Source organism: Pseudonocardia nigra, from assembly GCF_019396355.1.
In the GTDB taxonomy this organism is placed as follows: domain Bacteria; phylum Actinomycetota; class Actinomycetes; order Mycobacteriales; family Pseudonocardiaceae; genus Pseudonocardia; species Pseudonocardia nigra.
On sequence record NZ_JAHKRK010000003.1, the window covers coordinates 55,038 to 97,588 of the forward strand.

At 72.6% G+C, this 42,551-nt stretch carries 42 protein-coding genes, 1 tRNA gene, 1 other RNA gene and 2 pseudogenes (1 of these 46 only partly in view); 22 read left to right on the forward strand and 24 right to left on the reverse strand.

The features are described from left to right. On the forward strand, positions 1–1,021 hold the 3' portion of the coding sequence (locus KME75_RS01605; RefSeq protein ID WP_219412693.1) for a benzoate-CoA ligase family protein. Its footprint begins 584 nt before the window's first position; only the last 1,021 of its 1,605 coding nucleotides appear in the window; the start codon falls outside the window, past its left edge; it ends in the stop codon at positions 1,019–1,021. A 343-nt stretch (positions 1,022–1,364) separates the two neighbouring features. Further along, positions 1,365–1,901, forward strand: coding sequence for a GNAT family N-acetyltransferase (locus tag KME75_RS01610; protein ID WP_219412694.1), 537 nt, complete (start codon positions 1,365–1,367; stop codon positions 1,899–1,901). Between the two features lie 142 nt (positions 1,902–2,043). On the opposite strand, the gene KME75_RS01615 is transcribed toward KME75_RS01610, so the two are convergent. Next, positions 2,044–3,093 (reverse strand): D-2-hydroxyacid dehydrogenase, encoded by a 1,050-nt coding sequence (locus KME75_RS01615; protein ID WP_219412695.1) that lies wholly within the window; start codon positions 3,091–3,093, stop codon positions 2,044–2,046. A 156-nt stretch (positions 3,094–3,249) separates the two neighbouring features. On the opposite strand from KME75_RS01615, the gene KME75_RS01620 reads away from it, so the two are divergent. The 4 genes and pseudogenes from KME75_RS01620 to KME75_RS01630 all read left to right on the forward strand — a co-directional run bounded on the left by KME75_RS01620 (position 3,250) and on the right by KME75_RS01630 (position 6,115). Beyond that, entirely contained in the window at positions 3,250–3,993 is a 744-nt protein-coding gene (locus KME75_RS01620; RefSeq protein WP_246631267.1) for an alpha/beta fold hydrolase, read from the forward strand. 188 nt (positions 3,994–4,181) lie between these two features. Then, positions 4,182–4,313, forward strand: a complete 132-nt coding sequence (locus KME75_RS44700; protein WP_281424371.1) for a hypothetical protein — start codon at positions 4,182–4,184, stop codon at positions 4,311–4,313. Positions 4,314–4,377: 64 nt separating this feature from the next. Then, positions 4,378–4,919 (forward strand): annotated as a pseudogene (locus KME75_RS01625) (RNA polymerase sigma factor). Beyond that, a complete protein-coding gene (locus KME75_RS01630; RefSeq protein ID WP_219412697.1) occupies positions 4,916–6,115 on the forward strand; it encodes a VOC family protein in 1,200 nt (399 codons plus the stop codon). Before KME75_RS01625 ends, KME75_RS01630 begins: the two are co-directional and overlap by 4 nt. 9 nt (positions 6,116–6,124) lie before the next feature. On the opposite strand, the gene KME75_RS01635 is transcribed toward KME75_RS01630, so the two are convergent. Continuing rightward, complete coding sequence (locus tag KME75_RS01635; RefSeq protein ID WP_219412698.1) at positions 6,125–6,835, reverse strand: SDR family NAD(P)-dependent oxidoreductase; 711 nt, start codon at positions 6,833–6,835, stop codon at positions 6,125–6,127. 101 nt (positions 6,836–6,936) lie between these two features. On the opposite strand from KME75_RS01635, the gene KME75_RS01640 reads away from it, so the two are divergent. Both KME75_RS01640 and KME75_RS01645 read left to right on the forward strand, forming a co-directional pair. Beyond that, the gene (locus KME75_RS01640; protein WP_219412699.1) at positions 6,937–7,791 is read left to right on the forward strand and encodes a helix-turn-helix transcriptional regulator; all 855 of its coding nucleotides are present in this window, start codon (positions 6,937–6,939) and stop codon (positions 7,789–7,791) included. Positions 7,792–7,912: 121 nt separating this feature from the next. After that, positions 7,913–8,833, forward strand: a complete 921-nt coding sequence (locus KME75_RS01645; RefSeq protein ID WP_219412700.1) for a ferritin-like domain-containing protein — start codon at positions 7,913–7,915, stop codon at positions 8,831–8,833. Positions 8,834–8,947: 114 nt separating this feature from the next. On the opposite strand, the gene KME75_RS01650 is transcribed toward KME75_RS01645, so the two are convergent. From KME75_RS01650 to KME75_RS01660, 3 genes are all read right to left on the reverse strand, one after another. Beyond that, a complete protein-coding gene (locus KME75_RS01650; protein ID WP_219412701.1) occupies positions 8,948–9,166 on the reverse strand; it encodes a hypothetical protein in 219 nt (72 codons plus the stop codon). Between the two features lie 67 nt (positions 9,167–9,233). Continuing rightward, a complete protein-coding gene (locus KME75_RS01655; protein ID WP_219412702.1) occupies positions 9,234–10,058 on the reverse strand; it encodes an NAD(P)H-binding protein in 825 nt (274 codons plus the stop codon). 66 nt (positions 10,059–10,124) lie between these two features. Beyond that, positions 10,125–10,616: a GNAT family N-acetyltransferase gene (locus tag KME75_RS01660; protein WP_219412703.1), complete on the reverse strand. Its 492-nt coding sequence runs from the start codon at positions 10,614–10,616 to the stop codon at positions 10,125–10,127. Between the two features lie 80 nt (positions 10,617–10,696). Here KME75_RS01660 and KME75_RS01665 point away from each other — a divergent pair, with 80 nt between their 5' ends. Together KME75_RS01665 and KME75_RS01670 are read left to right on the forward strand one after the other, a co-directional pair. Then, entirely contained in the window at positions 10,697–11,338 is a 642-nt protein-coding gene (locus KME75_RS01665) for a class I SAM-dependent methyltransferase (RefSeq protein ID WP_219412704.1), read from the forward strand. Positions 11,339–11,348: 10 nt separating this feature from the next. Then, positions 11,349–12,173: an MOSC domain-containing protein gene (locus tag KME75_RS01670; RefSeq protein WP_308282494.1), complete on the forward strand. Its 825-nt coding sequence runs from the start codon at positions 11,349–11,351 to the stop codon at positions 12,171–12,173. A gap of 1,390 nt (positions 12,174–13,563) precedes the next feature. Here the strand turns inward: KME75_RS01670 and KME75_RS01675 are convergent. The 3 genes from KME75_RS01675 to KME75_RS01685 are packed head-to-tail and all read right to left on the reverse strand — an operon-like array spanning position 13,564 to position 16,842. After that, positions 13,564–15,909, reverse strand: coding sequence for a serine/threonine-protein kinase (locus tag KME75_RS01675; protein ID WP_219412706.1), 2,346 nt, complete (start codon positions 15,907–15,909; stop codon positions 13,564–13,566). Positions 15,910–15,918: 9 nt separating this feature from the next. After that, a complete protein-coding gene (locus KME75_RS01680) occupies positions 15,919–16,446 on the reverse strand; it encodes a hemerythrin domain-containing protein (protein WP_219412707.1) in 528 nt (175 codons plus the stop codon). Between the two features lie 24 nt (positions 16,447–16,470). Next, the gene (locus KME75_RS01685; protein WP_219412708.1) at positions 16,471–16,842 is read right to left on the reverse strand and encodes a hypothetical protein; all 372 of its coding nucleotides are present in this window, start codon (positions 16,840–16,842) and stop codon (positions 16,471–16,473) included. Positions 16,843–17,109: 267 nt separating this feature from the next. Between KME75_RS01685 and KME75_RS01690 the strand changes: the two are divergent. Further along, positions 17,110–18,581, forward strand: a pseudogene (locus tag KME75_RS01690) (DHA2 family efflux MFS transporter permease subunit). A gap of 567 nt (positions 18,582–19,148) precedes the next feature. Here KME75_RS01690 and KME75_RS01695 read toward each other — a convergent pair. Next, the gene (locus tag KME75_RS01695) at positions 19,149–19,748 is read right to left on the reverse strand and encodes a nitroreductase family protein (protein WP_219412709.1); all 600 of its coding nucleotides are present in this window, start codon (positions 19,746–19,748) and stop codon (positions 19,149–19,151) included. 222 nt (positions 19,749–19,970) lie between these two features. Between KME75_RS01695 and KME75_RS01700 the strand changes: the two genes are divergently transcribed. Further along, entirely contained in the window at positions 19,971–20,387 is a 417-nt protein-coding gene (locus KME75_RS01700; RefSeq protein WP_219412710.1) for a transposase family protein, read from the forward strand. Between the two features lie 79 nt (positions 20,388–20,466). On the opposite strand, the gene KME75_RS01705 is transcribed toward KME75_RS01700, so the two are convergent. Beyond that, positions 20,467–21,057, reverse strand: coding sequence for a maleylpyruvate isomerase family mycothiol-dependent enzyme (locus tag KME75_RS01705; RefSeq protein WP_219412711.1), 591 nt, complete (start codon positions 21,055–21,057; stop codon positions 20,467–20,469). A 395-nt stretch (positions 21,058–21,452) separates the two neighbouring features. Further along, positions 21,453–21,525, reverse strand: a tRNA-Ala gene (locus KME75_RS01710). Between the two features lie 84 nt (positions 21,526–21,609). Between KME75_RS01710 and KME75_RS45555 the strand changes: the two genes are divergently transcribed. After that, positions 21,610–23,625, forward strand: coding sequence for a S9 family peptidase (locus tag KME75_RS45555; RefSeq protein ID WP_219412712.1), 2,016 nt, complete (start codon positions 21,610–21,612; stop codon positions 23,623–23,625). A gap of 135 nt (positions 23,626–23,760) precedes the next feature. Here KME75_RS45555 and KME75_RS01720 read toward each other — a convergent pair whose 3' ends face one another. The 3 genes from KME75_RS01720 to KME75_RS42490 are packed head-to-tail and all read right to left on the reverse strand — an operon-like array spanning position 23,761 to position 25,219. Then, entirely contained in the window at positions 23,761–24,510 is a 750-nt protein-coding gene (locus KME75_RS01720) for a DsbA family protein (RefSeq protein WP_219412713.1), read from the reverse strand. 1 nt (position 24,511) lies between these two features. Beyond that, a complete protein-coding gene (locus KME75_RS01725) occupies positions 24,512–24,988 on the reverse strand; it encodes a MauE/DoxX family redox-associated membrane protein (RefSeq protein ID WP_219412714.1) in 477 nt (158 codons plus the stop codon). 9 nt (positions 24,989–24,997) lie between these two features. After that, positions 24,998–25,219 (reverse strand): hypothetical protein, encoded by a 222-nt coding sequence (locus KME75_RS42490; RefSeq protein ID WP_246631268.1) that lies wholly within the window; start codon positions 25,217–25,219, stop codon positions 24,998–25,000. Between KME75_RS42490 and KME75_RS01730 the strand changes: the two genes are divergently transcribed. Next, a complete protein-coding gene (locus KME75_RS01730) occupies positions 25,218–25,763 on the forward strand; it encodes a VIT1/CCC1 transporter family protein (protein ID WP_246631269.1) in 546 nt (181 codons plus the stop codon). The genes KME75_RS42490 and KME75_RS01730 overlap by 2 nt on opposite strands. A gap of 12 nt (positions 25,764–25,775) precedes the next feature. On the opposite strand, the gene KME75_RS01735 is transcribed toward KME75_RS01730, so the two are convergent. Next, on the reverse strand, positions 25,776–27,059 hold the full coding sequence (locus KME75_RS01735; protein WP_308282495.1) for an MFS transporter: 1,284 nt from the start codon (positions 27,057–27,059) through the stop codon (positions 25,776–25,778). Positions 27,060–27,173: 114 nt separating this feature from the next. Here KME75_RS01735 and KME75_RS01740 point away from each other — a divergent pair, with 114 nt between their 5' ends. Then, entirely contained in the window at positions 27,174–27,575 is a 402-nt protein-coding gene (locus tag KME75_RS01740) for an SRPBCC family protein (protein ID WP_219412715.1), read from the forward strand. A gap of 191 nt (positions 27,576–27,766) precedes the next feature. On the opposite strand, the gene ssrA is transcribed toward KME75_RS01740, so the two are convergent. The 4 genes from ssrA to smpB all read right to left on the reverse strand — a co-directional run bounded on the left by ssrA (position 27,767) and on the right by smpB (position 30,618). Beyond that, positions 27,767–28,152: a transfer-messenger RNA gene (gene ssrA / locus KME75_RS01745) on the reverse strand. 88 nt (positions 28,153–28,240) lie between these two features. Beyond that, positions 28,241–29,161, reverse strand: a complete 921-nt coding sequence (locus tag KME75_RS01750; protein WP_219412716.1) for a hypothetical protein — start codon at positions 29,159–29,161, stop codon at positions 28,241–28,243. A gap of 69 nt (positions 29,162–29,230) precedes the next feature. Beyond that, complete coding sequence (locus KME75_RS01755; RefSeq protein WP_372452547.1) at positions 29,231–30,136, reverse strand: amidohydrolase family protein; 906 nt, start codon at positions 30,134–30,136, stop codon at positions 29,231–29,233. After that, positions 30,133–30,618 carry an SsrA-binding protein SmpB gene (gene smpB, locus KME75_RS01760; RefSeq protein WP_219412717.1) on the reverse strand — a complete coding sequence of 162 codons (486 nt, stop codon included), beginning with the start codon at positions 30,616–30,618 and terminating at the stop codon, positions 30,133–30,135. Before smpB ends, KME75_RS01755 begins: the two co-directional genes overlap by 4 nt. Before the next feature lie 93 nt (positions 30,619–30,711). Between smpB and KME75_RS01765 the strand changes: the two genes are divergently transcribed. Both KME75_RS01765 and KME75_RS01770 read left to right on the forward strand, forming a co-directional pair. Beyond that, the gene (locus tag KME75_RS01765; protein ID WP_219412718.1) at positions 30,712–30,918 is read left to right on the forward strand and encodes a type II toxin-antitoxin system HicA family toxin; all 207 of its coding nucleotides are present in this window, start codon (positions 30,712–30,714) and stop codon (positions 30,916–30,918) included. Next, the gene (locus tag KME75_RS01770; RefSeq protein ID WP_219412719.1) at positions 30,915–31,130 is read left to right on the forward strand and encodes a type II toxin-antitoxin system HicB family antitoxin; all 216 of its coding nucleotides are present in this window, start codon (positions 30,915–30,917) and stop codon (positions 31,128–31,130) included. The genes KME75_RS01765 and KME75_RS01770 overlap by 4 nt, the downstream gene beginning before the upstream one ends. 42 nt (positions 31,131–31,172) lie before the next feature. Here the strand turns inward: KME75_RS01770 and ftsX are convergent, their stop codons facing one another. The 4 genes from ftsX to KME75_RS01790 form a co-directional block, all read right to left on the reverse strand. After that, a complete protein-coding gene (gene ftsX, locus KME75_RS01775) occupies positions 31,173–32,075 on the reverse strand; it encodes a permease-like cell division protein FtsX (RefSeq protein WP_219412720.1) in 903 nt (300 codons plus the stop codon). Positions 32,076–32,078: 3 nt separating this feature from the next. Further along, positions 32,079–32,768 carry a cell division ATP-binding protein FtsE gene (ftsE, locus tag KME75_RS01780; protein ID WP_219412721.1) on the reverse strand — a complete coding sequence of 230 codons (690 nt, stop codon included), beginning with the start codon at positions 32,766–32,768 and terminating at the stop codon, positions 32,079–32,081. Positions 32,769–32,894: 126 nt separating this feature from the next. After that, the gene (prfB, locus tag KME75_RS01785) at positions 32,895–34,004 is read right to left on the reverse strand and encodes a peptide chain release factor 2 (protein WP_219412722.1); all 1,110 of its coding nucleotides are present in this window, start codon (positions 34,002–34,004) and stop codon (positions 32,895–32,897) included. A gap of 25 nt (positions 34,005–34,029) precedes the next feature. Next, positions 34,030–34,545, reverse strand: a complete 516-nt coding sequence (locus tag KME75_RS01790) for a PadR family transcriptional regulator (protein WP_219412723.1) — start codon at positions 34,543–34,545, stop codon at positions 34,030–34,032. Positions 34,546–34,866: 321 nt separating this feature from the next. On the opposite strand from KME75_RS01790, the gene KME75_RS01795 reads away from it, so the two are divergent. Genes KME75_RS01795 through KME75_RS01815 form a run of 5 tightly spaced genes read left to right on the forward strand, consistent with a single transcriptional unit; the run spans position 34,867 to position 41,715 of the window. After that, positions 34,867–35,841, forward strand: a complete 975-nt coding sequence (locus KME75_RS01795) for an ABC transporter permease (RefSeq protein WP_219412724.1) — start codon at positions 34,867–34,869, stop codon at positions 35,839–35,841. 10 nt (positions 35,842–35,851) lie between these two features. Beyond that, complete coding sequence (locus KME75_RS01800) at positions 35,852–36,793, forward strand: ABC transporter permease (RefSeq protein ID WP_219412725.1); 942 nt, start codon at positions 35,852–35,854, stop codon at positions 36,791–36,793. Between the two features lie 38 nt (positions 36,794–36,831). Beyond that, positions 36,832–38,970, forward strand: coding sequence for an ABC transporter ATP-binding protein (locus KME75_RS01805; protein WP_219412726.1), 2,139 nt, complete (start codon positions 36,832–36,834; stop codon positions 38,968–38,970). 51 nt (positions 38,971–39,021) lie between these two features. Beyond that, the gene (locus KME75_RS01810) at positions 39,022–40,713 is read left to right on the forward strand and encodes an ABC transporter family substrate-binding protein (RefSeq protein ID WP_219412727.1); all 1,692 of its coding nucleotides are present in this window, start codon (positions 39,022–39,024) and stop codon (positions 40,711–40,713) included. Positions 40,714–40,746: 33 nt separating this feature from the next. After that, positions 40,747–41,715 carry a DUF3592 domain-containing protein gene (locus tag KME75_RS01815; protein ID WP_219412728.1) on the forward strand — a complete coding sequence of 323 codons (969 nt, stop codon included), beginning with the start codon at positions 40,747–40,749 and terminating at the stop codon, positions 41,713–41,715. Positions 41,716–41,860: 145 nt separating this feature from the next. On the opposite strand, the gene KME75_RS01820 is transcribed toward KME75_RS01815, so the two are convergent. Then, complete coding sequence (locus KME75_RS01820) at positions 41,861–42,409, reverse strand: DUF2087 domain-containing protein (RefSeq protein ID WP_219412729.1); 549 nt, start codon at positions 42,407–42,409, stop codon at positions 41,861–41,863. Positions 42,410–42,551: the final 142 nt, after the last annotated feature.

A 42,551-nucleotide genomic window follows, 5' to 3' on the forward strand; every position in this document is an offset into this window, starting at 1 on the left:
CCGCCACGTCTGCGAGACCTACGGCACCCAGGTGCTCGGCGTGGGCCCGGACGACGTCTGCCTGTCGGTTGCGAAGCTCTTCTTCGCCTATGGCCTGGGAAACTCGTTGCTCTTCCCGCTCGCCGCCGGGGCGACGGCGGTGTTGGAGCCGGGGCGGCCGAACCCGCACCGGTACGCCGACCTGGTGGCCGAGCACGGCGTCACGCTGTTCTTCGGCGGGCCCAGCTTCTGGGGTCCCCTGCTGGCCGCCGACCTGCCACGGGACCGGTTCGCCACGGTCCGCAGCGGCGTCTCGGCGGGCGAGGCGCTGCCACCGCGCATGTTCCACGGCACGCTCAAGCGGTACGGCTTCGAGATCCTCGACGGCATCGGCTCCACCGAGGCCCTGCACATCTTCATCTCCAACGTGGCCGGCAAGGTCGTGCCCGGCAGCTCCGGGTTCCCCGTCCCCGGCTACGAGGTGCAGCTGCGCCGCACCGACGGCACCGTCGTCGACGGACCGGGAGAGCCGGGCATGCTCTACGTCGCGGGCGAGTCGATCTGCACCGGCTACTGGTGCCGCACCGCCGTGAACCGCGCGGTCTTCCAGGGCGAGTGGATGCGCACCGGCGACCAGTACGTCCGCAACGAGGACGGCAGCTACACCTGCCTCGGCCGCGCCGACGACGTGCTGAAGGTCGGCGGGATCTGGGTCAGCCCCACGGAGGTGGAGACCCGCCTGCTCGAACACCCCGCCCTCGCCGAGGCCGTGGTCGTCGGGGTCCCGGACGCCGACGGACTCGACAAGCCGGTCGCGTTCGTCGTCCCGCGGCCGGGCGCGACCGTCGATCCCGACGAGGTGGTGGCGTTCTGCCGCGCCGGGCTCGCGGCGTTCAAGCGGCCGCGGCTCGTCGTCGAGGTGGCCGAGCTGCCGAGGACCGCCACAGGGAAGATCCAGCGCTACCGGCTGCGCGCACTGGCCGCGGCCTCGGCGCGGCCCCCCACGCCCACGGCGGAGGACGCCGCGGAGGCGATGGGCTGACGCCGGGCGAACCGCCCGCCATTCAGAAAGCCGATGCTGACGGTTGGCAGGCGCCGCTAGCGTCAGCATATGGCCGACGCCGACCTCCCGATCCTCGGCACCGAGCCGTTGCCGGTAGAGCTCGCGAACACGCTCTACGGCGACGGCGCCGACCGGGTCGACTTCCTGCGCAGTGGCGAGGCCGTCGACCGGTGGCTCGCGGCGACGGCGCGGGCGCACGGCGACCCGAGACCCTCCACCGCCATGGGCGCCGTTCCCGAACAGGTGCGCAGGCTGCGCAACGCCGTCCATCGGCTGCTGTCGGCCGCAGCCGACGGGCTGCGACGCACGACGGGAGCGACTCATGATCACCTTTCGGCGGCTGGACCCCGCGGACTTCCCCCTGCTCGGGCGGTGGCTCGCCCAGGAGTACGTGGCGCGGTGGTGGCACCACGAGACCTCGACGGAGGCCGTCGAGCGGGACTTCGGCCCGACGGCCCGGGGCGAGGTGCCCTCCGAGGATCTGCTGGCGCTCCTCGACGGGCATCCGCTGGGCCTCGTGCAGCGCTACCGGCTGATCGACTTCCCCGAGTACGTGGCGGAGCTCGGCCCGGTCGTCGAGGTTCCGGAAGGCGCGATGTCGATCGACTATCTCATCGGCGACCGGGACAAGGTGGGGCGCGGCATCGGCCCGCTCATGATCCGCTCGATCCTGGCACGGATCTGGCGGGAGCATCCGGACGTGACAGCGGTCCTCGTCCCCGTCGTGGCGGCGAACCGGGCGTCGTGGCGGGCACTGGAGAAGGCCGGTTTCACCCGGGTCGGCTCCGGAGATCTCAAACCGGACAACCCGATCGACGACCCGCTGCACCACGTCTACCGGGTCGACCGGCCGGCGTGAGGCGCGTGCGGGCGCGCCGCGGGGGACGATGGACGTCGATGTCCCCGCGAGTCGCCCGATTTCGACCCGCGAGTCGCCCGTTCTCGACCGGCGAGTCGCCGGTTTCGGCGGCCGAACCGCCCGCCCCGTCGGGGCCGGCCTGTCAGTAGAACTCGACGGTGTTGACGGGGTTGCGCAGCTCCTTGCCGTTCAGCAGCCTGGTCGCGTTCTCGGCGAACAGCTCGGCGATCCGCCGTTCCTCGGCCGGGGTCAGGGCCGCGTTGTGCGGGCTGACCAGCAGGTTCGGCAGGTCCCACAGCGGGCTCGCCGGGTCCAGCGGCTCCTCCGCGAACACGTCGAGCGCGGCGAAGCCGATCCGCCCGTCGCGCAGCGCCTCGGCAAGCGCGTCCTCGTCGATGACGGTCCCGCGCCCGACGTTGACCAGCGTGGCGCCGGGCCGGACGGCGGCGAGCACCTCGGCGCCCACCAGCTTCTCGGTGGCCGCCGTGCCGGGCAGCGTGACGACGATGCCGTCGACGCGGCCGACGACGTCGACCAGCTCGTCGGGGTGTACCACCTCGGCCACCCCGTCGACGCCGGCGCCGCGCCGGCTCGTGCCGATCACGCGGGTGCCCATCGCGGCGAGGAGGCGCGCCACCTCGGCGCCGATCCCGCCCAGCCCAACGACCAGCACGGTCTGCTCCCGCAACTGCCCCATCAACCACCGGTCGGGCCACGTGTGGGCCGCCTGGTCGGACTGCAGCCGAGACAGGTTCTTCGCCCCGGCCAACAGGCCGAACAGCGCGAACTCGGTGAGCGGCGCCGAGTGCACGCCCGCCGAGGTGGTGAACGCGATGCGCTCGAGCTGGTCGGCGCTCAGCTCGGCCTTCTTGATCTGCGCGCCGCCACCGGCGGCCATGGTGTGCACCCACCGCAGGCCGGGATTCGCATCGGCGGCCCGCCGCAGCGCCGCGGAGTCCTCACCGGGGAGCCCGTAGAGCGCGTCGGCCGAGTCGATCATCTGCTCGAACCGCTGCTGCTGCTCCGGGGTGCGCCGGAACGAGCGGTCGCCCGTGTGGTCCGCGGGATAGCGCACCGGCGGGAGCAGCTGCTGGTCGCGCACCATCTCCACCCGCGGCTCGAGGCGCTCGATCAGCTCGCACATCTCTTCGCTCAGCGGCGTCACCACCGCGACGCGGAGCCGATCCTGCACCTGCCACCTCCTGGGCATCGACGATCAGTACGCCGCACAGCATGGCAATGCCCGTACCGCCGTGCAGCACCCCGTGCGCACGCCCACACCCCGATCGCCGCAGGCGTGGGTGCCGCGCCCGTTGACCCGCGAGCACCGGCCCGCCAGCATCCGGCCATGACGACCGACCCGTCCCCGGCGCTGCTCCCCGACGTGCGCTCCGCGACCGTCGACACCGACCGGATCCGCATGCACTACCTCGAGTCCGGCCCGGCCGACGCCGCGCCGCTGGTGCTCGTGCACGGGAACCTCTCCACCGGGCGGTTCTTCGAGCACCTCATGCCGGAGCTGACCGGGTACCGCGTGATCGCGCCGGACATGCGCTGCTTCGGCGAATCGGAGGCGGCCCCGCTGGACGCCACCCGGGGCCTCGCCGACTGGGCCGACGACGTGTTCGCGCTGCTGCGGGCACTGGGGGTCAACCGGCCGCCGCACCTGGTCGGCTGGTCGACGGCGGGGGCGGCGATCGCCCGGTACGCGATGGACCGCCCCGTCACCTCCCTGACGTTCCTCGACCCCGTCTCCCCCTACGGATACGGCGGCACCTTCCCGGACGGCACGCCGTGCTCCCCCGACTGCGCCGGGTCCGGGGGCGGCACCGTCAACCCCGAGGTCGTGCGCCGCATCGCCGAGGGCGACGCCTCGGCCGAGAGCCCGTTCTCCCCCCGCAACGTGCTGAACGCCTTCTACTTCGCCCCCACCCACCGGGAGCCGCCCGAGCGGGAGGACCTGCTCGTCGCCGAGATCCTCAAGACGGTCACCGGCGAGGCGAACTACCCGGGCGACGCCACCGTCTCGCCGCACTGGCCGGGCACGGCCCCGGGCACCAGCGGGATCCTCAACGCGCTCTCGCCCCGCTAGTGCACGTGGGCCGGCATCGTCGACCTCGACCCGAAACCGCCGGTGCTGTGGACCCACGGCACCGCCGACCTCGTGGTCGCCGACGGCTCCCCGCTGGAGATGGGCACGCTCGGCGCGTCCGGTGCGGTGCCGGGCTGGCCGGGTGCCGACGCGTTCCCGCCGCAGCCGATGGTCACCCAGACCGCGACGTGCTCGACCGGTACGCCGCGGCGGGCGGATCCGTGCGCACGGAGATGTTCGACGGCTCCGGTCACGGCCCCCACTTCGACGCCCGCGAGAAGTGGCTCGCCGTGCTGACCGACTTCCTCGCCGCGTGCTGACCCGCGAGTAGGCCGATCAGGTGAACCAGCGACGGAGGTCGGCGCCCGCCGTCGATGGAGGGGTGTGAACCGCAGCGGGAAGGTCCGGCCCGACGCCGGGGCCGCGCTGCTCGACTGTACGACGAGGCGCTCCCGCAGGTGTACGGCTACCTGCTGGCCCGGTGCGGCCGCCGTGCCGTCGCCGAGGACCTGACGGCGGAGACGTTCCTCGTCGCCGTCGCGGCCTGCCGCCGGCAGCCGGCGCCCGAGCCCAGCACCGGCTGGCTGGTCGGGATCGCCCGGCACAAGCTCGTGGACCACTGGCGCGCATCCGAACGCGAGCAGCGCGGGCTGCGCGCCGTCGAGGCCGAGCCCGATCCGCCCGACGACCCGTGGGACGAGCGGCTCGACGCCCTGCTCGCCCGGCAGGTGCTCGACGCGCAGGCCGGCGCCCATCGCGCCGCGCTCACCCTGCGCTACCTCGACGGCCTTCCGGTCCCGGAGGTCGCCCGCACCCTCGGGCGCACGGTGCATGCGACGGAAGCTCTGCTCGCCCGGGCCCGCGCCGCGTTCCGCCGCAGCTACATGGCGCTCGGGGGACTCGAGGAGGAGGGAGGCTCGCGATGATCGACCCGTTCGAGGCCCTCCGTGCCCCGCAGCCGCCCGTCGCGCCCGATCCCGGCTTCGCCAGGGCCCTGCGCGCCCGGATCGAGCGCGCGTTGCTCGCATCGGAGGAGAACACGATGACCGTCACCGAGAGCACCCGGACGCCGTCTGCCGAGGGCGTGCGCCTGCACACCGTCACCCCCTACCTGGCCGTGGCCGACGCCGAGGCAGCCGTGGAGTTCTACGTCGCGGCGTTCGGCGCGCAACGCCGCGGCGAGCCGATCATGATGCCGGACGGGCGGGTCGGGCACGTGGAGATCGTGCTCGGCGACAGCGTCCTGATGTTGGCCGACGAGTACCCCGAGATGGGTCTCCTCGCCCCGGTGACACGCGGCGGGCCCACGCAGTCCCTGCTCGTCGAGGTCGACGACCCGGACGCCGTGGTGGGTCGGGCCGTGGCGGCGGGCGCGGTGCTGGAACGCCCCGTCGCGGACTCGCCACACGGCCGCGGCGGTGTCGTGCTCGACCCGGCGGGGCACCGGTGGATGGTGTCGGCGGCCGGTGTGCGCCCCGGCGAGGTCGTCTACGCCTCGCTGTGGACGCCCGAGTCGGCGCGCGCCGAGCGGTTCTACGGCGCCGTGCTCGGTGGGACCGCCGAGGGTTCCCGGCTCGGGATGTCCGGCGGGCACGCGCACCCCACGCTGATGGCCTGCTACGCCGTGCCCGACGTCGACGCGGCCGCGGCGGTGGTGCGCGCGGCGGGCGGCCACGCGAGCGACCCGTCCGACCAGCACTACGGGCGCGTCGCCGACTGCGTGGACGACCAGGGCCTGCCCTTCGCGCTGTGGTCCGGCACGTCCGGATCCCCCGGCGCGGTCGCGGAGGAAGTCGCCCACCTCGTGCTGCACGTGCCCGATGCCGGGCGGGCCAGGGCGTTCTACGGCACGGTCCTCGGCTGGGGGTTCCGCCCAGGGGGCACGGTGGACGGGTGGAACGCCCTGGCCGGCGACACCGACCTGCGGCCCCGCACATCGGTCTGGGGTGGGCGCCCCACCGCGGCGGCTGTGCCGACGTTCACCGTCGCCGATCTCGCCGCCGCGGTGCTGGCCGTGCGAGCGGCGGGTGGGAGCGCCAGTGAGCCCGAGGAGCGCCGGTTCGGGACGACGGCCGACTGCGCCGACGACCAGGGCGGCCGGTTCCAGCTCGTGCAGCGGTGAGTCGGCCGGTCACCACGGCACCGGCCCGGTTCGGTGGAAGAACAGGCCCGTCGGGCCGTCCGGCGCCGCCGTCGCGAGCGCGATGATGGCGTCGCTGCCCTCCTCGACGGTCTGGTGGCCGCTGTTGCCATTGAGATCGGTCGCCGTGTAGCCGGGGTCGGCAGCGTTGACCCGGAACGCCGGCAGCGCCTTCGCGTACATCGTCGTGATCATGTTCAGCGCGGTCTTGGACGCCGGGTAGTGCAGGCCGAGGAGCTGCGACTCGAGCCGCTCGGGGTCGGTGGTGACCGCGAGCGAGCCCATCCCGCTCGACACCATCACGATCCGCGGCGCGCCCGAGCGCTGCAGCAGCGGCACGAACGCCTTCGTCACCCGCACCGGGCCGAACACGTTCGTCTCGAAGCAGGTCCGCATCTCCTCGGCCCCGGTGTCGAGCACGCCGGTGAACGGCCCGCTGATCCCGGCGTTGTTCACCAGCACGTCCAGCCGCCCGTAGCGGGTTTCGACCTCCTTTGCGGCGGCCGCGACGGACCCGTCGTCGGTGACGTCGATCGGCAGCACGGACGCGTCCCCGTCCAGTCCGGCTGCCGCGGCCGCGCCGCGCTCGGCGTCGCGCGCCCCCAGCAGCACGGTCCATCCCCGATCGGCCAGCCGCCGTGCGGTCGCCAGGCCGATCCCCTTGTTCGCCCCGGTCACCAGGGCGATCGTCGTCTCCGTCATGGCTCCACCGTGGGGCCGGGTGGGCGACGCGACCAGGCCCGCCGCAGCCTGGGACGGGAAGTACCAGGATGCGGGCCGGCCACGGGGGCATGCTGGAGATCGTGGATCGCACCGAGCTCGGGGCCGCCCTGCGCACCTGGCGTGAGCGGCTGCGCCCGTCCGACGTCGGCCTGCCCGCCGGGGTGCGCCGCCGCACCCCGGGGCTGCGCCGGGAGGAGGTGGCCGGGCTCGCCGGCGTGTCCGTCGACTACCTGACGCGGCTGGAGCAGGGCCGCGGGCCGCGTCCCTCCGAGGCCGTGCTGGCCGCCCTCGCCCGCGCGCTGCGCGTCACCGACGCCGAACGCGACCACCTGTTCCACCTCGCGGGCGGCACCCCTCCCCTGCCCGGGCGCATCCGCAGCGCGGTGCGGCCGAGCGTGCTTCGGCTCATGGACCGCTTCACCGACCTCCCGGCACTGTTGCTCGACGCGAAGACCGAGGTGCTGGCCTGGAACCCGATGGCGGCCGCGCTGCTCGGCGACCTGTCGTCGATCCCGCCGGGGCAGCGCAACATCGCGCGGCAGGCGTTCACCGCGGAGCACCGCCTCGGCGGCGACCCCGCGGAGCGCGCGCGGCTCGACCGGGCGCTCGTGTCCGACCTGCGCCGCTCGGCTGCCCGCTATCCCTCCGACCCGGGCCTGCACCGGCTCGTTGCAGAGCTGCGCGGCGACAGCGCCGAGTTCGAACGGCTCTGGACGCTGCGGGAGCTCGACGAGCGCCACGCCGACGTCAAGCGGGTGCGCCACCCCGAGCTCGGCGTGCTCGAGCTCGACTGCAACGTGCTGGAGGTGCACGGCGACGACCAGGTGCTGCTCGTCTACTCCGCCGCACCCGGTAGCCGGGAGGCCGAGGCACTCGCACTGTTGAGCGTCGTGGGACTCCAACGTGTCGGCGCAGGCCAGCCGATCGAGAACTGATCCGTTACGGTCCGCCACAAAAATCGCTCGAAAGCGTGAACCGCCCGCCGCTCCTCCTCGAAGGACTACCCGGTGGTCCGCGCCGCAGGTGGCCGGACACCTCCACCCACGAGGAGCTGATGTGTTCGAGGGATTCAGCAAGGCCTTCGTCCGTGAAGCAATCAACCGGAGTGCGGAGAACGCGGTGGACCGCCGCCGCTTCCTCCAGGTCGCCGGGCTCACCGGGGCCGGCGTCGCCGGCGCCAGCGTTCTGACGGCCGGTACGGCGTCGGCCCAGGAGGGACCGAGCGACGCAGCGGTGCTCAACTTCGCGCTCAACCTCGAGTACCTGGAGGCGGAGTTCTACCTGCGTGCCGCTACCGGCGAGGGCCTGCCGGGCAACCAGATCGACGGCACGGGTCATGCGGGCGGCGTGCGCGGCGGCCGTGCCGTGAAGTTCGAGACCAAGCAGGTGCGGCAGTACGCCCAGGAGATCGCGCACGACGAGCGTGCCCACGTCGCGTTCCTGCGTTCGGCGCTGGGTGAGGCGAAGGTGGCCCGCCCGGAGATCAACCTGGACGAGGCCTTCACCGCCGCCGCCCAGGCGGCCGGCCTGATCAAGAAGGGCCAGAAGTTCGACGCGTTCGCCAACGAGAACAACTTCCTGCTCGCGGCGTTCGTGTTCGAGGACGTGGGCGTCACGGCCTACAAGGGCGCAGCGCCGCTGATCTCGAACAAGGCGTTCCTCGAGGCCGCGGCCGGGATCCTCGCGGTCGAGGCCTATCACGCCGGCCTGATCCGCACCGTGCTGCTGAACAAGGGTCTGGCCGAGCCGGCGAATGCCATCTCGGACGCCCGCGACAGCCTGGACGGCGATGAGGACCTCGACCAGGGCATCACCCGGGACGGGATGGCCAACATCGTGCCGGCGGACGAGAACGGCATCGCGTTCAGCCGCTCCCCCGGCCAGGTGCTCAACATCGTGTACCTGACCCCGGAGGAGGCCATGAAGGGCGGCTTCTTCCCGAACGGGGTGAACGGCGAGGTGAACACGAGCGCCTGACACCGGTCGACGCGAACGGCGCTCTTGTGCGGCTCGGCCGCGCGGGGGTGCCGTTCGTGTTCCCGGCTGCGATGCCCGACTGACCGGTGCGGCCCCCACGCGCGGACGCCCGCGCTACGGCGGGTGGCGCGCCTCACCTCCGGCGCCGCCGACAGTCACTCTCCGCCGTCTGCTCCGCCCCCGCGTCTCGTCGGGCACCGACAACGGCGGCACCACGACGAGCAGCGGCAGCTGGTTGGGTGCAGCGCGGCTGGGGCGCCGCACGTGGGCGACCACCCACCCGGTGTCGCGCGGGTGCCCGTGCACGTAGGACATCGCTCCCACCTCCGACATCCAGTGCACCACGCACCACCGACAGTCCTGCGGCTCGCGCGGGGAGATCGTGCCGCAGGACCGACGGTCAGGCGGCGCGGAACGCGTCAGCGTGCTCGGCGGCCCACTGCGCGAACGAGCGCGGTGGCCTCCCGGTCACCTGCTCGACGGCGGTCGTCACCACGCCCACCTCCGCGGGCACCGTGGCCCACATGTCGAGCATGAACTCGACGCCCTCCGCGGGCCACCCCTCGGCCAGCCACTGCGCGCGGGCCTCGGCGACGCCGAGCTCGACGAACTCGATCGACCGGCCGGTCGCCGCGCCGATGGCCCGCACCTTGTCCGCGGGGGTCAAGGCCTCGGGTCCGGTCAGCCGGTGGGTCTGCCCGGGGTGCCCGCCGTGCACGAGCAGAGTGGCGACGACCGCCGCGACGTCCGCCTCGTCGGCGGACGCGGTGAGCCGGCCGCCGAACGGCTCGCGGACGACGCCCTCGGTCCTGATCGACCCGGCCCAGCCCAGCGTGTTCGCCATGTAGTCGACGGGCGCGAGCCGGCTCCACTCCAGGTCGCTCGCCGCCACCGCCTCCTCGACCGGTCCCTCCGCCCCCGTTCCGAGCACGACGACCCGCCGGACCCCGGCCGCGGCGGCGAGGTCGACGATGTCGGGCCCGGACTCGAGCGGCACGTGGTCGGCCCCGCTCGCGCTGAGCAGGTGCAGCGCGGTGACCCCGCGCAGGGCCGGACGGAGCGTCTCGGGCCGGGTCAGATCGCCCTCGGCGACCTCGACGCCCACGGGCAGGTCCGCGGCCGCGGCGTTGCGGGTCAGGGCACGGACCGGGTGACCGGCCCGCACCAGCTCCTCGACCACGCGACGTCCGATGGTGCCGGTAGCGCCCGTCACAAGGAATGTCACAGCTCGTCCTCCGTCAACTTCGTTCGACAGGGAGGACACTACGGACGATGTAGGCCAAATCACGTCCTACTCGGACGGCTCCGCCGCGATCGTCCGGCCCAGGCACAGGCTCAGGGGTGCGTCGGCGTACTCACCGAAGCGCTCGATCTCCGCGTACCCGGCGCGCCGGTAGAGCGCGACCGCCTCGACCTGCCGTTCTCCGCTCGCCAGCACCACCCGGTCGGCGAAGAGCGCCGACGCCTCCGCCTCGAGGGCGGCCAGCAGCGCCGTCGCGATGCCGTGGCGCCGCGGCGCCTGCGGTCGCACGTACATGCACGTGATCTCCGCGACCCCCGGCTCGCGCACCCGCACCGCGCCGCAGCCGAGCGCGACGCCCGACTCCTCGTCGGTCGCGACCAGGAGGACATCCCGCCCCGGGGCCACCTCGTCCTCGTCGAGCGGGGTGGGGACGGCGCGCTCCTCCGGGTGCTGCTCCTGCCGGTGGGCGTCGAGCTCCGCGAGCAGCTCGCGGACCGCAGGCTCGGTGAGCACAGCGGACTCGATCTGCACGGACGTCATCGCGGCACCGTATCGCCCGCAGTCCCGCCGGAACGGAAATCCCGGGGACCGGGGCCGAGCGGCCTTCGTAGGATCCCCGGGTGACGACGCCGCGCCTCGCATTCGACGCCGCAGCCGACGACTACGACGCCGACCCTCACCACGGCGTCATCGCCGACCGCCTGGTCGACGGCCTGAACCCGAGGCGTGACCCCGGCCTCGTCGTCGACGTCGCGACCGGGACGGGCGTGGCCGCCTTCGCGGCGCTGCGCGGGCTGCGGCCCGGCCGCGTGGTCGCCGTCGACATCTCGCCGCGCATGCTCGACGTCGCGCGCGCCACGGCGGTCGAGCAGGACCCGGACGGGCGGATCGAGTGGCGGGTGGGCGCCGCCGTGCCGCTGGGGATCGACGACGGCAGCGCCGACGTGGTGATCTGTGCGTCCTCCCTGCACTTCCTCGGCGGGGCGGCGCTGCCGGAGTGGCGGCGTGTCCTGCGCCCCGGCGGACAGGTGGCGTTCAGCATCCCGATGGCCGCCGACTTCCACCCGTCGCCGCAGTTCCGCGCGCTTCTCCCGGACGACCTCACCGTCCCGGCCGACGCGGACGCCGCCCTCGCCATCGCGCGCGACTCGGGCTTCGTGGCCCCGCGCGTGGAGCTGACCCCGCCCGTGGCACCCGACCGCCCGCGGCGCGCGTTCCTGGTGTGGGCCCAGTCGCCGGGCCGCGATGCAGCCGACCGGTAGCGTCCCGAGGGTGGCGAAGGTCGTCGAGCTCACCTCCTACCCAGTCAAGGGATGCGCCGGCACTCCGCTGCGGACCACCGACCTGACCCCGGCCGGGCTCGCCCACGACCGCACCTTCATGGTCGTCGGGCCCGACGGGGTCTTCCGCACCCAGCGCCGCTCGCCCCTGCTGGCGGTCGTCCGACCCGAGGTGAGCGACGACGGCCGGCTGCTCACCCTGCGGGCACCCGGCTCGGATCCCCTGTGCCTGGACGTCGACACCGACGGCCCGCGCCGCGAGGTCACCCTGTTCGCGAACCGGTTCGGCGGCATCGACCAGGGCGACGAGGGCGCGGCGTGGTTCTCGGACGTGCTCGGCGTCCCGAGCCGGCTGGTCCGCGTGCCACCGGAGCACGACCGCCGCACCGACGGCCTGACGCCGGGCACCTCGGCGTACGCCGACAGTTCGGCGCTGCTACTCGTCGGTCGGGCGTCCCTGGACCTGTTGAACGAACGGATCGCCGAGGCGGGGGGCGAGCCGGTGGCGATGAACCGGTTCCGGCCCAACATCGTCGTCGACGGCTGGGACGAACCGCACACCGAGGACCGCCTCCGGACGTTCGCCGTCGGCACCGCCGAGCTGGGATACGCCAAGCTCGCGATCCGCTGCGCGGTCACCACCGTCGAGCAGGAGACCGGGCGGCGGGCCGGCCCGGAGCCGTTGCGGACGCTCGCCCGGCACCGCCGGGCCGCCGCGGGCGGGGTCGCGTTCGGCGCCAAGTTCTCCGTGACGCGGCCCGGGAGCCTCGCCATCGGCGCCGAGGTGCGCGTCGATCAGTGGGGCGAGTCGGAGTAGCCCGTCCCCGGCTGCACCGCGCACACCGCGAGGGCTCGCACACCGCGGCCGCGTGTGCGGGCACTCGAAGGTGTGTGCCCGTCCGTCCCGCCCTCCTTTCGGCCCCGCGCGCCGGGCGGCGGTGTGCCAGGCTCGATGGGAGCACCGGGAGGAGGCGCGGCGTGAACGACGCACAGCAGCACGGGGTGGTGCTCCCGCTCGTCGACGGTCGGCGCAGCAGCGCGGCGCTCGGCCGGGCCGTCGCCGCCGACGCGCTGCGCGCGGTGGACCCGGTCGGCGCGCGAGCCGCCGAGCAGGAGACGGACTGGCGCCGCGGGTACCTCGTGCACTTCCGGCGGCTGGTCGAGGCGGGGCTCCCGTCCCAGGACGCCGCCCTCCGCATCGCCCGCGACGGTGCCACGTCGGTGCAGGAGCGGATGCGGTTCGCGACCTCCGACGGGGAGCGGCCGCTGGTGGACGTCCGACCGGCCGGGCAGGACGCGTTCCGGACCGCGACGGTCACCGGCCAGGGTGCCCGTGAGCCATGGCTGCGCGTGCCCTACCGGGGAGCGCTGCTGCACGGCGACGGCCTGGCGCGGCAGCTCGACGCCTGGGTCGCCGCGGGCGTCATGGAGCCGTCGTGCGCGGAGGCCGTGCGGATCGTCGGCGACCACCCGGAGTGGCTGGACCTGGCGGGCCGCCGCGTCGTCGTGCTGGGCGCGGGGGCGGAGATGGGCCCGCTGGAGCCGCTGCTGCGCTGGGGCGCCGACGTCGTCGCCGTGGACCTCCCCCGAGCCGCCCTGTGGCGCCGGATCCTCACCGCGGCCCGCGACGGCGCGGGCACGCTGCGCGTCCCCGTCCCCACGGGGGCCGCGGCGGCCGACCTCCCCGAGCAGGCCGGCGCCGACCTCCTCCGCGACCTGCCCGCGCTCGCCCGCTGGATGAGCGACCTCGACGGGCGGCTGGTACTCGGCAACTACGTGTACGCCGACGGCGCCGCGAACCTGCGGGTATGTGCGGCCGCCGACACCCTGTTCGAGCGCGTGCGGCACGCCCGCGACGACATCGCGCTGGCGCTGCTCGCCACCCCGACCGATGTGTTCGCCGTGCCGGCCGAGGCCGTGGCGGAGGCCAACGAGCGGTACGCCCGGCGCCGGGCCCGGAGGCTGCTGCGCCGCCCGGTGCGCGTCCTCAGCGGGGGCAGGCTGCTCACCCGCAACTACCCACCGGGCGCCGACCCCGGCATCAACGACAGCCTGGTCCCGCAGCAGGGCCCCAACTACGCGCTGGCGAAGCGGCTCCAGCGGTGGCGGGCCGCCGAAGCGCGGGCGGCCGGCGTCCCCGTCTCGTTCACCGTGGCCCCGCCGACCCGTACCCGCTCGGTCGTGCGGAACCGGGTGCTCGCCGCGGCCTACCAGGGCGCCGACCGGTTCGGCGTCGAGGTCTTCGAGCCCGCCACCAGCAACACGCTCATGGCCGCTCTGCTCGTGCACGACCTGTGCGCGGGGCCGCCGGCGCACGAACACCCGTGGCAGGACGAGGCGTACCGCGCCGTGCACGGCGGGCTGTGGCGCCAGCCGTACGCGCCGCGCAGCGTGCTCGGGCTGGCGGTGCTGCTGGGGTGGGCGGGGCGGGGCTGAGCGGTCCGCCATATCGCCCCTGCCTCATGGAAGCAGAAGGCGGACGCGTACGCGGATTCGGTGGTTTCAGACGCGACGATCTGACCTTGATCGTCGGTGATCGTGCAGCTCACGGTCGTGTCGCCCTTCGTGGACGAGGAGCTCGCGGTGAGGTACGGGCGGGCATCGGTGCCCCACGCACCCGTTGTCACCGTTACCTTCCACGGCGCCCCGACTTCTGACGCCCTGACCTGATCGCCGTTGCTGTCGACGTAACCGACGCGCACCGGGTAGTTACTCTCGACCGAGTACGTGTAGGACACCGGGTGATTCGCTCCACCCAGCGGCGCAGGCGCAAACGTCGGCGCAATCAGGGTCGTAGGCGTCGGTGTCGTCGATGACGCCGTCGCTGGCGTGTCCGTCGCCGGGCCCGAGGCGGTCACCAGCGGATCCGTGGTCGCCCCGGTTCGCCCGACGGCGAACCCGACGAGGCCGGCCACCACGGCAACCGCGGCCACCCCGGCGATGAGCGCCGCCCCCCGGCCGCGGCGGGGCGCCGTCTTCGCGGGCGGCCCCGGCGGCCCGATCAGCGTCGCGGGCGCCGGGCCGGGCGGGGCGACGGGCGCCGGCCATCCCGGCAGCGCGGGTCCGTGCAGCGCGTGCCGGGCCGCGGCCGCCAGCTCGAGCGCGTTCGCGAACCGGGCGCTCGGGTCCTTCGCCATGCCGCGCGCGACCATGTCGTCGAGCGCGGGCGGGATGCCGGGCAGCACGCTGCTCGGGCGCGGTGGTTCCGCGACCAGATGGGCCTTCATCAGCGACGGCAGGCTGGTGGCGTCGAACGGCCGACGGCCGGTGAGGCACTCGGCCAGGACGCAGGCGAGGGCGTAGATGTCCGAGCGGCTGTCGGGGGCGCCACCCTCGAAGCGTTCGGGCGCCATGTAGGCCAGCGTCCCGATCGTCGCCCCCGTCTGGGTGAGGGTGAGCTGTTCCTCGCCCATGGACCGCGCGATGCCGAAGTCGACGAGGTACACGAAGTCCGACCGCGTGACGATGATGTTCGAGGGCTTGACGTCGCGGTGCACCACGCCGTTCGCGTGCGCGTCGGCGAGCGCCTCGGCGACCTGGGCGACGATCGCGACGGCCCGCGGCGGCGGGAGCGGCCCGGCGGCGAGCAGGGCGTCGAGCCCGACGCCATCGACGAGGCGCATGTCGATGAACAACCTGCCGTCGATCTCCCCGAAGTCGTGGATGGGGATGACGTGGGGATCCTGCAGCCGGGCGGCGCTGTCGGACTCGCGGCGGAACCGGGCGCGGTAGTGCTCGTCGCCCGCCACCTCCGGCGCGAGCACCTTGAGCGCGACCAGGCGCCCACGCCGCGTGTCGAACGCGCGGTGGACCTCCCCCATGCCGCCGCGGCCGATCAGCGCCTCGATGCGGTACGGCCCGATCTCCGGGACCTGGCCGTCGCCGGCGGTCGTGCCCATGGTCCCCCCGAGAAATCGATGATCGTCCGTGGAAGGGATCGTGGACCAACAGTGATCGTTACGGTGACCCGTTCGTGAGCAGCAGGTGGAACGCGTCACCTGCCCAGAAGTACGTGCAGGTGTCGGCCGCGCCCCCGTCGAACCATGCGAGACCGGCGTCGGTTCCCTCGAGGCGCTGAAGTACCCGGTGGAGTGCAGGAAGTCGGGGCGGACGTCCCGGAACGTCCAGGTGTGCCGCGCGCCGGTTGGTCCGAGCACCGCCCCGACGAACGCCGTGACGAGCTCGGTGGCCGCCGTCTCGGACGGTCGGGTCCGGTACGGGCTGGGTGCCTCGCGCAGCATCCACCACAGCGGCGCCCGGAACGCGGCGGCGTCGAGCGGGGTGGACGACAGCCGGAGTGGCTCGCGCACGAGCGCGGCGGGTCCGTCGTCGGCCAGGTTTCCCCAGCCGCGCGCTTCGTCGAGCTCGCGCATCATCGCGAGGAACAGCGGGTGGCGCAGGAACGCCGCGAGCACCTCCTCGCCGTTCGCAGCGGTGATCGGCGCGTCGGCGCGGACCTTCAGCAGGAAGGTGGTGCTGTTCATCGCCCGGTCGACGGCGTCGAGGAAGGCGGTGACGGCCGGGCTGTCCAGGTCGGGCAGCAGCGAGCGCACTCGGTCAGGTCAGGTCTCCCCGCGGACCACGGAGAACCCGGTCGCCCTCTCGATCGCCGCCGCCTCCGTCCGCCCGACCCGCAGTGCGTCGAGGGCGGCGACGATCTTGCGTTCCTCATAGGTGAAATGCGACTCGAGCACCGCGGCCAGACCGTCCAGCTCGCCCCGCACCCGCCGCGCCTCGGCTGCGTCCGGGTCCGGCCCGACGCCGGCGAGGAGCTCCTCGAGGGTGCGCAGCGCCGCGGCCACCACCAGGTGGTCGCGTTCCAGCTCCGCCAGCACCGGCCGCAGCTCGGGGAACTGCGCCGCCAGTACCGGGAACGCCCCCTCGTCCTCGCCCGTGTGATGGCGAGTCAGCGCCGCGCAGAACGTCAGGCAGTGCGCCTGCAGCTCCCGCGGCCGCCCGCCGCGGCCGTCGAGGAAGGCGTCGGTGTCGGCGCGAAGCCGGGTCAGCTCGTCGCGGAGCCACGCGTGCAGCTCGATCAGCTGGGTGCCGAACGCCGTGAGCCGGTCGTCCGGAGCGGAGGGGGTGTCCACGAACGGATCATGCCGGAACGTTCGTCAGTTGCGGGCCGCGGCGGCCGCCGTCCTGCGCGCCGTCTGCAGGCGGCCGGGCAGCAGCGCTGCGTCGAAGCGGCCGGCCCGCAGCCAGGCCGCGACGACCGCGACGTCCTCGTCGATGCACAACGGCCCCGCACGTACCGCGCTCCGGGTCGGCCGCCGCCGAGCGTCACAGGGCTGCACGACCAGCACGGGGCCCGCCGCCCGCAACCGGCAGGAGAACGGCCCGAGGACACAGCCCGGCGACACGACCAGCACTCCCAACGCAGTCGTCCGGACGACCTCGCGCAGCGCCGCCACGGCCCGCTCGTACTGCTCGGTGCGGCACCGCCCGCCCGCGCACAGCAGGAGGGTGAAGCCGTGGGCCGTCACGTCTGCACCGGATCGGGCCCGTCCGCCCTCGGCGGAACAGCGATCGCGACCAAGATGAAACTGATTGTCATTAGCGACAGTAGAACGCGTCGGGAGCCCTCCGTCAACACCGCGGGGAAGTCCGGCCCGCTACGCCGCCGGCGAACCACCGGGCGCGGCGCCCCGAATCGCCTCGCCGATGCGACCGGCCGCGGGTAGCGTCGGCCGCCCCGCTCCCGCAGCCGTCACCGTCGTCGCCGCTGCACGTCCGGAACAGGAGTACTCACCATGACCGGCGCTGCCGACAGCAACGGCGACCCCGGCCCTGCGCAGGCCACGGCCGCCCCGGCGGCGCGGACGGCGAGCGCGAGCCTCGTCGTCTGGCTGCTGGTCGGCTCGGCCTTCGTGATGATCCTCAATGAGACGATCATGAGCGTGGCGTTGCCCGCGCTCGTGGTCGACCTCGGGTCGGCGTCGCGACGGCGCAGTGGCTGATGAGCGGCTTCCTGGTGACGATGGCGGTAGTCATCCCGATCACGGGCTTCCTCCTCCAGCGCTTCCCGCCGCGCCGGATCTACCTGGCGTCGATGACGCTGTTCAGCGCGGGCACCCTGGTGTCGGCGCTCGCCCCCGGCTTCGCGGTGCTGATGGCCGGCCGGGTCGTCCAGGCCGCGGGCACCGCCGTGATGGTCCCGCTGCTGATGACGTCGGTGATCCGGCTGGTCCCGGTCGAGCGCCGGGGAGCCACCATGGGCACGATCACGGTCGTCATCGCCGTCGCCCCCGCGGTCGGGCCGACGCTCTCCGGCGTCATCCTCACCACGCTGGGCTGGCGGTGGATGTTCTGGATCGTGCTGCCGATCGCGCTGCTGGCGCTGGCCACGGGTGCCGCGCGGCTGCACGTCGACGCCGACACCCGCCGCGTCCCACTCGACGCCACCTCGGTGGTGCTGTCGGTGCTCGCCTTCGGCGGCCTGGTGTTCGGCCTCAGCAGCCTGGGCACTGCCGCACACGGCGGCGGCTCGGTGCCCCCGTGGCTGCCCACGGCGATCGGCGCGGTCGCGATGGTCGTGTTCGTGGCGCGCCAGCTGCGGCTGCAGACCGCGGGGCACGCGCTGCTGGACCTGCGCCCACTGGGGCACCGCTCGTTCGCGGTGTCGGTGCTGCTCGTCGTGCTCAGCATGATGTCGCTGTTCGGCGTGCTCATCCTGCTCCCGCTGTACATGCAGGACGTGCTGGGCCTCGACGCGTTCACCACGGGCCTGGCGGTGCTGCCGGGCGGCCTCACGATGGGCCTGCTCGGGCCGGTGGTCGGCAGGCTCTACGACAAGGTCGGCGCGCGCCCGCTGGTCCCGCCCGGCGCCGTGATCCTCTGCGTCGCGCTGTGGGCGTTCACCACGCTCGGCGCGTCGTCGCCGCTCTGGGCGTTGATCGCGATGCACGTGGTGCTCGTCATCGGCATCTCGCTCATGCTCACGCCGCTGGTCACCGACGCCCTCGGGCAGCTGCCGGGGGAGCTGGTCTCCCACGGCAGCGCGATCGTCAGCACGCTGCAGCAGGTCGCGGGCGCGGCGGGCACTGCCCTGTTCGTCACGGTGATGACGCTGGCCTCCGCCGACCCGGCGGCGGGCACCGACGCCACCGGCGCCCGGGCGTCGTTCCTCTGCGCCGCGATCATCGCGACCGTCGCGCTGCCGATCACCCTGCTCGTCGGGCGGCGGCGGGCGGAGAACCCGGCGTCCGAAGCCGCGTCCGTGTAGGCACCCCCCTGGCGTGTGATCGCCGCGAGCGCGCGGTTCCTGTGGCGGCGAGAGCGTGGATGTGTATCTCACGGGCGCGATCGCCGCGAGAGCGTCGTTCTTGCAGGGGCGGGCGCAGGGCTGCGTATCTCGCAGCGATCAGCCCGGCGCCGCCCGGCCCCGGAGCCCAGGCGCGCGGCGATCGTCCCGAGAGTGCGATTTCCGCAGCAGCAGGAGCGCGCGTGCGCACCTCACCGCGATCATGCCACCCGCGATCGTCGCGAGAGCGCGATTGCTGTAGGGGCGGGAGCGCGAATGTGTATCTCGCAGCGATCACGGCGGACCTGATCGCCGCGAGAGCGTCGCCTTGTGCAGCGACGGGCGCAGGGCTGCGTATCTCGGCGCGATCAGCGCGGCACCGCCCGGCCCCGGAGCCCAGGCGCGCGTGATCGTCCCGAGAGTGCGATGTCCGCAGCAGCAGGAACGCGCGTGCGCACCTCACCGCGATCATGCCACCCGTGATCGCCGCGAGAGCGCGATTGCTGTAGGGGCGGGAGCGCGAATGCGCATCTCGCGGCCACCGTCGCGTCACCAGTGTCCGCGGTGCACAACCTCCTCGACGCTCCGGCGCCCGCGGCGCAGCGACGGCGACCGGATGTCCTCCGCGCCGGCGTATCCCACGGACACGCAGCCGATCGGCAGGTACTCCTCGGGCACGCCGAACGCGGCGCGGAACCCGGCGATCCGGTCCGGCGGCACCCCGAAGAAGCAGGCCGCGAGCCCGTCGTCCACCGCCGTGAGCAGCATGAGCATGGCGGCCATCCCGGTGTCGATGTCCCAGTACGGCACCGGCCAGCGGGCCTCGTCGCGGTCGGTCCAGCCCTTGTCGGCCTCGGCGTAGCGGTCCAGGTAGGCGGCCTTGTGCGACAGCGGCACGATCAGCAGCGGCGCACGGCTCATCCGAGTCAGCCACCGGTCGGGCGGGCCGCCCTCGGTGGTGGCCGCCCAGAACCGGTCCCGCTCGTCGGGCGACTCCAGCACCAGGAACGCCCACCCCTGGCTGAACCCGGCCGACGGGGCTCGGATCGCGTGCTCGAGCAGCCGCTCCCGCACCTCGGGCGGGACGGGCCGATCGGGGTCGTAGTCGCGGACCATGCGGCGGCGGCGGACGACGTCGGCGAACTCCATGGGATCACCCTGCCGGACGGTTGATGTGGGCGGCGCGGTCGATCGCCGCCCTGAATCGCGGTGCCGTCGCGCCACGGCGAGCCGCAGGATGAGGCGATCCCCCCACCAGCTCGGAGGTGCTTGCGTGACCCTCATCCTCGCGGCCACCAACAACGACGGCACATTCATCGGTGCCGATTCCCGGGTGTCGAGCGACTACAGCTACTCCGACAACGCCGGCGGGTGGCCGCCGTAGCCCTGTGTCTTCAGCCGCGACTCGTCGCCGATCCCGCCGGCCGGTTGATCTGGGCTTCACCCGCGCTACCGGGAGCCCGCCACGACATGGGAGCCGCCCGCGAACACGGCATCCTCGACGCCCTCCAGCAGGCGGGGGTGAAGGTGATCGTCGACCACGGCTATCGAGGTTCCGGGTTCGAGGTCCCGCAACGACGCCGCTCGGCCGACCCCGAGACCGGCGAACGCCGGCGCCTGTCCCGCAACCAGCAAGACATCAACTCCGCCCACGCCCGCCAGCGCGGACCCGGCGAGCGCGGCAACGCCCAACTCAAGGCCTGGCGGATCCTCCGCAAGATCCGCTGCTGCCCCCGCCGAGCAACCGACCTCGTCAAGGCCGTCCTGGTCCTCATCCAAGCCGGCTGACGCCAAGTGGAAAGAGCTCACTGGCTCTGATCGCCGTAGCGCAGGGCCAACTCCGAGGTTCCGGGACCGTCAAGATCCGTCAGGGCGACAGCCCTCCCGGACACGGCAAGGAGCAGGGAGAGAGCGGGTCCCTTCGGGGTCCCTTCACTGCCGGTCCATCGCCGATCGAGACATCGGCATCTTCGGCGATCAGCGTGAGGCCCGCCACGCGTTCCTTGCCCCCGCCGAACGAGGTAGACGTCTTCACCTGAAGCCGCAACGCACGCTCGACAGCGGCGAGGGGATACTCATGGGTCGACCCCAGCGGCCTGCGGATGTCTTCGCCGTGCACGATCGCCTCAACCAGCCGAGTGTCGCGAGGGGCCGGTGGGGAGGAGGTGCGGTTCACGACCGCGCGGAAGCGAGCCAGAGTTTCCTGGGGCGTGGCGCCCCGCTCGCGGGCCACCCCATTCGCGTTCTCCCGATCGAAGTCGAATCGGGCGGCAGCAAGACCGACGAGGAAGTTCAGGGGCAGCGTGGCCTTGGCCGTAGCGACGAGGTGAGCGACGACGTCGTGCAGGGACCATCCGGCGCACAGAGATGGCTCGTTCCAGTGAGCGTGGTCGAGCGTGTCCAGGAAGGCGATCAGCGCCTCACGCTCGGCGTGCACCAGGGGCCAGACGTCGGTCATCGACGATCTCCTCGTACTTTCGCAGATTCCTTGTCTGGTTGGACGCCCTCCAGCTGCGGAAGTCATCGCCATGTCGTGGCCGATGCCCCGACGAGCAGGCTCGGCCGCTCCCAGCCACGTCGGGGTTCGTGCGGCATCCCAGCCACCGGGACCCCGCCGTCCCCAGCGGTAGTCGGTCACGGCTGGTGCTCGTGTGGCTTTCCGTTGGAGATCGTCGGCCACAGTGCCATCGAGATGACCATGAACGTCTACGGCCACGTCAACCTCGACACCCAGCGCGCAGCCCTCAACCACCTCGACGACGAGCTGTCGGGTTAGAGCTGTTGCTATCAGGTTCCGTTGTCATGACGGACCATGCCAAGCCGCCCGATCCGGGATCGGCTGGTGAGAGTGGGTGGAGCTGAGGGGATTCGAACCCCTGACCCCTTGACTGCCAGTCAAGTGCGCTACCAGCTGCGCCACAGCCCCTTGCGGAGAAGAACTTACACGACCCCTCGGAGGCCCCGTGAACGGGGTCGCACTTCGCGGTGCGACTGCCCTACGGTCGGCCCCGTGCAGCCTGCTGACATCGGCCGTCTCGTCACGGTCTCCGACCCGAAGGTCTCCCCCGACGGACGCATGGTCGCGTTCGTGGTCACCCGCGTCGACATGGAGAAGAACCGCTACCGCAGCGCGGTGTGGCTGGTGCCGGCGGACGGGTCCGTCCCCGCCTATCCCTTGACCTCCGGCGAGCACCGCGACGGCCGGCCCGTCTGGTCGCCGGACGGGCGGCGGTTGGCGTTCACCAGCTCCCGCGCGGAGGAGAAGGGCAGCAGCACACTGCATGTCGTGCCGGTCGGCGGGCCGGGCGAGACGGTCACCATCTGTGAACGCCCGGAGGCCATCGAGGAGCCGGTGTGGTCGCCCGACGGCACGCGGATCGCGTTCGCGTCGCGGGAGCGTACGGGCCGTTACGCCGACGGCGACGACGAGCGGGCCCGTCCGCCCCGGCGGATCGACCGCCTGTTCTCCCGCGTCGACGGCGAGGGGTGGACGATCGACCGGCCGCGGAGCGTGTTCGTCGTGCCGGCCGACGGTTCCGCGGAACCGTGGCTGGTCGCGGGCGGCCCCTACGAGCACGGGGGGCCGGTGTGGGCGCCCGACGGTACCCGGCTCGCGGTCACCACCACGCGGGCGAAGGACTGGGACCTCGAGATGGTCGACGACGTCTTCCTCGTCGACGTCGAGCCCGACGCCGCCGAGCCCCGCTCGCTCACCGACCGCGGCCTGTCGCACCGCCTCCCCGCGTTCAGTCCCGACGGCATGCGCATCGCCGCGCTCGCGGAGAACACCCGGCTCATCCACTCGCACAGTCAGGTCGTGGTGCTCGACGCCCGCACCGGCGAGGAGCGCGTCCTCACCGCGGCGCTCGACCGCCAGTGCGCCCCGTTCCCCGGGGCCCGGGCGCCGCTCTGGCACGGGGACGACCTCCTGTTCTCCATCGAGGACCACGGCGACGTCCACCTCTACCGGGTCCGCTCCGACGGCTCCGCTCCCCCGGAGCGGGTGGTCGGTGGCACCCGCATGGTCGCCGGGTTCGACGCCGCGGGCGGCACGCTGGCGTTCGTGGCCACCACGCCCACGGAGCGGTCCGAGCTGTTCGTGCGCGACGCCGACGGCACGGAGCGGCGCCTCACCTCGCTCGGCGCCGCGTTCCACGCCGCCGTGCCGGTCGCCGCCCCCGAGCACTTCACCGTGCCGTCCCCCGCGGGCGACGGCGACATCGACGCGTGGCTGGTGCGCCCGGCGGACGCCGCCGACGGCGAGCGCGTCCCGGTGTTGCTGTCCATCCATGGCGGACCGATGACGCAGTACGGCAACGCCTGGTTCGACGAGTTCCAGATGTGGACAGGCGCCGGATACGCCATCGTCTACTGCAACCCGCACGGTTCCACGGGCCAGACCGACGCGTGGGCGCGCGCGATCCGGGCCCCGGAGGCCTCGGAGGTGCCGGGCACGGGGTGGGGTGGGATCGACGCCGACGACGTCCTCGCCGTGCTCGACGCGGCCCTGGAGCGCGACCCGAGCCTCGATGCCGACCGCGTCGGCGTGCTCGGCGGCTCCTACGGCGGCTACCTCACGAGCTGGTTGATCGGCCACACCGACCGGTTCGCCGCGGCCTGCAGCGAGCGGGCGGTCAACAACATGGAGTCGGAGGAGTGGAGCTCCGACTCGGCGGGCTACTTCCGCTACGAGATCGGCGTGACGCACCTCGATGCGCCCGAGGTGTACCGCCGGATCTCCCCGATCAGCTACGTGCGCGACATCAACACACCGGTGCTGATCCTGCACTCCGAGAACGACCTGCGCTGCCACGTCGAGCAGGCCGACCAGCTGTTCGTCGCCCTGCGGATGCTCGGCAAGCCGGTCGAGTACTGGCGCTTCCCCGAGGAGGGCCACGAGCTGTCCCGTGCCGGCTCGCCGCGGCACCGCGTGCAGCGAGCGGAGATCATCCTCGACTGGTTCGGGCGGCACGTCGGCGGCCGCCGCCCCACGATCGGGTGGGACCACCCGGCCCGCGAGGCCTGACGGGCCCCCGAGTGTCCGGAAAGCCACGTTCCTGTCGTTCAGCGTCAGGAACGTGGCTTTCCTGGCTCTCCTGGCAGGTCCGTGGGCTCCGCCGGGTGGTGCCGCGGATGGACCGGTGAGGGCGGCGGCGCCGGCTCAGCGGGCGGCGGCGATCGCGTCCTGCAGCCAGCTCGCGTCGTTCAGGTCGATTTTACGACCATCGACGGCCACGGTGGGCGTGCCGAACGTGCCGTCGGTCTGCAGCGCCGGGTCGGAGGTGGCGGCTTCGGTCTCGGCCGCCACCTCGTCGGTGTGGCGCCCATCGCGAACGCATGCGGCGAAGTCGCCCTGCGCACCGAGCTCGGTGCCGAACGCGATGAGCTCCTCGTCGCTCAGGCCGGCACTGCCCTCCGCGGGCTGTTTGTCGAACAGCTTGTCGTGGTAGGCCGGGAAGATCCCGGCCGGGACCGCACACAGCGCGGCGTTCGCGGCCCGCGTCGAGTAGCCGGCGGGGTCCGTCAGCTCGTCGAGGATCGCGATGCTGTGGTAGCGCACCGTCAGCTCGCCGTTGTTCAGCGCGGTGGTGATGGCGTCCCCGTCGCGCTCCTCGAACCGCTCGCAGCCCGGGCAGAGGTAGTCCTCGTACACGTCGATGATCGCGGGCCCGGAACCCGCGGTGACGACGGCGCCGGACGCGGTGGCCGAGTAGGTGGGCACCACGTCCTCGCCGGAGCTGCGGTTCCACAGCAGGACCAGTCCCACGACGAGCGCCACCGCCACGACGGCCGCGACGACGATCAGCGGGGTGCGGTTCGGCTGCGGCGGCCGCTGGATGCCGGCGGCGGCCAGCCGTGCGTTGGCCGCCTCCTGCCTGCGCTTCTTCTCGTTCCGCCCCGCTCCACCCATCTCAGGTCCTTCCCGTGTTCGCCAGCCGCGCGTCCAGCGCCCAGAACGAGCGCGGCCGCACCAGCAACCAGCCTGCCAGCAGCAGGAACCCGCCGTCCCGCAGCAGCTCCTGCACGTACGTCGTCGCGCCGGGCTCGACCGCTCCGCCGCCGCCGAAGCAGCCGCAGTCGATCGACAGCCCGCGCGCCCACGCCTGCGCCACCCCCGCGACGAACACCAGCAGCAGCGCCACGGACAGCAGGGCGACCACGCGGACACCATTGCCCGCCAGCAGCAGCACCCCGAGCGCGATCTCCACCCACGGCAGCAGCGCGGCGATCACCTCGACGACCGGGTCGGGCAGCACGTCGTAGGCGCGGACGGCGATGTAGGTCTGGTCGGGATCGATCACCTTGAGCACCCCGGAGATCAGCCAGACGGCGGCCAGTCCCAGCCGCGCCAGCGTCCCGATGACGTCGAGGACGCGATCGGACTTCACACGTTCAGCCTAGCGACGCACGAGGAGACCTAGGCTGGCGGCATGAAGCAGCTCCCCGGTCCGGCGGAGTTCGCGGCGCGCCAGGGCGACCACCACCACGGTGACGTCTCCGGCGGCTGGTTGCGGGCCGCGGTCTTCGGCGCGATGGACGGCCTCGTCACCAACATCGCGCTGATCGCCGGCGTCGGCGGGGGCGGGGGCGGGCCGCCAGGTGATCATCCTGACCGGCATGGCGGGGCTCGTGGCCGGCGCGTTCTCCATGGCGCTCGGCGAGTTCGCCTCGGTCCATACCCAAAACGACGCCGTGGCGGCCGAGGTGGCCGTCGAGCGCGACGAGATCCGCAGGCACCCCCGCGCCGAGCAGGCCGAGCTGGCCGAGATGTACGAGGGGATGGGGCTCTCCCGGCCCACGGCGGAGGCGGTGGCGCGCGAGGTGCACGCCGACCCCGAGCCCGCGGTCAAGGTCCACATCACGCAGGAGCTCGGCGTCGACCCCGACGAGCAGCCCCCGCCGTGGACCGCGGCGGCGTCGTCGTTCCTCTGCTTCGCCGTCGGCGGCATCATCCCGCTGGTCCCGTACCTGTTCGGCTCCTCCGCGCTGGCCCTCGGGCTCCTCGTCGGCGCGGTCGGGCTGTTCGTCGCGGGCGCGCTGACGTCACGCTTCACTGCGCGACCCTGGTGGTTCAGCGGCCTGCGGCAGCTGCTGTTCGGCGCGATCGCCGCGGGCGCCACCTACGTGGTCGGGATGCTGATCGGGGTGAGCATGACGGGGTGACGCCGGCGGCGCTCAGTCCCGGCGCACAACCGGCGGCTCGTCGATGGCGCATTCCGCCACGGCGTCCTCCCCGGCCGACGAGGCGCGCACCAGCGTCTCCGGGGCCCGCAGCCAGAAGCCGAACGCGACCAGCAGGGTGGCGCCGGTGACGGCGAACGCCGCCGGGAAGCCGCCCGCGGTCTCGGCCAGCGCGCCGGCCAGCACCGGCCCGATGATCGCGCCGAGATCGCTCGCCATCTGGAACCCGGCCAGCACCGTGCCGCCGCGGGCCCGCGAGCCGATGACGTCGGCGACGGCGGCGTTCATCGGCGGGTTGATGAGCCCGCTGCCCAGCCCGGCCACCAGACTCACGACGAGGAACAGCATCGGCGACGTGATGAAGCCGAGCACGGCGGTGGCGACCCCGGATACGACCAGGCCGATCAACATCGGCGGCCGGCGGCCGCTGCGGTCGGTGATGCGACCGGTGATCATCAGCGTGGCCGCGTTGCCCACCGCGAACACGGCCAGCGCGATCCCGCTCCACCCCTCGGGCTGCTGCAGCGCCTCCACCACGATCAGCGGGACGATCGCGACGCGCACCCCGAACACCGCCCAGCCGTTGGCGAAGCTCGCCACCAGCGCGGCCCGGTAGGTGGGGTGGCGCAGCGCGTCCGTGAAGCGGGCGGGTGCGGTGGCCGGGTCGCCCAGTGTCGCCGTGTCGCGCGTGCGGTTGCGCAGCAGGAACCCGGTGGCACCGACGACGATCACGAGACAGCCGGCGTAGACGAGGAACGGGGCCCGCAGGCTGATCGCGACGAGGCCGCCGCCCGCGAGCGGGCCGACGATGTTGCCCAGCAGGAAGCCCGTGGCCCACAGCCCCGACGCACGTCCGCGCATGCTCGGCGGGGCCAGCCGGATGAGCAGCGACAGCGCCGAGACGGTGAACATCGTGGAGCCCACGCCGCCCAGCCCGCGCAGCGCGAGCAGGTGCCAGTACTCGGTGGCGAACGCGCAGGCGCCGGTGGTGACGGCCACGAGGCCCAAACCGGTGAGGTACGCGGGCAGCTCCCCGAACCGGCCCACGATCCGGCCGCTGAGCGGCGCGAACAGCAGCCGGGACAGCGCGAACACGCTGACCACGGCCGAGACGGCGGTGATGCCGACGTCGAAGCTGCGGATGAACACCGGCAGCGTCGGCGCGACGATCCCGAACCCGATCGCGATCATGAAAGAGGCGCCGACCAGCACCCAGATCTCGCGCGGGAGACGGTCGGGGGCACGTGCCACGAGGCCCGGGTCGTCGGTAGCGACCACCCGAGCCCCCTCTCCATGTCAATGCTAAGCGAAACCTTACGCCGCAGCGTCGACCCGCCGTCGCCCGGTACCGGAGGCCGCGTTGAGGGCGGCCGAGCCGGGTAACCGCCCGCCATGGCGGAATTCGAGGCACAGCGCGGAATGCCGGCCGACGCGGACACCGTGTTCGCCGTGGTCTCCGACCTGGACCGGCTGTCGCAGTGGATGCCGGGACCGGTGGACGTACAGCTCACCGGCGACGGCGAGGTGCACGCCGACGTCGAGCCCCGTGGGGTCGACGCCGACGGGCTGGTGCGGGTACGACCGGAGCAGCTGCGGGTGGAATGGGGCCACGCCCCGGACTACGCCGGCTGGCTGCAGGTCGAGCACGCCGACCCGGGGCGCTCGTCGGTGGTGCTGCACCTGTCGTTCCTCGGGGACCAGCCGGAGACGCACGGCGGCGAGCCCGCGGCCGAGGTGCAGCAGTGGCTCGACGACGGCCTCGGCCGGCTGGAGAACCTGGTGGCCCAGGGCTGAGGCTCCACACGACACCGGGGCCGGCCGCCGCTTCTCATGGACCCAACGCTCCGGCATGCGACCACGCCAAACGACCACTGGAAGGGGGGTCCGGGGGGCGAAGCCCCGCCGGGCGGGGTCTGGGGGTCGCACCCCCAGAAGACACGCGGAACGCCCCTTGTCCGCGCTTTCCGCAGACAAGGGGCGCCCAGGTGTGGAGGTGCCGGGAATCGAACCCGGGTCCTCCGTCGCTTCACAAGGACTTCTCCGTGCGCAGTCCGCTATGTCTCTACTCGGATCCACCGGTCACGCGGACGAGCCGGTGTGACGATCCCAGTCGCTGTTTGATGTTCCTGCCCGCCCCGCGACCGGGCGGACAGGTGAGTTCCCTAGCTGATGCCGGGATCCGGGTCGGGAACGCACCCGGGCCGACAGCCCCTCACTGGATCAGGCAGCGAGCGCGAACTCGGCCTGAGCCGGGGCAGTGCGCTTATCAGCGGCACTTATTTTTTTGCGACGCATGGTTAACGAGATCATCGTCGCCTTCCTCGGCACGCTTCGCCTTGATCAACATCCGGAGTCGAAACCGTTCACCCCCTCAGCGCCCACCACTGCGGGCGTCCGTACAGGGTAACGCCTCGACGGGCCGGATTCATCCCGATACCGGCCGACGCGCGGGCGCGCCGTCAGCGGTTGCGCCCCCGGAGGCGGTCGGCGATCGCCCGCACCGTGCCGGATCCGGAACGTCCCTGGTCGTGATCGTGCTCGGCCCGGTGGTCGCCGGGCTGGTCATCGGCACCGGTGCGCTGGCCCGGGATCGGCGCGGCGTGCTGGCCGTGGGCGGACCGGTCGGCACCGGACGTCCCCGCGTCGGTCGGCGCGGCGCCAGTCGGACGCGGGTGCCCGTCGGCGGAACCGTCCGGTGCGGCGTGCCGGCCGACGGCCGGGTCGTGCGGTCCCCCGGCGTGCTGCCCGACCGGCGTCACGTGCTCCCCCGGCCGACCGCTCCGCTCGGCCTCGGCGCGGCGGACCTCGCCGAGGTGCAGCTCGTCGGTGCGCCCGGCCGGGTCGCCGTTCCGGCGGGCGGTGCCGTCGTGGCCGCCCGTCGGCAGCTGGTCGGTGCGGGCCGCGGGGTCGGCGCCCGGCCGGCCCTGGTCCCCCACCGGCAGCCGGTCGGTGCGTCCGGCCGCGTCGGCGTCGGACCGGGGAGCCGCGCCGGGGGCGACGCGGTCACCGTGCTCTTCGCGGTGTTCGTCGCGCTGATCGTCACCGTGCTCGTCGGCGCGTCCACCGGGGGTGTCGACGTCCGGGTCGATCCGGTCGGCCTCGGCCCGCCTGGCATCGGCGGACTCGCGGTCCTGGCGGGCCCGGGCCGCCTGTTCCTTGGCCTGCGCCTCCTCGCGCTGGGCCCGCGCGGCGCGCTCGGCGGCCTCCGCCTCCCGGCGCTCGGCGCTCGCGCTGTGGATCTCGGCCTCGTGCCGGTGCTCGGCGGCCTGTTGGCGCTGCTGCTCCCATCTGCGCCGGCGGCCCCACGCGACGAGGAGCCCCACGGCGACGAGCGCGGCGAGCACGACCAGCACGATGACGACGACGGTCCCGGTGTCCACATCGCCGCGTACCCCACAGGAGCACCAGGCAACCGCTGTGGGTGACCGGTTGCGGCTTCCGGAGCAGCCTCAGGGGCCGATCAGCCGAGCCGGTGCGTCGTGGAGGACGGATCGCAGGAAGGCGGCGCCGAGGCGGTCGTCCGCCGCCGCCCACCCGGCCACGGCCGCCACCTGCTCCGCGTAGGCGTACGGGATGTTGGGGAAGTCGCTGCCGAAGACGACGCGGTCGGCCACGTCGGCCAGGCGGGCGATCCAGTCCGGCGGCAGCGGCGCGAAGCGCTCGCTGAACGGGGTGCCCACCATCGTCGTGTCCAGGTGGACGTTCTCGTACCGGTGCACCAGGTCCAGCGCATCCGCGAAGTCGGGCATCCCGGCGTGGGCGAGCACGACCGGCAGCCGCGGGTGCTCGGCGAGGACGGCCTCGAACACGTCCAGGCCCGTGTGCGCGCCGCGCCGCGGGCCGTGGCCGCAGTGCACCACCGCGGGCACGCCCGCCTCGGCGAGCAGCCCCCACGCCGGGCGGAGCAACGGGTCCCGGGGGTCGAACGCCCCGACCTGGACGTGCACCTTCACCACGCGGGCACCCGCCTCGACCGCCGCGCCGAGGTACTCGGCCACGTCGGGTTCCGGGTAGAGCGTCGCGGTCGGCACCGCGGCCGGGGTGATGGCGGCGAACCCGGTGACCCACTCGGTGAGCCAGCGGCCCATCCCCGGCTTGTGCGGGTACACCAGCGGCGCGTAGCGCAGGACGCCGAGCTTCTCGAGCGTGGCCACCCGCTCTGCCTCGGACGTCCGGTACTGCACCGGCCACGCCATGCCGTAGTTCGACTCCGCGGCGTCGAAGTACGCCCACACCTTCCGCAGCACCGGCTCCGGCAGGAAATGCACGTGGACGTCGACGATGCCGGGCAGGCCGAGGTCGGCCAGGAACCGCGGCACGTCGGCATCGTCGATCGGCGCCTCCGGCACGGTCACCTGAGCTCCCGGGCGCGTCCCTTCGCGGCACGCCCGTACGCGCGCTGGATCTCCCGCTCCGCATCGCGCTTGGCGAGGTCGGTGCGCTTGTCGTAGCTGCGCTTGCCGCGCGCCAGCGCGAGCTCGCACTTGACCTTGCCGTCGTTGAAGTACAGCGACAGCGGCACGAGCGTGAGCCCGCCCTCGCGGATCTTGCCGATCAGGCGCTCGATCTCACCGCGGTGCAGCAGCAGCTTGCGAGTGCGACGGGGTTCGTGGTTGGTCCAGCCGCCCATCGAGTACTCGGGGACGTGCAGGTTACGGAGCCACACCTCGCCGTCGTCGACGGTGGCGAACGACTCCACGAGGGATGCTCGCCCCATGCGCAGGCTCTTCACCTCGGTGCCCATGAGCGCGACGCCGGCCTCGTAGGTGTCGAGCACGGTGTAGTCGTGTCGCGCCTTGCGGTTCTGCGCGATCACCTTGCGGCCCTTCTCCTTCACCTGTCCAGCCTACGCGGCGCCCTTCGTCAACACCCCGGACTTGTCGGTGCCCTCCGCGATGCTCGTGTCCGCTGCAGCCGAAGGGAGCCAGTCATGCCGCTGAAGGTCGCTGCGATCCTGAAGCTGATCCAGGACGATGGCTGGTACCTGGTCGGTATCCGTGGCAGCCACCGGCAGTTCCGACATCCGACGAAGCCGGGGCGGGTCACGGTTGCGGGCAAGCCCAGACGCGAGTTGTCACACGGCCTAGAACGAAGCATCCTGAAACAGGCGGGACTGACGAGGAGAGATCAGTCGTGAGCAGTTACGTCATTCTCATCGAGGCAACGCCGGACGGCGGTTACGGGGCATGGGCGCCCGACCTTCCCGGGTGCGTTGCGCTGGGCGACACCTTCGAGGAATGCCTGGCGGAAATGCGGGCGGCCGTGGCCCTCCATCTGGAGGGCATGCGCGAGGACGGGCTGGCGATCCCATTGCCGAGCACGAGGGCGGCCACGATCGATGCAGCCTGAGGGGCCCGCCGCGGACCGCCTCGCTGATCGGCCCAGGACGACCTACAGGCGCACGTACAGCCGCAGGGTCACGTAGCCCGTGACGCCCGCGATCCCGGCGCCGATCATCACGAGGATCGGCGACACCCAGATGATGTCGGCCACGTCGATCGGCGGGATCACGCCGCTGTCGACGATGCCGCTCAGCAGGGTGTCGATGAACAGGAACTTCCCGGCCAGCAGCCCGCCCGCGGCGATGAGCGCGCCGACCGCGCCGGTGACCACGGCCTCGATGAGGAACGGCAGCTGGGTGTACCAGCGGGTGGCGCCGACCAGCCGCATCACACCCACCTCGGTGCGCCGGGTGAACGCCGACACCTGCACCGTGTTGGAGATCAGCAGCAGCGCCGCGACGGCCTGGATGAGCGCGAGCGCGAACGTCACGTTGCGCACGCCGCCGAGGAAGTCGAACAGCTTCGCCACGACGTCCCGCTGGTCGATCACGTTGCGCACGCCGACCTGCTCGGCCATGGCCTGCTTGACGGCCTCCGCGCCGGCCACCTGGTCGGCAAGCTTCACGCGCAGGGTGGCGGGCAGCGACTGCGGCCGCACGACGTCGGCCAGGGACTGTCCCTCGAACAGCTCCATGTAGCGCTCGTAGGCCTCCTGCTGGCTCTCGAACCGCACCGACTCCACGAGCGGCGAGTTCTCCAACGTCGACCGCAGCCCCTGGCAGATCGGCTGGCTGCAGTCGGTGTCGGCGGCGGACACGTCGGAGGTGAGGGCCACCTGCACCTCGACGCGGTCGCTGTAGAGCTGCTCGGTGCGGTCGATCGTGCGCACGGCCAGCAGCCCGGTACCCACCAGGCCGAGGGAGATCGCCGTGGTGAGCACCATGGCGATCGTCATCGTGACGTTGCGCCGCAGGCCGGTGAAGACCTCGCGGACGACGAAGTCGCTGCGCATCCCCTACCGCCCCACGCCGTACACGCCGCGGGACTCGTCGCGCACGACCTGCCCGAGGTCCAGCTCCACCACACGGCGGCGCATCGAGTCGACGATCGAGTGGTCGTGGGTGGCCATCACGACGGTCGTGCCCGTGCGGTTGATCCGTTCGAGCAGCAGCATGATGTCCTGGCTCGTGTCCGGGTCGAGGTTGCCCGTGGGCTCGTCGGCCAGCAGCACCAGCGGCCGGTTGACGAACGCGCGCGCGATCGCGACGCGCTGCTGCTCACCGCCGGACAGCTCGTGGGGCATCCGGTCGGCCTTGCCCTCGAGCCCCACCAGCTCGAGCACCTCGGGCACGACCTTGCGCACGGTCGACGGCGGCTTCCCGATCACCTCGAGCGCGAACGCGACGTTGCCGCCGACGGTCTTGTTCGACAGCAGCCGGAAGTCCTGGAACACGCACCCGATGCGCTGGCGCAGCCGCGGCACCCGCCTGCGCGGCAGCTTCGCGACGTTGAGGTCGGAGACGAAGATGTTGCCCCGCGTGGGTACGTCCTCGCGCAGCAGCAGCCGCAGGAACGTCGACTTGCCCGAGCCCGACGGCCCGATGAGGAAGACGAACTCGCCCTTGTCCACGGAGACCGACACGCGGTCCAGGGCGGGGCGCGTCGAGGTCTTGTACAGCTTGGTGACGCGTTCCAGGCGAATCACGGTCGCGGACGTTACCGGCGACCTGCGACCCGGCCGTTACCCGACCCGACCCCTCGGCGACGGGACCCGACCGCTGGGCAGTTTGCCCCCGTCCGTGCCCCCGCGGGGACCGCGGACGCCGCCGGATCAGGCGTCGGCGGTGCCCTGGCTGCGCCGCCAGCGGATGCCCGCCTCGATGAAGCCGTCGAGGTCGCCGTCGAGCACCGCGGACGGGTTGCCGACCTCGTGCTCGGTGCGCAGGTCCTTCACCATCTGGTACGGGTGCAGGACGTAGGAGCGCATCTGGTTGCCCCACGAGGAACCCGCGTCCTTCAGCGCGTTCATCGCCGCCTTCTCCTCCTGCCTGCGCCGCTCGAGCAGCCGGGACTGGAGCACGCGCAGCGCGGCGGCGCGGTTCTGGATCTGCGACTTCTCGTTCTGACAGGAGACGACGATCCCGGTGGGCAGGTGGGTGATCCGCACCGCCGAGTCGGTGGTGTTCACGCTCTGCCCGCCCGGGCCGGAGGAGCGGAACACGTCGATGCGGATCTCGTTCTCCGGGATGTCGACGTGGTCGGTGGTCTCGGTGACCGGCAGGACCTCCACGCCGGCGAACGACGTCTGCCGCCTGCCCTGGTTGTCGAACGGCGAGATGCGCACCAGCCGGTGCGTGCCCTGCTCGACCGAGAGCGTGCCGTAGGCGAAGGGGACGCGCACCTGGAACGTGCCCGACTTGATGCCCGCCTCCTCCGCGTAGGAGGTGTCGAGGACGTCCACCGGGTAGTCGTGGCGCTCCGCCCAGCGCAGGTACATCCGCATGAGCATCTCGGCGAAGTCGGCGGCGTCGACGCCGCCGGCCTCGGACCGGATCGTCACGAGCGCCTCGCGCTGGTCGTACTCGCCCGAGAGCAGGGTGCGGACCTCCAGCGCGGCGATCTCCTCGCGCAGCCTCGCCCGCTCGGCGTCGGCGTCGGCGACCGCGGAGGCGTCGCCCTCGTCCTCGGCGAGCTCGTAGAGCACCGGCAGGTCGTCGAGGCGCCGGCGGAACTCCTCGAGCCTGCGCAGCTCACCCTGGGCGTGGGCGAGCCGGCTGGTGGCCTTCTGCGCGGCCTCGGTGTCGTTCCAGAAGTCCGGCTGCCCGGCCTGGTCGGAGAGGTCGGCGATCTCGGCGCGCAGTCTGGGAAGGTCGCTGACCGCCTCGATGCTCTCGAGGGTGGCGGCGAGGTCCTTCAGGTCGGCTGCGGCGTCGGCGTTCACAACTCTCCAGGCTACGCGCCAGGCCTCACCCCGCGGGGATCGCGTCCAGCAGCTTCACCATCGCCCTGGTGTGGGCGACGACGAAGTCGGCCACCGCCTTGCGGTACGGATCGGGCTCGCCGCGCGCGGCGGCCCGGGCGGCGTCCAGCCGGGCCGAGTAGACCTCCCGGCTGGTCCGCACCAGCTCGGCCCGCTGCTCCTCGCCGAGCGAGCCGGCGTGCAGCAGCCGCAGCACGAGCGGGCTGCGCAGCGCGTCGCCGGCCCCTCCCCCGGCCAGCCACGCCGTGAACGCCCGCCGGCCGGCCGCCGTGATCGCGTACTGCTGCGACGCCCGCGGGCCCTGCTTGCCCGGCCGGAGCAGCCCGGCGTCCACGAGCACGGGCAGCTCCCGGTACACCTGGCTGCGCGTCACCGAGAAGAAGGAGCCGTAGCGCTCCGCTGCCGTCGAGACGAGCTGGCCACCGGTCATCGGCCCGCTGTGCAGCAGACCGAGCAGCGCGGCGGAGGTGGCGTTGACGGCGACAGGTTTCCGCGGCGGCATCCCTCCACCGTGCCACCCGGCCGGGACACCCGCAGCCTCCACAGTGCCCGGCGGCGGCGGGGACCACACCGGCACGTAGCACTCCACTGCGCCGTCCGCCCGGTCTCCCCTTGGGCGGCCCGGCCGACGCCGACCGCGCGAATGGCGGTTGAACACGAATCCGCATCGGTTCGGGGACCGATACCTGGGCACGCGCGAGACTTCACATCGAACTCACAGAGCAGCATTCAAGGTACCGGCCAGTAGCCGGGGCGGCCCACAGGTTTCGCCTACGGCGCACGACAACCGGTGTGACCCATCCGGTGATCAGCGAGGAGACGCATGGCTCGGTTTCTTGTCCGCCGCCTGCTCAACTACTTGGCATTGCTCCTGGTCGCGTCGTTCCTGGCCTACACCGCGGCCGCGCTGACCTTCGACCCGCTGGGCACCGTGCTGGCCCGCAACCCACCACCGCCCCCCGAGGTGATCGAGGCACAGCGCCAGGCGCTGATGCTCGACGAGCCCATCCCCGTGCGGTACCTCGCCTGGGTCAGCGGAGTGCTGCAGGGCGACTTCGGCACGACGATCACCGGCCAGAGCGTGAACGACGAGCTGTGGCGCCGGATCGGCGTGACCCTGCGGTTGCTGCTCATCGGCACCGTGGTCGGCCTGATCCTCGGCGTGATCCTCGGCGTGGTCAGCGCGATCCGGCAGTACAAGATCAGCGACTACGTCGGCACCACGTTCTCGTTCATCACCCTGTCGACGCCGGTCTTCCTGCTGGGGATCGTGCTGCAGTTCGCCGCGCTCCAGGTCAACGACGCAGCGGGCACCACGCTGCTGTACTTCACCGGCGAGACCTCGGCGGGTTTCCAGGGCAGCTTCGGCGAGGCTCTCGTCGACCGGCTGCAGCACCTCGTCCTGCCCACGCTCGCCATCGCGCTCACCCAGGTCGCCTACTACAGCCGCTACCAGCGCAGCGCGATGCTCGACGTGCTCGGCAGCGACTTCCTGCGCACCGCGCAGGCCAAGGGCCTCACCCGCAGGCGGGCGCTGTTCAAGCACGGCCTGCGTACCGCCCTGATCCCGATGGCCACCCTGTTCGCGTTCGGGTTCGGCCTGCTCCTCACCGGATCGGTGTTCGTCGAGCAGATCTTCGCCTGGTACGGGATGGGCCAGTGGTTCGTCTACGGGATCAGCGTCGAGGACGTGAACATCGTGATGACGGTGACGCTGTTCGCCGGGGTCCTCATCTTCTTCTCGGGCTGGCTGTCGGACGTGTTCTACGCCGCGCTCGACCCCCGCATCCGGCTGTGACGGAGCTGACATGAGCACCACGACCAGCGGTTCCGCCAGCGGGACCGGCTCCCCGATCGATCCGGCGACCGACCCGGTCGCGGCGGGAGGCGCGTCCCCCAGCCGCCGCAAGCTCGTGATACGGCGGTTCTTCCGCCACAAGCTCGGCGTCACCGGGCTGGTGGTGTTCGTCGGGCTCTTCGCGCTGGCCTACCTCGGCCCGCTGATCAGCCCGTGGACCGTCACCAACCAGGACTTCACCAGCCTGCTCGAACCGCCGACGCCGGATCACTGGTTCGGCACCACCCAGATCGGCGAGGACGTGTTCGTCCGCACGATGGACGGGCTGCGGAAGTCCCTCGTGATCGGCCTGCTGGTCGGCCTCATCTCCACCGCGATCGCCACCATCGTGGGCGCCACCGCCGCCTACTTCGGCGGCTGGGTCGACCGCGCGCTGATGTGGGTGGTCGACCTCATGCTCGTCCTGCCCGCGCTGCTCGTCATCGCGATCCTCAGCCCGGCCTTCGAGGGCTCCACCTGGCTCATCCTCGTGGTCCTGCTGGCGGCGTTCTCCTGGATGATCGCCGCCCGGTTGGTGCGCGGGATGACGCTGAGTCTCCGGGAACGCGAGTTCGTGCAGGCGGCGAAGTTCGCGGGTGTCCCGGCCTGGAAGATCATCCTGAAGCACATCATCCCGAACATGGCCTCGCTGCTGATCATCGACGCGACGGTCAACATCGGACAGGCCGTGCTCGCGGAGACCAGCCTGAGCTACCTCGGGTTCGGGGTGCAGCCCCCGGACGTCTCCCTCGGCACGCTGATCTCGGAGGGCAGCCGCTCGGCGCTGACGTTCCCGTGGCTGTTCCTCTTCGCCGGTGGCCTGCTCGTGATCACGGTGCTCGCGGTGAACCTCATCGGTGACGGGCTGCGCGATGCGCTGGACCCGCAGAGCACCCGCAGTGACGCCCGATGACCACCACACCCCATCACCGGTTCGACAGGAGTGCCCCGATGAACCCCGACGAGCCCGTGCTCGAGCCTGCCTTCGACGGCAGCGAGCCGGTGCTCGAGGTCAATGATCTGGACATCTCGTTCCCCAGTGAGGCCGGGCGTGTGCACGCAGTGCGCGGCCTGAGCTACCAGGTGGCGCCGGGCGAGGTCCTCGGAATCGTGGGCGAGTCCGGCTCGGGCAAGTCGGTGTCGTCGATGGCCGTGATGGGTCTGCTCCCGCCGCAGGCCAGGGTGAGCGGGTCGATCCGCTTCCGCGGCACCGAGCTGCTCGGCAAACCGGACAGCGAGCTGTCGCGGATCCGGGGCCGGCAGGTCTCGATGATCTTCCAGGACCCGCTCTCCGCCCTGACGCCCGTCTACACGGTGGGCGACCAGGTCGCCGAGGCGGTGCTCGTCCACGGCGGCAAAAGCGTGTCGAAGCAGCAGGCCGCGAAGCGCGCGGTGGAGCTGCTCGACCTGGTCGGGATCCCCAAGGCCGCCGAACGCGCCAAGGCGTTCCCGCACGAGTTCTCCGGCGGTATGCGGCAGCGCGTCGTCATCGCGATGGCGATCGCCAACGACCCCGACCTGATCATCGCCGACGAGCCGACGACCGCGCTCGACGTCACCGTGCAGGCCCAAGTGCTCGAGGTGCTGAAGACCGCGGGCGAGGTCACCGGCGCGTCCCTCGTCATGATCACCCACGACCTGGGCGTCGTGGCCGGCATCGCCGACCGCGTGATGGTGATGTACGCCGGGCGCACGGTGGAGACCGGCGCCGTCGACGACATCTACCGCCACCCCCGGATGCCCTACACGGTCGGGCTGCTCGGCTCCATCCCGCGCGTGGACGTCGAGGCGCGCGAGAAGCTGGTGCCGATCGAGGGCCAGCCACCGTCGATGGTGCGCCTGCCGGTGGGCTGCCCGTTCCATCCGCGGTGTCCGCTGGCGATCGACGAGTGCCGCGACGGCGAGCCGGACCTGCTCCCCGTGGACGGGCTGCCGGGGCATGCGGCCGCGTGCATCCGGCGCGGTGACGTCGCCGCGCGCGACACCGGCGACCACACCGACCTCGCCGAGGTGTACGGGCTGACGCACGACCTCCCGTCCCAGGAGCAGGAACGGCGGCCACGGGAGCACCGCCCGGTCGTCCTTGAGGTACGCGACCTCGTCCGGCACTACCCCGTGACGAAGGGGACGGTGTTCCGGCGGCAGGTGGGAGAGGTGCGCGCTGTCGACGGCATCTCGTTCGACGTGCGTGAGGGCGAGGCGCTGGGCATCGTCGGCGAGTCCGGCAGCGGCAAGACCACCACGCTCATGGAGATCCTCAACCTGGCGGCCCCGACGGCCGGCACGATCGAGGTGCTCGGCCGCGACGTGCGGAAGCTCACCGGGAGGGACCGCAAGGAGCTGCGGCGCGACCTCCAGGTCGTCTTCCAGGACCCGATGGCCTCGCTCGACCCCCGGCTCCCGATCTCGGACACGATCGCCGAGCCGATGCTCGCCCACGGGTTCGACTCCGCGCACGTCAACCGGCGGGTGCCGGAGCTGCTGGACTTGGTCGGGCTGCCGCGCGACGCCGCCAGCCGGTACCCGGCGAACTTCTCCGGCGGGCAGCGGCAGCGGGTCGGCATCGCGCGGGCGCTGGCGTTGGAGCCGAAGGTGCTCGTGCTCGATGAGCCGGTCTCGGCGCTGGACGTCTCCATCCAGGCCGGCGTGATCAACCTACTCGAGGAGCTCCAGCGCAAGCTCGGGCTGGCCTACCTGTTCGTCTCCCACGACCTGTCGGTCGTCCGGCACATCGCCCACCGCGTGGCCGTGATGTACCTGGGCAAGGTGGTGGAGGTCGGGGAGACCGACGAGGTGTTCCGCGCGCCGGAGCACCCGTACACGCAGTCGCTGATCTCCGCCATCCCGATCCCGGACCCGGAGAAGGAGCGCAGGCGGGAGCGGATCCTCCTGACCGGCGACGTCCCCAGTCCGACGGATCCGCCGTCCGGGTGCTCGTTCCGCACCCGCTGTCCCCTCCACGCACAGCTGAGCCCCGAGCGGGCGCAGCGGTGCATCGATGTCGAACCGGTCCTGATACCCGGGACCGGCGGCACCTCCGACGACCACCGGGCGGCCTGCCACTACGCAGCCCCGAAGCCGGTGCTCTGAGCAAGCAGCTCGCTCAACGGCGAGAGAGTCCGAACAGATGGAGAACGAGTGATGAGAGCACGCAGCCGGCTGAGCGGGCTGGCCGTCGCGCTGACCGCCACGCTCACCCTCACCGCGTGTGGCGGTGACGGTGGCGGCACCGGCGGTGGCGGTGCTGCTCCGGAGGAGGCCCCGGAGCTCGGCACCAGCGCCATCAACCCGGTGGACCCGGCGCAACTGCGCGACGGCGGCGACCTGCGCTGGCCGATCAACAACTACCCGCAGAACCTGAACTACCACCAGTTCGATGGCACCGAGGCCGACACCGAGGACGTCACCGACCCGCTGATGCCGCAGGTGTTCCTCATCCAGCCGGACGGCACGGCCGAGGTCGACACCAACTACATGACGTCCGTCGAGCTCACCTCCCCCAATCCGCAGGTCGTCACCTACACCATCAATCCGGAGGCCGTCTGGAGCGATGGCACACCCATCACCTGGGAGGACTTCCGGGCGCAGTGGCAGGCCCTCAACGGGACGAACCCGGCCTACAACGTGTCGGCCACCAACTCGTATGCGCCTATCGCCAGCGTAGAAATGGGCGTCGACGACAAGCAGGCCGTGGTGACCTGGAGCACGCCCTTCTCCGACTGGCAGTCGGCGTTCAGCCCGCTGTACCCGGCGTCGACGAACGGCGACCCGGAGGCGTTCAACACCGGCTGGCTGGAGGAGCCGCAGGTCACCTCGGGTCCGTTCCAGCTGCAGGCCGTCGACCGGACCGCGCAGCAGATCATCCTGGAGCGGAACCCGAACTGGTGGGGGCCCACTCCCAAGCTCGACCGGATCATCTTCCGGCTGATCGACTCGGCGGCCATGCCCAACGCGCTGGCCAACGGTGAGATCGACTTCTACGAGATCGCCTCCGACATCAGCCTGTTCGAGCGCGCCCAGGGGATCCCGAACGTCGACGTCCGCAAGGCTCTCGCGCCCGACATGCGGCACTTCACGTTCAACGGCGCCGAGGGCTCGATCATGGCCGACCAGCAGCTGCGGATCGCGGTCCAGAAGGGCATCGACCGGACGCAGATCGCGCAGGCGATGCTCGGCCGCATCGTCCCGGACCCGGTGCCGCTGGGCAACCACATCTACCGCGCGGGGCAGGAAGGCTTCCAGGACAACGACGCGATCGTCGAGTACAACCCCGAGGAAGCCGGCGCGATGCTCGACGAGCTCGGCTGGGTGCGGGAGGGTGAGGGCACCCGCATGAAGGACGGGCAGCCGCTCGCGATCCGAATGGTGATCCCGACGAACACCGCGACCAGCGAGCAGGAGGCCCGGATCGCGCAGGAGCAGCTGCGGCAGATCGGCGTCGACCTCCAGATCCAGGCCGTGCCGCTCAACGACTTCTTCGAGAAGCACATCCTGGTCGGCGACTTCGACGTCACCGTGTTCTCCTGGCTGGGCACCGCGTTCCCGGTGAGCTCCACGCGGTCGATCTACACCCTGAACGAGGACACCCAGCAGAACTTCGGCCGGATCGGCAACGAGACGATCAACCAGCTGTACGACGAGGCGACGACCGTCCTGGACGAGCAGCGCAAGATCGAGCTCGCCAACCAGATCGACACCGAGATCTGGGCGTCCGGGCACTCGCTGCTGCTCTACCAGCGCCCGAACGTCTACGCCGTGAACAGCAACCTCGCCAACTTCGGCGCCTTCGGGTTCGCCGACGAGGTCTACACGGTGATGGGCTTCGTGCAGTGATGACCGATCGCCCCATCGGCGATGGCGTCTGAGATGACCGACCGGTCCCCCCGCGAGCGTCGCTCCGGGGGGACCGGCCTGTGTGCGCCACCCGTCCGCCACGGGCTGGTCCTCACCGCCGCGGTGCTGGTCTGCTGCGCGGTGGTGCTGGCGCTGTGCTGGGCGTCGTGGTCGGGAGTCCGGGACCAACTCACCGGACTGACCGCGCGGGCCGTCGGCACGGTCACGGAGACCGAGGTCGGGGGCGTGGCCGACACCGTGCGCGTCCGGTGGCAACCCGCCGGGGGCGCCGAGCGCGTGCTCGACGTCCGCCTGGGTGGGAGCGTCCCGCCCGTCGGCAGCCGCACCGAGGTCGCCTACGACCCCGCCGACCCGACGCGGGCCACGGTCCCCGGATCCGCCGCGATCGTCGACGGCAACCGCGCGCTCACCGACGCGTTCTGCGTCGCCGTGGTGGCGATCGCGGTGCTCGTCCTGGGCGGCGTCCGCTGGTGGTTCGCCGCGGCCGCGGTCCGCCGCAGGCCCCGGAGGATCGCGGCCCGCCGGGTGCGGATCCAGTCGGGGCTGCTGTCCCGGTCGTGGCTCGAGACCGAGCACGAGCCGCAGCGCTGGGTCCCGGTCCACTTCGACCCGCTGCTGGTCACCCTGCCCGCCCCCACCACGGTCACGTTCCTCGGCGACCCGCTGCGCGACTCCTGGGTGGGCGCCGAGATCGACGGCAGGCGCATCTACCCGGCGGGTCGGGTGCGCACCTCGGAGCCCCGGGGCCGTCGGGTGGACAACCCGATGCGGCCCGACGCCGACACCGCCCGCCGCGCCCGCCGCGCCACCCTCGGCCGTCACCTGCTGCTCGACGCCGCTCTCGTGGCCCCGGCGCCGCTGGTCGGGCTCTTCTGGGCCTACCTCGACGGCGGCGGCCTGTCGTCATGGGCGGGCGCAACGGCCATCGCCGCCGTGGTGGGACTGTGGACGGGCGCGTACCGGGGCTCGGACCCCAGCTGACCGGGCGGCCACCCGGAACGGCTGCGCGATGCACCCCGATTCGGCCGATGCCCCCCGTCGACGGGGCGCACGCGCCGACACGGGGTGCATCAGCGCGCACGGGGTGCATCGGCCGGGGCGGGGCCAGCCACGTGCGCGAGGGCGCTCAGTCGTCCAGCACGTCGATCCACCCGCCCGAGCGCCAGTACTCGCCGCCCTCGCGCGCGAGCAACTGGTGGTCGACGAGGTAGCGCCGCAGCGTGGCGTGGTCGGCCGTGCCGCCGTCGGTCCACGCCCGCAGCACGGCGTCGACCTCCCGCTCCGGGTAGCGCACGCCGGGCTCGAAGCTCTGCACCACGTGCTCCAGCACGAGCCGGCGCTTCGCGTCCTGGGCCGGGAGCGACAGCAGCGTCCCGTCGCGCACGAACCGGCCCACCACCTGCTCCACGCCGGGGTCGGCGTAGCCGAGGTCCTCGGCCTGCTGCACCGGTGCGGCGGCCCGGGCCGCGTCCTTGAACAGCTCGACCCGCACGCCGAGCTTGTCGTCGACGAGCCCGCCCGCCTGCAGCTTCTGCACGGCCTTGCCGACGGCACGGGCGTCGAGCCCGGTGGCGGCGGCCACCTCCGCGTGCGTGCCGGCACCGAGCACGAGCGCCGAGACAACCCGAAGCCGATCAGGCTCGGCGAGCAACCCGACGAGGTCGGCAGGATCCACGCCGGGGAGGTTACCGCCCGTCCGGTTCGCAGCAAGGTGGCTTTACTGCCGTCCAGTGGCAGTATGGTCACCTTGCTGCGAGGGGGACGGGGCGGGGACGGGGCGGGGACGGGGCGGGTCTGACATGGCGGGGAGCTCCACG

Coding starts and splice junctions, on each gene's coding strand:
- KME75_RS01610 (WP_219412694.1), top strand. CDS start 1,365: ATGATCACCTTTCGGCGGCTGGACCCCGCGGACTTCCCCCTGCTCGGG.
- KME75_RS01620 (WP_246631267.1), top strand. CDS start 3,250: ATGACGACCGACCCGTCCCCGGCGCTGCTCCCCGACGTGCGCTCCGCG.
- KME75_RS01630 (WP_219412697.1), top strand. CDS start 4,916: ATGATCGACCCGTTCGAGGCCCTCCGTGCCCCGCAGCCGCCCGTCGCG.
- KME75_RS01635 (WP_219412698.1), bottom strand. CDS start 6,835: ATGACGGAGACGACGATCGCCCTGGTGACCGGGGCGAACAAGGGGATC.
- KME75_RS01650 (WP_219412701.1), bottom strand. CDS start 9,166: ATGTCGGAGGTGGGAGCGATGTCCTACGTGCACGGGCACCCGCGCGAC.
- KME75_RS01660 (WP_219412703.1), bottom strand. CDS start 10,616: ATGACGTCCGTGCAGATCGAGTCCGCTGTGCTCACCGAGCCTGCGGTC.
- KME75_RS01695 (WP_219412709.1), bottom strand. CDS start 19,748: ATGGAGTTCGCCGACGTCGTCCGCCGCCGCCGCATGGTCCGCGACTAC.
- KME75_RS01705 (WP_219412711.1), bottom strand. CDS start 21,057: ATGACCGACGTCTGGCCCCTGGTGCACGCCGAGCGTGAGGCGCTGATC.
- KME75_RS01720 (WP_219412713.1), bottom strand. CDS start 24,510: ATGGGTGGAGCGGGGCGGAACGAGAAGAAGCGCAGGCAGGAGGCGGCC.
- KME75_RS01730 (WP_246631269.1), top strand. CDS start 25,218: ATGGCGGGGCTCGTGGCCGGCGCGTTCTCCATGGCGCTCGGCGAGTTC.
- KME75_RS42490 (WP_246631268.1), bottom strand. CDS start 25,219: ATGCCGGTCAGGATGATCACCTGGCGGCCCGCCCCCGCCCCCGCCGAC.
- KME75_RS01740 (WP_219412715.1), top strand. CDS start 27,174: ATGGCGGAATTCGAGGCACAGCGCGGAATGCCGGCCGACGCGGACACC.
- KME75_RS01765 (WP_219412718.1), top strand. CDS start 30,712: ATGCCGCTGAAGGTCGCTGCGATCCTGAAGCTGATCCAGGACGATGGC.
- ftsX (WP_219412720.1), bottom strand. CDS start 32,075: ATGCGCAGCGACTTCGTCGTCCGCGAGGTCTTCACCGGCCTGCGGCGC.
- KME75_RS01790 (WP_219412723.1), bottom strand. CDS start 34,545: ATGCCGCCGCGGAAACCTGTCGCCGTCAACGCCACCTCCGCCGCGCTG.
- KME75_RS01795 (WP_219412724.1), top strand. CDS start 34,867: ATGGCTCGGTTTCTTGTCCGCCGCCTGCTCAACTACTTGGCATTGCTC.
- KME75_RS01800 (WP_219412725.1), top strand. CDS start 35,852: ATGAGCACCACGACCAGCGGTTCCGCCAGCGGGACCGGCTCCCCGATC.
- KME75_RS01805 (WP_219412726.1), top strand. CDS start 36,832: ATGAACCCCGACGAGCCCGTGCTCGAGCCTGCCTTCGACGGCAGCGAG.
- KME75_RS01810 (WP_219412727.1), top strand. CDS start 39,022: ATGAGAGCACGCAGCCGGCTGAGCGGGCTGGCCGTCGCGCTGACCGCC.
- KME75_RS01815 (WP_219412728.1), top strand. CDS start 40,747: ATGACCGACCGGTCCCCCCGCGAGCGTCGCTCCGGGGGGACCGGCCTG.